The organism is Bacillus aerolatus, from assembly GCF_009183655.1.
GTDB classification, from domain to species: domain Bacteria; phylum Bacillota; class Bacilli; order Bacillales; family Domibacillaceae; genus Pseudobacillus; species Pseudobacillus aerolatus.
This window is the reverse complement of record NZ_WEIO01000011.1, coordinates 113,656-160,435: the sequence shown is the minus strand read 5'-3', so window position 1 is coordinate 160,435 and position 46,780 is coordinate 113,656. Positions and strand designations below refer to the sequence as shown.

Sequence of the window (46,780 nt, the reverse complement as noted above, 5' to 3'; positions counted from 1 at the left end):
CTCACCCGTCCGCCGCTAACCTGAACTGGAGCAAGCTCCAGTCAAGTCCGCTCGACTTGCATGTATTAGGCACGCCGCCAGCGTTCGTCCTGAGCCAGGATCAAACTCTCCAAAAAGATGTTTGCATAGCTCATGTTTTAAAAATTAGAATTAACTTACTGGCATGTATTTTGTTCAGTTTTCAAAGATCAATTTTGGAGCGGGTGATGGGAATCGAACCCACGACATCAGCTTGGAAGGCTGAGGTTTTACCATTAAACTACACCCGCATATTATAATATGAATGGTCGGGAAGACAGGATTCGAACCTGCGGCCCCTTGGTCCCAAACCAAGTGCTCTACCAAGCTGAGCTACTTCCCGTTAATAAATGGCGCGCCCGAGAGGAGTCGAACCCCTAACCTTTTGATCCGTAGTCAAACGCTCTATCCAATTGAGCTACGGGCGCAATTTTTGATGCGGCCGAGAGGACTTGAACCTCCACGGGGTTGCCCCCACTAGGCCCTCAACCTAGCGCGTCTGCCATTCCGCCACGACCGCATATATTTTGCAACAGAGTTAAATTGTAACATATTCGAACGAGCAAATCAAGTGGTTTCTTTAAAAAACATTTAACTTGATTCGAATCAAACCTTAAAACCTTTTTATATAACAAGCATATAGTTGGTTAATCAAACATTAAACTTTCAAGTTTAATGTTATGTAAGTTAAATTGCTTTGCTCTCGTTCAACGTCACTAGACATATATTAAAGCAATACATAAAATTCGTCAACTGTTTTTTTAAAACAAAATAAAATTTCTCATTAGGATATTAAAGAGATAAATATTATTTTTGCTTTCGAAACAAAAATACAGCCTACAACTTGCAGACTGTCGGTTATAAACCTTATCTAAAGTTTTCTTCAATAAATTGCTGTTCTTGTTCTTCTGTCATAAGACCAGCTGCAGCAACAATAGTCCCACTTTGAACATTCCATAAAGCATTATGATCTTTATCAACTCTGCTAAAGTTTCCTGATTCCCATTTATTAAGAATCTCAATGAAAAACTTCTCCGATTTAAAATCATTAGCTAGAACATGACCTTTCACTTTTTTAACATTGTCTGGAGTCATTTCAATTGCTCCCCATTTTTCATGAGCAAGAATCTTTTGATGTGTCATCTTATGCATAACTTCTGTGACTTGTGGTTCGTTTCCATCAATAAGATTCGGAATCTTGGTTCTTGCATCACCATTGACTTCGAGTTGTTTTTCATCAAATGCTATATATTTGTTTTCGTACTTCTTAAGTTCTTCTGCCTTTTCTGCTTGTGCATGATCGCTTACCATGATTACTACATAGGAAACGACTATAACAGCAATAGCAACGACACCGACCAAACTTGCCATGAGAACAACCTTTTTAACGTTCATTTCCCCCTCCTATTTGATTACTGTTTATTCCGTTCATATATTCATTGTTCTTTCCTTGATCTAAAGTTTTTTTCAATAAAGATCAATATTTGCGGGAGTCATTTCTACTGCACCCCATTTCTCTTCAGAAACAACTTTTTGATGATTCATCAATTGTTTAAAATATAAAATGGATAGGCCTCTAATCAAGCCCTAGTTTGTCCTATAGAAACTCTGAATAACTTCTAATTGTTATATATTAACACGGATTCCATTTATATTACAGGGCTATTCTGGAGATAACCAGAACTATTCAGCAATCAAGATTTAACTCTTTCTTTTGAGGAGAACACAAAAAAGACAGCCTACATAGCGTAGACTGCCTGATATGAGTGTATTCAATGCGGATGAAGGGAGTCGAACCCCCACGTCCTTGCGGACACTAGAGCCTGATTCTAGCGCGTCTGCCAGTTCCGCCACACCCGCAAATAGTGAGCCATGAAGGACTCGAACCTTCGACCCTCTGATTAAAAGTCAGATGCTCTACCAACTGAGCTAATGGCTCTAAATGGCTGGGCTAGCTGGATTCGAACCAGCGCATGACGGAGTCAAAGTCCGTTGCCTTACCGCTTGGCTATAGCCCATTGTTTATTCATTTAGTAAAAAAATGACCCGTACGGGATTCGAACCCGTGTTACCGCCGTGAAAGGGCGGTGTCTTAACCGCTTGACCAACGGGCCGCAACAAGAAATTTTATATGGCGGAGAAGGAGGGATTTGAACCCTCGCGCCGCTTACGCGACCTACACCCTTAGCAGGGGCGCCTCTTCAGCCTCTTGAGTACTTCCCCATAAAAATATGGCTCCGCAGGCAAGATTCGAACTTGCGACCGATCGGTTAACAGCCGATTGCTCTACCACTGAGCTACTGCGGAATAACAAAATCATTTTATCGACAATTTGTATTATATTAAAGTGCGGAACACGAGTCAACAACTTTGTTATAAAAAAATTAAAAAGCTGCTATTTTCCTGCAAGCTTGCTAAATTAAATTATCAATTACCCAATGGAATGTCAAATTTATTTTCATTCCATCAGTCTCTCTTCCACAAATGTAATCGATCCTTTACATTTCCCGCACACATAGCGGGCTGTATCCATTTTTCGTTTACGCGTGTAAGTAAGCCGGCAGTCATTGCATTTATACAGCAGTAATCGCGTCGATCGTTTAACTGTTGTGTTCTTAATCGGCCTGCAATATCTAGGGGCTTCCACCGCTTGAAGTAATTCCTTAAAATCCCGATCACGGTGTTTGTACCCTTTTCCCTGTAAATGCAAATGATAATGACACAGCTCGTGTTTAATAATACCTTCAAGCTCTTCCTGCCCGTAAACTTCATAATACTTTTTATTAACCTCAATGTTATGTGATTGCAGCATATAACGGCCGCCAGTTGTTTTTAAACGTGAGTTAAACTTTGCTTGATGCAGAAATGGACGGCTGAACAGTTTCATGGATATTGTCTCTGTAAGCAATTGTAGTTCTTCGTTTTTCATGAGCCAGCCGCCCCTTTTCTTTTTCGTTATTCTCCCGGAGAAATCATTGTCAAAGATACTCTCCCTTTCTTCACATCTACTCCTTCGATCCAGACGGTTACAATGTCACCAACGGCTGTGACGTCAAGCGGATGTTTGACAAACCCTTTTTTCATTTTTGAGATATGAACAAGTCCGTCTTCCTTTACGCCGATATCGACAAATGCGCCGAAGTCAACAACATTTCTGACAGTTCCTTGCATCTCCATTCCAGGCTTTACATCCTCCAGCCTCATGACTCCCGTCTTCAGCAGAGGGGCCGGCAACTCATCACGTGGATCGCGCCCAGGTCTTTGCAGGGCATCCGTTATATCCTTCATCGTAAGTATCCCCAAGCCTGTCTTTTCTGCCGCTTGTTCCACAGCGAGCTTGCCAAGCGCTTCCGTCAGTTTCGCTGTACTTGTATCACTTGTTGTAAATCCTATGCTTTGAAGCAGTTCTTTTACTTCTGGATAGTTTTCGGGATGGATTGATGTTTTGTCCAGCGGCTCTTTCCCGTCCATGATTCTTAAAAAACCTATACATTGTTCAAACGTTTTCAAACCGAGACGGGGAACTTTTTTTACTTGTGAACGGTTGGTAAATTTGCCGTTCTCTTCTCTGAATTTCACAATATTGTTAGCCACCGTTTTATTTAAGCCAGCAACATATTGCAAAAGCGAAGCGGACGCGGTATTTAAATTAACGCCGACTTGGTTGACAGCTGTTTCAACAACGAAAGATAACGACTCGTTCAGCTTTTTTTGGGACACATCGTGTTGATACTGCCCTACCCCCACTGATTTAGGATCAATTTTTACCAACTCAGCAAGCGGATCCTGCAGCCTTCTCGCTATAGATACAGCACTTCTCTCTTCGACTTGCAGATCAGGAAATTCTTCCCGCGCCGTTTCAGAAGCGGAATATACACTAGCCCCTGCTTCATTCACGATGACGTATGCAGTCTGTTGTTGATTTTTCTTGATGATATCCGCTATAAACTGTTCTGTCTCCCTTGAAGCTGTTCCATTGCCGATCGCAATAATTTCCACCTCATATTCCCGCATCACCTGTTGCACGAGCGCTTCCGCTTCATCTCTTTTAGACTTTGGCGGATGGGGGTAAATGACACTGATATAAAGCATTTTGCCCGTTTCATCTACTATAGCCAGCTTGCAGCCTGTCCGGTAAGCCGGGTCAACCCCAAGCACGACTCTCCCTTTCAACGGCGGCTGTAGAAGCAGCTTTCTCAAGTTTTCAGAGAAGATATGGATCGCCTGATCTTCTGCTTTTTCAGTTAATTCATTGCGCACTTCTCTTTCAACAGAAGGTTGTATCAGCCGCTTAAAGGCGTCTTGAAGGGCTTGTTGTACATATACTCCGGATTGAAGGTTATCGTTGACTTTATATTTCTTGCTCATGTAGCGGACAATTTTTTCTGTATCTGTCTGGATGCCCACTTTTAAAATATCTTCTTTCTCTCCCCTGTTTAAAGCTAATACGCGATGGGGAACGATTCGCGCAACAGGTTCCTCATATGAATAATACATTTCGTATATGTTTTTTTCGTCCAACTCTTCTTTTTTAACGGCCGAATGAATTTTGCCGTTTCTAAGCGTTTCATCGCGTATCCATTGACGAATCGATGCTTCATCTGCCGCATGCTCAGCGATAATGTGCAAGGCCCCTTCAATGGCTTCTTCTGCTGAAGCAATGCCTTTTTCATCTGATATGTACGTTTCAGCTTTTGCTGCTACAGAGGAGGATGGCATGGCAAGGAGCCATTCAGCAAATGACATTAATCCTTTTTCCTTGGCAATGGCCGCTTTTGTCCGCCGCTTTTGCTTGAAAGGGCGGTATAAGTCTTCCACCGTCTGGATTTTCTCTGCACCTAGAATAGCTGCTTTCAACTCTTTAGTCAGCTTGTCCTGCTCTTCAATCAAGCGAATAACCTCTTCTTTGCGCCCGGACAAATTTTGTAAATAAGTCCAGCGGTTGATGAGTGATTGAATTTGCACTTCATCTAGTGCACCGGTCATTTCCTTTCGATAACGGGCGATAAAAGGCACAGTGTTTCCTTCTTCAATTAACCCGATTACCGCCCGGGCTTTTTTAAGTTCCAGCTTTTCGTCTTGGGCCGCTTTTTTGATTAAGCTTTCTCTGTCAAAAACGGATTCAACAGGCATGGTGTCCCCTCCTTTTGTCTATACTTTATTTTAACACAAGAAAAAAGCCTGCATTTGTTAAAGCAGACTTCCGATAATAAAAGTAGAGTCATCGTTAGATCGCAGTGTTTGCTCTTCAAGAATAGAGGCAATTTGTTGAATAGAACGATTTTTCATCATCGCTTTCACGTTAAGAATATTAATTCCATCTGAATGCAAGAGGAACTTGCAGTTTTCCTCATAACTAAACCGCTGTGTCCGGTACTTTTGTGGACGGCCTGATAAATAACCGGTGACCGGCAGCGGATATGTCAGTTTCCCTTCGTCTGAATACAAGTAAAAACGAATATTGCCGACGCAGCTATATTCAAATTCCCGCTTATCAAAGTAAATTTTTAAAATAGCAACAGCTGCTCCTCTTTTTTGATAAAGAACATTATTGCTTAAGCGCATTAAAAGATCCACCGGTTCGTGGTGATTCTCTTCTACAGTTTTCGTTACTGCATAAGAAGAATGGAAAGCAAACTCACCACTGCCGAGTCCATCTGCCAGTACGCAGATTAAATAATCATCCGTCTCGTGAATGTAATAGCTGTCTCCGCAAAACGGCTTGCCATCTTTAGCTGCTTTATCAGCGCAAATCTCCAGCTGTTCACTCTGAAGATAAACCATTACGTTAGACGCTCCGTTGTTAATGATTCTGCATCGATCGCTTCTTTCAGCTTTTTAATGGCTCTTCTTTGCAAACGGGATACGTGCATTTGTGAAATATTTAATTTATCACCGGCATCTTTTTGGCTCATGTTTTCTAAATACGTATATTGGATAATTTGCCGTTCACGGTCAGATAACACATGAAGCACTTTTTCAAGTACAAGCCGCTGATCTACTTTTTCATATCCTTGTTCCTTGTTTCCGACAATGTCAAGAAGCGTCACTGTACTTCCGTCAGAATCGGCTTCAATAGAATGATCAACCGATAAAGCTTGATAACTTTTGCCCATTTCCATCGCCTCTAAAACTTCTTCTTCGGAAATTTCTAAATAGCGGGCAATTTCATCTACTTTTGGCGATCGCTGCAGGCTTGACGTCAGCTCTTCCACGGTAGACTTTATTTTCGGGCCAAGTTCTTTAATACGTCTCGGGACGTGAACACTCCACGTTTTATCTCGTAAAAATCTTTTTATTTCACCGACAATTGTCGGGATAGCAAATGCTTCAAAGCTCTTTCCATAGGAATCGTCATATCTTCTAATCGCTCCAAGAAGGCCCATCATTCCGACCTGAACGATATCTTCATGATAAGATTTGCCTTTTGAATATTTACGGGCAATCGATTCGACTAATCCTCGATAATGTTTCACAAGCTTTTCTTGAGCTTCTTGGTCGTTCTTTGTTTGATATGCTTTGATCCACTCAACAGCCTGCTGCTTTGCCTCATGATTAGGTTGAGATGGTTTCTGCATCCCTCTCCACCTGCTCTCCTTCAAGGTACTTCGTCATAAACAAAGTAACCCCTTCGTTTTGATGAACTTTCACCTCATCCATTAATGTTTCAATGAGAAACAAACCTAAGCCTCCTTCACGCAGAAACTCAATAGAGCTTTCTTTATACGGACCTAACGCTTTTTTCGTTTCGCGGAAATTAAAGCTTTTCCCATTATCGGAAACCATGACTTCCAATTGTTTATTGTACAGAGCAAAGCCAACTACCACTTCGCCTTTCTCATCGCCACTGTAAGCGTGTTGGATCGCATTAGTGATTGCTTCGCTCGTAGCTATTTTCAAATCTTCAATCGCATCATATGTGAAACCCATTCTACTCGCAACTCCTGATAGCGTCAGTCGGATGACGCCCACGAATTCCGGCTTGGCTGGGATTTTCATCTCGATGTAATCAAACGCTTCCATCATCAAACGCCACCTTCTACTTCGGAATTAATATTCATAATGTCTGCAAGACCGGTGATATCAAACAACCTTCTTAATCGTTCAGATAAACCCGTCAACTGAAGAGTGCCTTCATTCGCATTTAAACTTTTGAAAAGCCCGACAAATACTCCTAAACCTGTGCTGTCCATATAGGATACTTCAGATAAGTCAATTACTATTTTTGTATTTTTCTTTTCGGCGTACGGGAAAATAGTCTCGCGAAGTTTCGGCGCTGTATATGCATCAATTTCCCCAACGATTTTTACTTTTGTATATTGTTCCATTTCTTTCACGTCAATTGTAATATTCATTAGACCCACCTCTTCTTTATTACTCCAATGTTTTTAAAGTATACCCGGATCGAAAAGAAATTAAACACTTGATCATTTTATTCTTTTTAAAATGATCAAGGTAAAATCATCACGAAGCTGGAAATCTTGCAAATACTCAAGTTCTTTATATACTTTATTGGCAATCTCCTGGGCTTCCAAATGAATGTACTTCTCGATATACCCTATTAACGTATCTACTTCAATGAAACCTTCTTCTGTTCTGCATTCCGTTACACCGTCAGACATTAGCAGGATCACATCTCCCACGTCCACTCTTTTCTCGAACTGGCGGTATTTCGTTTTCTTATCCACTCCGAGAAGCAAGCCTTTCGCATACAGCTCCTCAAACTCTTTCGTTTCATGATTGTAAAAGAAACCTGGTTCGTGGCCCGCAGAAGAGTAATAGAATGTATGATTGATTGTATTGTACATACCATAGAACATCGTAATGAACATTGTCGGGTCTACGTTCTGCTCCACTACTCTGTTTAGACTTTCAAGTACTTGGTACGGCTCATGACGGCCTTCCGGAAGGCTGTCCATCGAGTATTTGATCATGGACATGCACAAAGCTGCCGGAATTCCTTTTCCTATTATATCGGCAATAGCGACACTGACCGCCCCTTGTTCATCTTGGACAAAGTGATAATAATCACCGCTCATTTGTCTCGCCGGCACACTAATTGCTCCTATATCGAGACAATCAACGTCCGGGATCTGCGTGCCAAGGAGCGTTTGCTGCATATTAGCTGCTACTTCTATTTCACTTTTCAATTCCTGCTGAATTGTGCGCAAACTCTGATGTTCGCGATAAGCAAGCCCATATCCCATCATCACTTCCAGCAGAATATCGAACGAAGGCATGACTGAATCAGAACGTTCAGCTTCTAGTTCCATTAAAGCTGTTTTGTGAATGCTAATAATCTCTTCGGGAGAAATTTTATATTCAATGGATTTTCTGCTGAATTTCTGACTGAGATATAACGCTTGTTCATTCTGGTCTTCCATATAGCTTTCAAGAATTTCTTTATATTTTTCGTGCATTACGTCCCTAAACCCCATACTTAATCCTCCTTATCGGAGCCACTTGATTGCTTTAATAAGCGTACCTTCGCCGGGATTCGATTCGATAGTAAACTCATCCACGAGACGTTTTACGCCAGGCAAGCCGGCTCCAAGTCCTCCTGAGGTGGAGAAACCATCTTCCATTACTTTGCGGAGATCATTAATGCCGGGACCCTGATCTTCCGAAATGATGATTAACCCGGTTTTTCCGACAGCCTCTGTTTTTTCTATGCAAACTTGTCCCTGACCGGCGTAAAGATAAATATTACGCGCCAGTTCACTAATTGCTGTTGTAATCCGGGCCTGGTCAACCGTACCAAAACCAAGGTCTTTGGCTACATTCCTGCCAAGCTGCCTTGCCGCTACGATATCCCATTCATTTATAATCTTGACACAAGAATCCATAGATTAGTCCTCCAGTTCCCGTTGAAGTTTCTCCAAACCTTTTTCTAAGTCAAGAGCTGTCAAGACATCTTCGAGACGTATACCTAATTCGATCAAGGTAATAGCAACGGCTGGCTGAATTCCTGTGATAACCACTTTCGCTCCCATAAGCTTTGACATGCTGATCACGTCCCCCAGCACTTTAGCAATGAAAGAATCTATAAAATCAATGGAAGTAAAATCAATTACAACCCCTCGCGCACTCGTTTCGTGAATTTTATGCAGCAAGTCTTCTTGAAATTGCAGGGCAGTCTGATCGTCCAATTCCCATTGAATTGAAACCAGCAGACAATCATGAAGTTTTAAAATCGGTATCCTCATTACTCTCCCTCCACTTCGATGATTTTTCTTTCTGTCATTTCAAGGGCTTCTTCAATCCCCTTTTTCAGCGTGCTCGTTGTAATGACTTGATTGAGATCAATGCCTAACGTGACGATCGTCTGTGCGATTTCCGGACGGATGCCCACAATCATACACTTTGCGCCGACAAGCCGCACGGCATCTGCTGCCTGAATAATATGGTGGGCTACCATGGTATCTACGACCGGAACGCCCGTGATATCAATTAAAACAACTTCCGAGCGGTGGCTGACAACGCCCTCAAGCAAGTTTTCCATAATCAACTTCGCTCTTTCTGTATCAATTGTTCCTACAAGGGGCATCACTGAAATTTTATCAAAGACTGGAATAAGCGGAGCCGATAATTCCTGCAAAGCAATCTTTTGCAAGGAAACCGTACGTTCCCATGTGTTAGCGTAAGAATCAATAATCGTGTTGTATAACGGAAACATCCATCGTTCAAATTCAACAGAAAACTCGATAAAGTTGTGCTGGGCGACTACTTCTTTTTCCTGCATGCCTTCTGTCACAATCTGACCGAATGTGCGCAGACCAAGTGTCACTACGGTCAGCGGCCATCCTAATCTGACAATTTTCTCGGCAAAGCCAGTTAATTTTGACTGAAACTCCTGCTCCGTCTCAGTAAAATTGGAAATGAGCAATTCAATGAATTCGCTGCTCGTTTTTTTAAACATTTGTGCAGACATCGTATAAACAGCGCGCTCATCCGCGTCTTGTTTCATCTGGCCGATCCACTCATTTAATATTTCACTTTTATGGGTTTGCACATAGTTAAAAATTAGTTTACGCATCAAGACAACTCCAATTCTTCTTTTTCGATGACTACGCATCCACTCTATGCAGGCAATGAAATGATTGCCGCTCGCTTATTGTTTCCATATCAATTTTATCAATTTCGACACTAAAAATGAACTGATTATCATTTCCATCTTTTCATGCCTGTTAACTTTTTATACTCATTATTAAACATTATAATGTTTATTTCATGAATTAAAAAGCAAGAGCCTATATCTCAAGTAAAATGTTGCAAAAAAAATAAGACGCCCAGCTAGAGAAACTAGCGAGCGTCTGTTTAAAACTGAATAAGACCTAAGCTGATTTGCAAGGCTTCGTCCACTTTTTCCATCATTTCCTCATCAAGTTGAGTGATTTTATCCGTTAAACGCTGTTTGTCGATTGTCCGGATTTGTTCAAGTAAAATAACAGAATCACGTTCAAAGCCATAACGCTTTGCATCAATTTCAACATGGGTAGGCAACTTAGCTTTTTGAATTTGCGCTGTAATAGCGGCAACAATAATAGTGGGACTAAACCGATTCCCTATGTCATTTTGGACTACTAGCACAGGCCGCACGCCGCCTTGCTCCGAGCCAACAACAGGGGACAGGTCTGCAAAATATACGTCACCACGCTTAACTATCACACGGATTATCCTCCACTTACTAAACGTTCCACAGTATTGCCAGCCTCATACTCGGCCTGCACGGCTTCCGAGGCAATAGCTAAGTTAATCTTAGCCATTTCCATGTACCCGCGTCGCATCGATTCTCTGATCTGACGTTTTTTTCTTTCACGAAGATACATTTTGGTTGCTCTGTAGATGAATTCACTGCGGTTAACCTTCTCAAGTTCAGCATACCCGTCTAATTCTTTGACGAATTGTTGAGGTAAACGAATTAATACTTCTGTTGTTGCGCTTGATTCAGACACGAACTACACCTCCACCAATCACTACACCCGTCTCGTTAACTGTCACTTATATCATAACACCTTTTCCTTTGCGTGGGAAGGCGAAAGCAGAATTCTTGCCTGTCATCTCAAAAGAATTTTTTGAAAAAGCGCAAATATACTAAAAACTTGATAGAAAATGCCGATAAAGGTAAATTTCAGCCTATTAATTGACAAGCGGATTCACAATCTCGGTAATTTCTCCATTTTGTTTGTAAATTCTCGGCACACGTGCCGTAATAATACAAGGCACTTCATAATTAATTGTTTCCATCTTTTCAGCGATAGTATCCATGGTAATTTCTTCATCTTTCTGTTTGCCAATTAATGTTACTGTTGTGCCGATCGGCATTTCTTCCGGAAGACGAATCATGCATTGATCCATGCAAACTCTGCCCACGATTGGCACTCTCTTGCCGCCAGCCAGCACAACTTGCCCCTGAAGCTTGCGCAGCCAGCCATCAGCGTATCCGATCGGCAGCGTGGCGATCCACTCCTCTTTTTGGGCTTCGTAGGTGGCTCCGTAGCTGACTTTCTCCCCTTTGTTCAATTTCTTCACGTGAACGATTTTCGTGTGAAGAGAAAAAGCTTGTTTTAAAGGAAAGGGAAGCTCCTTTTTCATTTCATCAGATGGCGAAAGCCCGTACATGGAAATGCCGAGACGCACGGCGTTAAAATAGGCTTTTTCAAAGCGCAGCGAGGCTGCACTGTTCGCACAATGAATATAAGGCGGTTTCACTTCAAGAGCACCTATCATTTCTTTAAATACAGAGTACTGCTCTTCAAAATAATCGGTATTCAACTCATCTGCCGTGGCAAAGTGCGTGAATACCCCTTCTAAAAACAGCTTCGGCGATTCTTTTATAAACGCGGCTAGGGCGTTTAGTTCTTCCACTGTTTTCACTCCGAGTCTCCCCATGCCTGTATCACATTTAATATGCACATGAAGTACTTGATCCTCTGTCAGCTGTTTCTCCGCCTCTTTCAGCCACTCTAAATGAAAGACAGCTAACGAGATTTGCTGCTCTGCCGCTATTTGTGCTGCATGAGGACTGCTCGCTCCGAGCACAAGCAGCGGCACATGCAAGCCGGCTTTTTTCACTGACAGCGCTTCATCAAAAAAAGCAACAGCCAGGCCTTGCGCGCCCGCTTCAACAGCTGTTTTTGCTACTTGTATATCTCCATGGCCATATGCATTAGCTTTTACTACAGCGAATAACTTTTCGCCGGCAGGAAGCAATTTTAATGTTTCTTTGACATTGTAAGTAATATGATCGAGATTAACTTCTGCCCATGTATCGCGATAAAATTTCGTTTCTGCTTTCAATGTACGTCCCTTCTTTCTTGTTTGTATGCAGCTTTACGAATCAGGTTTCTTGCCAACCTTATTTTTAAACATAAAGCATGCCATGTCAACAAAGAAAAAAGGAACGTTAGATTCCCGTTCCTGTCATGCACGAAGCCCGTAATTAAGTTTGATAAAAACCGTCCTGGTTCCTTTTACTTTTCCATTTTCACTTGCATTGATTGCGCGACTTCAATCATCTCTTCTTTGCTTAAATCTTTAGAAGCAATCATATAATCGACTCCTTTATAAGACCAGGAAAGCGATTGATCGGTTACTGCCCCAAAAGCAAAGCCAAGATCAGCCATTTCACCACTCATACTAGCCGTTTCAACAGAAGCAGCCGGTAATACTTCCGCTTTTTCCTGGACAACAGTGAACGACTTGTTTCCTCCATAAGTGAGTACGACTCGTTTACCACCCGCTGTTAACATTTCATTTTCTTCAAGAAGCTGACTTCCGGCAGCTTTTGCATCCGGATAAAGAACAGCAAATTCTTTTTCTTTTGTCTGAGCAAGAACCGGCATTTCCAGCTGTGCCCCTGTCATATTCTTTTTTACATCGAAAGAAGATTTCTCAAAGCTCGCTCCAAAGTCCACTTTCGTAAAGTTCACCGTCAACACTGGTTTGCGGTCCGGGTCCATCACTTTCACTGAGACAGGCGCCAAGTCACGCTTGTTAAAGGTAACTTCCTGCAGCGGCAGCATATGGCTGTTCGGATATCTTGTTTTTGTCTCAAACACATAATGTTTATCCGTTTCTTTAAACGCTGCTTCCTTGTCACTTTGAATATCTTTTACAAGCGATTCAAATAAATAGGCCTGGCTGCTGTTTTTCGGCCACTCACTTTGGAACTTAAAACTTTTGTTCAAAGACGGGGTCAAAACATAAACGCCTGATTCATTCTTCAAAATCATTTGGCTTTGATCCTTCTTCGCCGTTGACAACTGTACCCGGTAAAAGCTGTTTTCCTTGTTCCAAATCTCTACATGGTACGCCTGTTTCTCCTCCCCTGTTTGCAGCGTCATTTGAGCTGTCGCTTTATACCCTTTCACCTCTTCTGCTTTCTTGCTTAAATCCTTTTCTACATCTTCCTTAGACTTTGCCCCACAGGCAGAAAGAATAAATAAAGCAACCAGGCATACAAGCCAGACTAGCCTTCTTTTTTTCATTCCATCACAACCCCTTTCGCATTAGAAATATATGAGACAACCTTTTAAAATATGATTGTCCCAAAGGGGCAGTTCCGCTTTATTTATTTTCAATGATGACTTGAGCAGCCGCATAGTCCTTGCTGTGAGTAATAGACAAGTGCACACCCAGCGAGAAAGGAGCTTGAATATAAGGCTTTCCATTTTCATCTGCTGCCGTTTCAATATCCTGAAAAGAAACTTTCTCTCCAATCCCACTTCCAAGCGCTTTTGCAAAAGCTTCTTTGGCAGCGAAACGGCCGGCAGCGTATTCGATTTGACGCCTGCCGCTTCTGCTTATGAAAACAAGCTGCTCTTTTTCTGTTAAAATGCGCTGAATAAACTTTGGCTGTCTTTCTACCAACTTTTGAATTCTATCGATTTCTACAATGTCCATTCCAATGCCTTGAATCATTTGTTCACCTGTTCTTCCTTTCTTATTCCATACCACAAATATATTTTTTCTGCGTCAGCGGCCGAGGCATCTGACATCTTTGTTTTTTTGCCGGTGATCCCACTCCTAATAACCGAATGAATGGATGCTAGATCCTTTTGGTTCTGCCGCCATGTTTGAATTAGTTCAAGCGATTGAATGCGGCTTTTCTGCATAAACACCGTTTGAAGGGAAAGGATTCTTGACCGAATAGCGAGCTGCCCGCCTTGAATGTTCCAGCCGGCTGCTTTGTAACAAGCGTACCCATAAAGAGCAACAGGCAGAAAAGCAGTGAGAGCCCCTAAACCAAATGGCCAGAATATCCAGACAGCTGCAGCTATCGGAATAGCTGCGTATAAACAAGACCTTACCATATATCTGCCTGCTGCTCTTTTTGGAGCCGGCTTTAGCTCGATGACGAAACAGTAATCCGGAAAAAGCTCTGTCAGCATGTTCAGTGCTTTTTCTTTTTTCACCATCGGCATAACGATGACACTCGCCCCCCCTTTTTCTCCCGCCGTCCCTCCTGCACTTTCAAGATGAACGGAACAGTACCCTAGAAGCTGCCTGAACGGATTTTCCACTATAGTGATGCCTTGTATGCGATCGAGTGGGATTGTCAGCTGCTGTTTTTCAAGTAATCCTTTTTGAATGATTAAATCTTCCTCACCTTTTCGCAAAGTGAAGTTAGCATATTTAAGTAAAGTCAGCCCGATCGAAGCAATCCACGCAATCAGCAGGCCAAGGAAAAGAGTGATCGCGACAAAAACAACTCCTAACTCAATAAAATGGGAGGCTTCTTTGAAGGCCTTCTTATATGGAATGACATCTTGAAACTGAACAAAAAAAGCAAAAACAGCTGAAATCACAACGCCTATCCCCCCGAGGTCGCGGCAAGCAGCAGCAAGTCTGAGAACTTCGCTTTATAAAAAATGTGGGGCTTACTATCATTTTCTATTTCCTCTAAAATGCCTTCTTCAGCGTCCGTTTTTCTTTTTCTTCGCTTTTCCCGGCTGATTAATTCTTGAAGGGTTTGTGCCTCTGTTTTTGTAATGGCCGTCAGTTCGGCTTCCGATTTTAAATCATCGCTCGATCCGGCCGTTTCCACTTTTATTTTCACAAGACCGAATGCCCGCTGCAATAAACCTTCTGACACATCCAGACTTTGAATCCGCTCGATTGGGATATAGCGCTTCTTTTTTACGAAAAGGCCATGTTCAATTCTAAGTTCCTCTTCTTCTACCCTATAAGTGAAGCGCAGCCATTTCACAATACCGGAAATAAGAATAAATACTATCGCCGCGCCCATGCCTAGTATCGGTAGGTAATCCCAAAAACTCGATTTTTGCCCATCATTTATAAAAAACAGAAAAACAATTGGAATGATGAGTTCTTTCAGTTCCTTAAAAAAGTTTAACAAAGCAGCAACAGGATGAAGCCTTTTTGGATTAGACATCCTCTTCCGCCACCCTTGCAAGAGCAGAGATCACTCTTCTCATTTCTTCTGCTTCTTCCATTTCAACAGCTGGTATTTCATGTACAGTGGCAGCCGTTGAAACTTTGATTACACTCAGTCCGTACTTGCGCAAAAGAGGTCCTTGCTCCGTATCCACGTGCTGTACACGGATCATGGGGATAAGTGTGCGGCGGATGACAAACACACCTCGCTGCAATTCAATTTCTTGCTCTCTCACTTCGTATTTCCATCTTTTCCAACGCATATTCGGCAAAGCTACTACGAAGATTATTATTTCCAAAATTCCAGCCGCAGCAAGCACAGCGATGATCCAAAGCGGCCATTCCTGCATGTAAATAAGCACGCCGGCACCAGCAATGAACAGCCACAATATAGCTGTACTGATCACTCCTGATATTCTCCACACCTTTAATGCTTTTTCAGAAATTCTTTTTTCAGGTTCTTTCATCTAATGTTCACAGCCTTTATGATCATTTTTCCTTTTATAACGTTTTGGCATAGAATAAAGTTTCACACATATCCAAATTCAGAAAAAGGGGCTGTCCAAAAGTCAGTTATTCACTAACTTGTGGGACAGCCCCTTTTCATTAATTATTGAGAAGTATATTTTCTTCTTGGATTGCTTTTGCGGTCTCTGTTGTAAGAGCGGTTGCCACCGGATGAACGACTGCCTTGACGGCTGCCGTATGGCTTTTTGGAATTTGAGTTTTTCGAGCGGAACTTGTCTTTCTTTTGCGGAAGAGAAGATTCACTCGTAATATGAATCGGTGTGCGATCCGGTTCTTTCGTAATTAACTTTAGTGCGGCGGCTACAAGCTGTTCTGCATCGTGTTGATCAAGCAAGCCTTTCGCAAGAGCCTTATATTGAGAAAGATCGTTTTTCGCGACCGATTCTTCCAGTTCGTTTACTGCTGCCTGCTGCTGGCCGACTAAAGCATCATCCCAAGTCGGAGTGCTCATTAGCGACATTTTCTTTTTCGTTGTTCTTTCTACTTCCTTCAAATAACTCATTTCTCTCGGTTCAACAAACGTGATGGCAACGCCTTCTTTGCCGGCACGGCCTGTACGGCCAATACGGTGAACATAACTTTCCGGGTCTTGCGGAATATCGTAGTTGTACACGTGTGTAACCCCAGAAATATCAAGTCCGCGAGCAGCTACGTCTGTCGCAACGAGAACATCAATTTTTCCTTCTTTAAAGCGTTTCAGTACAGTTAGGCGCTTCGCCTGCGTTAAGTCGCCGTGGATGCCTTCTGCTTGATAGCCGCGCAAGCTTAATGCGTTGGCTAGTTCATCTACACGTCTTTTCGTCCGGCCGAAAATAATGGCAAGCTCTGGTGAATGAACATCAATCAAGCGGGAAAGTACATCAAATTTGTCACGCTGATGCACTTTTACATAATGCTGCTCAATGTTGGAAACTGTCATTTCTTTCGTCTTCACACGAATAGTCACAGGGTCATTCATAAATCTTTCAGCTATCGCACGAATCTGCTTAGGCATCGTTGCTGAGAACAACAATGTTTGGCGCTCAGTTGGCATGTGGGAAAGAATAGCTTCAATATCTTGAATAAAGCCCATGTTCAGCATTTCATCTGCTTCATCTAATACGAGCGTCTGCAGATTTTCAAGCTTCAATGTTTTCCGGTTGATGTGATCCAAAATCCGTCCTGGTGTACCTACAATAATATGCGGATGCTTTTTCAGCGCGCGGATTTGACGCTGAATGTCCTGTCCGCCGTACACCGCTAAAATACCGACACGTTTGCCGCTGCCGATTTTGTAAAGTTCTTCAGACACCTGGATAGCAAGCTCACGAGTAGGAGCGATAATCAGTCCTTGAATAGCGTGATTTTGCGTATCAATCTTTTCAATCATCGGAATGCCAAAAGCGGTTGTTTTTCCTGTACCTGTCTGTGCCTGTCCGATAATGTCCTTACCTTCAAGGCCTGTAGGAATCGTCTGCGCTTGAATTGGTGTCGCCTCTTCAAATCCCATTTTATCAATAGCTTTTAAAGTAGCTTCACTTAAATTTAAATCTTTAAATTTCGTCAATATTTTCTTCTCCTTCTATTTCAGCTGCCGTATCAAACAAAAAATACTCTTCCTATGAAGAGCAAGAGTTATTGTTATCATACCATTTTTTTTCATTCATATCAATGGATATTTAACTCACTCTACTACTTCCTGTTAAGAATGTAAAGATTTTTTCAAACAGTTCTTCTTTTTCTTCCGCATGACAAATATGGTGTTTCGCATTTCTTGCATAATAAATTTCTTTTTGCTTGGACGGGATATGACGGTAAATATATTCCGCACTTTTTGGCGGCACTATTCCATCAGCCAGCCCTTGAGCGATCAGCGTCGGAATTTGTATTTTAGTAAAAAGCGGATTAATACGAACCACCATTTTCCGAAATTGCCATGTGGCTGATAACGGTGTGAGCAGCAGCTTGTCTTTGTAACGCAGGAATAATTCATTTTCCTTTAGCTGGCCGCTTCTCAAATCTTTTAACATTTCCTTAATATCACTGAACATTTGCCCCGCATTAATATATTTAGCCGCAGCGCTTAATAATATAAGCTTTTTTGCGGGATATTTTTCTGCCAAATAAACGGCAATTAATCCTCCCATTGAAAATCCAATCACATAAACAGTGTCGCATTGTGCAAGCAGCTGTTTCATTTCTTTTTCTGCATGTTCAAGCCACTGGTCATACGTCACACCTTTTAATGACAGTACCTCCCCGTGTCCAGGTAACGTCGGGACGACGATTTTCCACGACGTTTTTTCATGCAAATATTCAACGAGCGGCTCTACTTCATAAGGTGCTCCTGTAAAACCGTGAATGCACAAACAGCCGATCATCTTCATCACCAGTTCCTTTTCTTAACAATTTATCTTATCGTCAGCCAAATGAATAAAGTTACTTATTCTGATTGTCTCTTTTATAAATTACCCAGTTATTATTCATTTTAAAAGACACAAGAAAACACCGGGTGTTTTTTCCCCGGCGTTTCCCAGTTGTCATTTACTTTCAAGCGCTTCAATGACTTCTTCCAATTTTATTCCGCGGGATGCTTTCACAACAATCAACTCACCGCCCATGAGCACTGACTGCAGTTTTTCAATCAGCTCCTGTTTGTCGGTAAAAGCGAAAATACGATCTTCACCGAGCGAGTTTTTCGCTCCCGCAGCGATAAATTGACCAAGCCGGCCAAATGTAAAGAGATAATCTATTATCTCTCCATCCACCGTCTGCCCAACCTGATAATGGAACAATTCCTCATCTAAACCTAATTCAAGCATATCCCCAAGAACTAAGATTTTACGTTCGAATCCCGGCATTTTTTCAGCGAGCTCAATAGCCGCTTTCATAGATGTAGGGCTTGCATTGTAGGCATCGTTAATTAACTTAGTGCCCTTTATGCCTTCTATCCATTCCATGCGCATCTTCGTTAATTCAACAGATGTTAAGCCTGCTTTCATGTCTTCAAACGCTATACCCATTTTGTGAGCCGCAAGCATCGCAGCCATCGCGTTCAGCACATTGTGGCGGCCAAGCACAGGCAGAAAGAATTCAACGTGAGGAGCCGTATTAACTGTAAACTGACTGCCATCTTGAAAAGGCTCGATCGCCAGCGCATACATGTCATTACTTTGATCAAACCCAAATGTTTGTGTCTCAATTTCCGGCTCAGCGAGCGCTTCCTTTAAAAGCGGCTCATCCCCATGATAAATTAACGTGCCGTTTACAGACAAACCACTGATGATTTCAAGCTTTGCTTCAGTGATTGCTTCTCTGGACCCTAAATCTTGGAGATGCGCTTCCCCAATATTTGTAATAATAGCGACATCAGGCGAGGCAATTTTTGTTAACAATTCGATTTCGCCTTTGTTGCTCATGCCCATTTCAATAACTGCTGCTTCCGTGTCTTCTTTTAAAGATAAAATGGTCAGCGGAAGACCGATATGATTATTCAGGTTGCCTTCCGTTTTCTGCACATTGAATTTTAAAGACAGAAGGCTGGCAAGCATATCTTTTGTCGTTGTTTTTCCATTACTTCCGGTAATACCGACCACTTTAACCGGCAACTCGTCTCGATAAACTTTTGCTAGCTGCTGCAAGGCCTTAAGTGTGTCTTCCACTACTAATACAGGCAAGTCCTCAGGCGGATTTGGCACATCTTGCTGCCAAAGAGCAGCGGCTGCTCCTTGTTCAATTGCCTGTCTGACGTATTGATGGCCATCCGTGTTCTCTCCTTTAAAAGGAACAAACAATTGGCCGCTCACTGCTTTTCGTGAGTCAATCACTACCCCTTCGACGATCCGGTCTTTAAAAGCCTCAAGGTCATTTTCTACTTTTATCATGTTTACTAATTGTTCAATGGTCTTACGCATCATGAAATCAATGTCCACCTTTAAAAAGTATATTTAAGTTGCTGTTTTTCCTCATAACGCTCTTTTGCAAGTTCAATCAACTTTTCAATCAACACAGAGTATTCAACGCCCGCATGTTTCCAAAGCAGCGGAAACATACTAAAAGGAGTAAATCCAGGCATCGTATTTATTTCATTAATGAGCAATTCGCCATCTTCTTTTAAGAAAAAGTCAGCCCGAACGAGACCAGAACAATCCAGCGATTGAAAAGCAGCGACAGCCATTTTTTTCATTTTAGTTTGTGTATCTTCCGGAATTTCAGCCGGAATTATTAACGCAGTATTTCCATCTTCATATTTCGCTTTATAATCGTAAAAGTCCTTTTTCGGAACGATTTCACCGATCACTGAACATTCCGGGGCATCATTGCCGAGCAAACCGATTTCCACTTCTCTTGCCGTGACACCTTCTTCAATAATAATTTTGCGATCAAACTGAAACGCTTCTGCATAAGCTGCATCCAGCTCCGTGCGGTTCGTGCATTTGCTAATGCCGACACTGGAGCCGAGATTGGCTGGCTTCACAAAGCACGGATAGCCAAGTTCTTTTTCCGCTTTCTCATAAGCCGCTTCTTTATTTTCCTGCCACGTTTTGCGGTTAAGCCATACATAATTAACTTGCGGCAAATCTGCTTGAGCAAAGACATTTTTCATTATGACTTTATCCATGCCAGCCGATGAAGCCAATACCCCATTCCCAACATAAGGCAGGTTCATCACTTCCAGCAGTCCTTGAACCGTTCCATCCTCACCATTCGGCCCATGTAAAAGCGGAAAAATCATATCATATTTTTTTGAAATTAAACTTTCTGCAACAGTTGCCGTCTGGCTGCCGCCCGTAAACTGAAGATCAGAAACTCCTTCTACTGGAGCGGTTAATATGTTTCCTTCAACCCAGTTTCCCTCACTTGTAATGTAAACAGGGTAAATCTCGTATTTTTTTAAATCAAGTGCGCCGATGACTGCTTTTGCTGTTTGCAGGGACACTTCGTGCTCAGCTGATTTCCCCCCGTATAATAAGCACAATTTCGTTCTCATAATAACCCTCCAATAAGTAAATGAAAATTTTCATTGTTTTCTATTCTACCATGCTTTAAGTAAAGAAAAACAACATTTCCGTGCAACTATCCTCCCGATTTCCAACGATCCCTTATCTGCTTTTTTTGAAAAACTGCTTATTAAAACTCTTCAATCACCCGAAATGAATAATCAGAATTTTATTTTTATTCTTTTTTCTATTAACTTTCACCTGTACAGCATGTATAATCCTCTTAGAAAAATACATTTGTTTGTTCTAGGAGGACACATCATGAAACGCTTCGGTTTATTGCCAAGAATTATACTGGCTATTATAGCAGGTATTATAATAGGCACTTTTACCCCTGAGTGGTTTATCAGAGTGCTTGCTACTTTTAATGGATTGTTTGGAAATTTCCTTGGATTTGCGATCCCACTGATTATTATCGGCTTTATCGCTCCCGGCATCGGCTCGATTGGCAGAGGGGCAGGCAAACTTCTTGGAATGACAACAGCCATCGCTTACCTTTCCACGATTATTGCTGGACTGCTTGCTTTCTTTGCCGCTCAGGCGCTCTATCCGGCCATTTTATCAAATCAAGCGTCCAAAGCGTTTGATGATCCATCAAAAGCGCTGTTGAAACCATTTTTCGAAGTGGAAATGGCACCAATTATGGGCGTAATGACCGCACTTTTGCTCGCTTTTGCCCTCGGTCTCGGCATGGCGGCTCTCAAAGGAAATACCTTGCAAAATGTGATGGTTGAGTTTCGTGAGATCGTCGAAATGATTATTGAAAAAATCATTATTCCACTTTTGCCGATTCATATTTTCGGTATCTTTGCCAACATGACACAAGGCGGACAAGTGAGTGCCATCATAAGTGTATTTGCGAAAGTCTTTGTTATGATTATTATTCTTCATATTTTATACTTATGCGTTCAGTACACGGCTGCCGGCACGTTGAGAAAGCAGAACCCATTCACTATGCTGAAAACGATGCTGCCGGCTTACTTTACTGCCCTTGGTACGCAGTCATCTGCCTCAACAATTCCCGTTACTCTTGACCGGGCAAAAAAAATTGGGGCAAAAGAGCGAATTGCTGATTTTTCCGTCCCGCTTCTCGCTACTATTCACTTATCGGGCAGCACGATTACGCTTGTCAGCTGTGCGATGGCTGTTATGCTTTTGCAAAATGAAGCTTATTCTTTCGGAAGCATGCTGCCATTCATCTTAATGCTCGGCATTACAATGGTCGCTGCACCCGGCGTTCCGGGCGGGGCTGTTATGGCAGCAATCGGACTGCTTGACACGATGCTCGGTTTTAATTCAACAATGCTTTCATTAATGATCGCCCTTTACCTCGCGCAAGACAGCTTCGGAACTGCCTGCAACGTCACAGGAGACGGTGCGCTCACTGCTATTGTTGATAAATTAAATAAATAACATTAAAAGCCCATGTTCAAAAAGAGCGGAAATTCGACAGGTATTTTTTCCGGACTTTTTGAACAACCTCTAAAAGAAACCCCCGAATGAGCAAATAACAGCTCATTCGGGGGTTCTTTTTCTATTTGGAAGTAACGCTCCATTCATGCGCCTTTTTATCAAATTCGAAATATCCGTCTGGTGATTTTTTATAATGAATGACATACTCATCAAACATTTCATCCATATTAATATAGTCTCCGACCACCCATACCGGCACCTCCACTTTCGTCCGGCTCTGAATCGTTTTCGTTAACGAAATCACCATACCTTCTTTCATTTTATCCGTAAAAGAGGCAATCATTTCTTTCGGAATCGAAGGAAACGGTGTACCTTTTTTCAAGGCAAAAAAAGATTTCTCGCTTCTGAAGTAACCGAGCTTGAACGAAATAGCCTGACCGAGCATAGAATAAAAATCAGGAAGATAGCGATAATACGTTTTATTAAACCACTCATCGTCTTCAGAAAGATAGGCATAGCGATTGTTCAATTTACTGTAAAAAGGCGCCCGCAAATGGTGTTTACAGTGACCAAGATAGAGCAGCTCGGCGATCTCTCTTCCCTCCAGTTCATTGAGCCCTTCCATGTCATCAAAATCCATCCAGCAGAAATCTCCGTATTCGGCGATTGGTTCTTTAAGCAGGCTTTTGATGTCCGCCGCATCCACATAGCCAAGCCGCGTGTGCATGTTAAAATCCGCTCCACTAAACTCATGCTTTAACAAAAGCAGATGATTCAGTTCTTGCGAGAGGCTTCGAACGAAATCATGAAAATCAATCCCATATGAAATTGCATATTGGTGAGCCGTATTTAAATGAACATAAATAAGCTCTTTCATAGTCCCCTGGCTTCTCAAAGCGATGACCTCCGATTTTCTCCAAAATACAAAACCTTTTCCGTGTCAATTTGTTATACTTTCTATTTTAGCAAAATAAATCAAAAACTCGTATGTTAAAATCTAATAAATGCAAGATTCTTTTTCACTTTCTTTCCCCTTTCGTTTTATAATGGGGAAGAATCGGCTGTTCTCAGCACGGAGGGATGCTTATGTTGCACAATTTAACTGAAGATCAAATGACACTTCTTATTATAAAAGCGTTAAAAGAAGGAAAAAAGATAGAACTGCAAAAATTGCTGGATGAGCTGCATCCTTATGATATGGCAGCCATTTACACGAGTCTGCCCGAAAAGCACCAGACACGCTTTCTGCTTCAGCTCAGCATTCCTGTTCTAACTGATATGATTCAGGAACTTGAAAATGAAGACCAGATGGCTGTGCTGAAAAAAGTGGGGAAAGAACGATCCCGTAAAGTCCTTGATGATATGGATAATGATGACCTCGCTTCTCTGCTTGATGATATGTCCCCTGAAAAAATTAAATTGTTTCTTGCCGGGATGAAAAAAGAAGAATCCACGATCATTGAAAGTATGATGGCTTATCCGCCGGAAACTGCCGGGCGGATTATGACGAATCGATTCGTCTGGATTCGCGATACATTTACTGTTCGTGAAGCAGTTGACAAACTCAAAAGCTTCGCCGAATTTGCGGAAACAATAAACTATTTATATGTAATCGATGCGCAAAAAAAGCTCGTAGGCGTGGTTTCATACCGCGACATGCTAATAGCTGATACGAATGAAAAAGTAAGCGATGTGATGTATGGCCGCGTCATTTCGGTTTCTGTCTATACGGACCAGGAAGAAATTGCCCGCCTGATCGAACGGTATGACTTTCTCGCTATCCCTGTCGTGGACGAAGGTAATGTGCTCGTCGGAATCGTTACGTTTGATGACATCATCGACGTTGTCATTCAAGAGGCGAATGAAGATATCGAAAAGCTTTCTGCATCAGGTAAATCAATTGACTTTGACACGAAAGCAACCGTGGCTGCTTTCCGCCGTTTACCGTGGCTCATTTTACTATTGTTTATCGGTCTCCTTTCAGGCAGTATCATTTCCGGCTTTGAAGATACACTGCAGCAAGTCGTTGCTTTAACATTCTTTATGCCGATGATTGCCGGAATGACCGGCAACACAGGCACCCAGTCACTCGCTGTTGTTGTACGTGGTTTAGCTTCTCGCGATATTGATATGAAAACGGTAGTAAGGCTGATAGCTCGGGAGTTTGGCGTCGGTATGATCATAGGAGTCATATGCGGTTTATTAATTTTCCTGATCGCTTTTTTCTGGCAGGGAAGCGCCATATTAGGAGTTGTTGTGAGTTCTTCTCTGCTGCTGACGCTCATTATTGGAACGCTGGCCGGTACGGTCATTCCGTTAATTCTTTATAAATTAAATATTGATCCGGCTGTTGCCTCCGGACCGCTCATTACAACGATTAATGACATCTTCTCATTAATTACTTATTTCACCATCGCTTCTTGGTTTTTACACCAATTAATGTGAAGAAGGAACTGACATACTCCCCTTTTTTCAAACATATAAAATAGTATCTCTAATTTGACTGAAAAATCAGTATTTATTATAATATTGGTAACAGTTCAAGAGCGTTAAGGGGTGATTCGATGGGACAATGAACGTTCAATGTAAATTCTCCCATATGCCTCCTTTCATAAAAAGGCGGCTTGTTAAGTGAAGAAAGTGAAAGATTGATTTTTGCAATCAGGTAATTTTACTTTACAGGAGGTGACTCCTTGTCCGTTATTTTAACGGGCTGAGGAAACTACTTGGACATATTTAACCTGGTGCTCATCGTCATCCTTATAGCTTTGACTGCTTTTTTCGTTGTTTCAGAATTTGCTATCGTAAAAGTTCGCAGTTCCCGGATTCATCAGCTATTGGAAGAAGGCCATCCGAGAGCGTCTGCTGCGAAGCTTGTTATTTCCAGTCTCGATGAATACTTGTCGGCTTGTCAGCTTGGCATTACGATGACAGCTCTTGCTCTTGGCTGGATTGGGGAACCTGCCATGGCCGGGATTTTAAACCCGCTTATGGACTTTCTCCACATTCCCGCTTCCCTTTCCCATGTGATCGTCGTGGGAGCAGCGTTTTTCATTATTACATTCCTCCACGTAGTCGTAGGGGAACTTGCACCAAAAACATTGGCTATTCAAAAAGCAGAAGCGTTAACGCTTGCTCTTGCCCGGCCGCTGATTCTATTTTATAAAGCAATGTACCCTTTTATATGGACACTTAACGGGGCAGCCCGCCTTATTACCGGTCTGTTCGGCATTAAACCTGCTTCAGATAAAGAAGCTGCCCATACGGAAGAAGAGCTTCGCATGATTTTATCAGAAAGCTTAAAAAGCGGTGAAATTAACCTTTCCGAATTTAAATACGTGAATAATATTTTTGAGTTTGACGACCGTATTGCCAAAGAAATTATGGTGCCGCGCACAGAAATGGTGACTCTCTCTAAAGAAATGACCATTCAACAGTTTATTGAAGTTGTCCGCGAAGAAAGGTTTACACGTTACCCCATTATTAACGGCGATAAAGACCATGTAGTGGGACTCGTCAATTTTAAGGAAGTGCTGACTGACTATGTGAAGCAAAAAGAAAAAGGAAACCTTTTACTTGAGCAATACGTGCGCCCGATTATCCGTGTCATTGATTCTGTTCCTATTCACGAACTGCTCGTTAAATTACAAAAAGAACGCATCCAAATGGCTGTTTTAATGGACGAATACGGCGGCACGTCGGGTCTCGTTACCGTTGAAGACATTTTGGAAGAAATCGTTGGCGAAATTCAAGATGAATTCGATGCTGATGAAGTTCCCCTAGTTCAAAAAATAACTGAAGCCCATTATGTTATCGATGGCAAAGTGCTAATCAATGACATCAACTCTCTTCTTGAACTTAGTATGGAAGATGAGGACATTGATACAATTGGCGGCTGGATTCTTACCGAAAACTATGAAGCGTCTCAGGGGGACATCATTGATTACAATGGCTACCTGTTCACGATTAAAGAAATGGAAGACCGCCAAATTAAATACGTCGAAGTGCAAAAAAAGCCGCAGGTGCAGCTAGAAGAGACCCTTCTTCCTGATAAACAGCCGCGTCTGCCGCTGGCTGAATCAAAAGCTGTTTTATAAGATCAATCATAAAGAGGACGAACCGGACTGATAGCGGCCTGGTCACCCTCTTTTTTCTTTTATTTTTTTTAGTGGCAGGAGAAAATTTCAAAAGCATAGAATATAGAAAAAATCACTTTTAAAGCTTTTTAGCAAAGGAATGAAGTTGTTTATGATCACAGCAGCCCTCATTCTCACGTTTGTCTTCCTTTACACAGTCGGGCCCACCGTGTTCATTCGTATATTTGGAATAGGAATACATAAATATGGGAATAGAGAAAATATGATTGCCTTAACGTTTGACGATGGTCCAGATCCGATTTACACACCATTATTGCTTGAGTTACTTGAACAGCATCATGCCAAAGCAACATTTTTTGTTGTTGGTTCAAAAGCACGCGCCTTTCCTAACATTGTTCAAGACATACAAAACCGCGGTCACACAATCGGCCTCCACAATGATGTGCACTTGTCCAATTGGCTCCTTCCTCCTTTTTTATTTAAAAGGCAATTAAAAAAGGCACAGGCATCTATTCAAAAAATAACGGGTGAGCAGCCAATGTATTACAGACCGCCGTGGGGCCATTTTAACTTATTCACTCTTTCATCCTCACAACCCTTGCAAACGGTTATGTGGACAGCTATTCCAGGGGATTGGAAAGCGAATGTTAATCCCCCGAAACTTGCCTCTTTATTAAAAGAGGCAAGAAAAAGCGGGGCAATTATCACTCTTCATGACAGCGGCACGACATTGGGAGCCGATGTGCGCGCTCCTGAAAATACACTGAAGGCTCTAGAGATTTTTCTGGCGGATGAAAAATCAGCAGACTATCAGTTTGTCACTGTTCACACCATTCTGAATCCACCGGCTCGAGGTAAGGAGTAATATGGAATCGCAAATTCTTCACTATCTCTCTGAATACGGCTACATCATTTTATTTATCGTTGGCTTTTTCGGCATTGTCGGAATTCCCGTGCCCGAAGAAAGTTTATTTGTGTATATTGGCATTTTAGCCAAAAACAATAGAATTTCCTTTATTTCGGCCTGGCTGTGCATCTCCACAGGCGCGCTTGCCGGCATGCTGACGAGTTATATTCTCGGGCGCAAAATCGGCAAACCACTGCTCGAGCGTTACGGTAAATATTTAGGTATGAACAAAGGACGCTGGCAGAAACTCGCCTTGCATTGGGACATGAAGAAGTCTCTTTTTGCCGGCTTCTTTATTCCTGGCATCCGCCAATTCAACCCATACTTCTCAGGTTTGTCTAAGTTTTCTCTAACCTGGTTCATCGTTCTTTCTGTTTCAGGCTCTCTCTTGTGGGTATTGTTTTATATGCTGATTGGTTATGTGGCCAGCTCATACGTAAAGATCGAACCTGTTTATTTAACAATAGCCGGCGCAGTTCTTTTTGCCGGATTTTTGATTCAGTTATTTTACAAATGGAGAAAATCCAAGAAAACAGCTTCTCATATTCAGCACTAAAGGAGATATCGCCTATGAAGATTTTATTACTGCCGCTTTTCCGCATGCCTTCTGGGCACCATAAAGCTGCTGAAGCTATTATTAGCCATTTATCAAGTCTTGAAGAAAAGATTGATGTAAAGATGATTGATTGCTTAAGCCATTTCCACAGCGGTATAGAATCGATTGTCTCACACGCTTATATAAAATGGATCAGCCGAAATCCAGTTTCTTACAGCAAGTTTTATCATTCTTTTATTTCTCCTGGAAAGCGAAAGGAAAGCAGCTTTCCCCGTTTTTCCGTCTGTTTTTGGGATAAATATTTTGAATGGCGGATGGAGAAATTCATTAAAGAAGAAGCACCGGACTTTATCATTTGCACACATTGCTATCCATCTAAATTACTAAACAATCTTAAAAGGCAGGGAAAGACGGATGTGCCTGTTATAAATGTATATACAGACTTTTTCATGAACGACATTTGGGGAAAAACGCATATTGATTTCCACTTCGTTCCTCACCAGGAGGCAAAAGAACAGCTGATTAAAAAATATTCACTGAAGCAAGAGCAAGTATTTGTCACAGGCATACCCATTCACCCTGCCTTTAGCAAACCGGCAAATGATTTGTCAGGGAAATACGTTTTAATCGCGGGCGGCAATAGCGGCCTTGGTCATTTAACTACATTGATTGAACGATTGACTGTCGAAAAGCCCACTTACTCTTATAAAATACTTTGCGGAAATAACAAAAAACTTTTTGATTGGCTTCGTTCTCTCCAGCATAAAAAAATAGAACCTATTGCATATACGAACTGCCGGGCAAAAATGAACCGTTTCTACGAAGAAGCCTCTGCTATTATCACAAAGCCGGGTGGCATTACTATTACAGAGGTACTGGAAAAATCTCTTCCCGTATTTGTTCTTGGAGCTTTGCCAGGCCAGGAAGAAATCAATATGGACTATTTGAAAAAACACCGGCTTATTTATGAAATAGATGTGCAACAGTCCATAGAGCTGCAGATCATTCAAGTGATCGACAATGAAATAGAAATGAACAAGTGGTATAGGCGGCTTGCATATTACCATCTTGAAAAAGAAATGAATATAGAAAACAGCTTACTAACTGTGCTTACGAGTAAAGCAAAAACATATGTCTCCCCATTAAAAAAATCAGCTCGAGATTCTTATCTCGGCTGATTTTTTAATGGGCTCCTGCTGGTTCACATAAATGAATAATGATATAATTCATGTGGTTAATTTAATTAAAGGAGAATTCTTTTACATGTCTGAATTGATTCACCACTTTGAAGAGTGGCTGCTGGAATATGGGGTTTTAGGATTAATTATTGTTGCATTTACTGAATCTTCCTTCTTTCCTATTCCTCCGGATGTCATTTTGCTGCCCCTGGCTCTCGCGGATCCAGACAAGGCTCTGCTTTTTGCTTTGTACACAACAATTGCCTCTGTTCTCGGTGCTATACTTGGCTGGTTCATCGGCCGCAAGCTTGGCCGCCCTGTCTTGCGTAAGTTTATCTCCGAAGAAACCATCACAAAAGTAGAAGATCTTTTTGACAAATACGGCCCTATCGCTATTTTGATTGCCGGATTCACTCCCATTCCTTATAAAGTGTTCACTGTCTTTTCAGGTGTCGCTAAGGTTCGTATCAGAGTCCTTCTGCTCTGGTCACTCGTCGGGCGCGGTCTTCGCTTTTTCCTGGAAGGTTTAATTATTTTCTGGCTCGGCGCGCAGGCAAAGTCATTTATTGAAGAAAACTTTACACTGCTAACACTTGCGGGTGGATTGCTCATTATCATCATTTACCTCGCTTATCGCTTCGTGCAAAAAAAGAAACAAGCTATATAAGAAAAGCGGAAGCGCCTGTCTTGCCCCGACAAACAAATGTTCTTCCCCAAAGAAGTCCGTTCTTTGACTTCATTGGGGAAGGTTATTTGACCTCGAGGGGCTAGGCTCTGCAGCTGGACATTAGAAAAGCGGAGCCGACTGCTCTGGGGCGACAAGCATATGACAGGCTGACGAAATGGCGTTTTTCAGCCATGCAGTCAGACTGGCATATGACCTCGAGCCCCAAGGAGGCGCAGCTGGACATTAGAAAAGCGGAAGCGCCTGTCTTGCCCCGACAAGCAAATGTTCTTTCCCTCGGTGTCTAGCTACAAGCGCTAGCGCGTACGCGGATTTCGCTCCCTCTGTCGGAGTCAAAGAACGACTCCTCGTCGAGAGCTATAAATCCGCTATCGCGCTGACCGAGCGCCTTCCGCTTTTCTATAAAGAAGTCCGTTCTTTGACTTCATTGGGGAAGGTTATTTGACCTCGAGGGGCTAGGCGCTGCAGCTGGACAAGTCACTTCCACGAGACAGTTATCTGACTCGAAAGATTTGTACTTTCCTAATCTTTATAAAAAATATCCCGGCTGCAGGCACTTTGCCTGCAGCCGGGATATTTTGTCATTGCGTTATGTACTCATTGTATTTTCAGGCCTTTACTTGATCCATCAATTCTTGGTAGCTTTTTAAAGAGTTGAACACTTCGATGCGGGATTTGGTTTTTGAAACTTTAACACCTAATTGAGCGATTCGTTCAATCATTTTTAACACTCTTTCATGATCTTTTCCCAATTTACACACCTCTTTAAAAAATTTTCGTTACTCTTTTTACGGCTGATATTAAAAATAGTTTCAAAAATTTTTAAATTTTATTTACCTTTATCTTTCCCCTTTTCCCACTAGTTAACCCATCAAATTCAATCTTTATTTAGACAGAAAAAGAAGCCGGAGGCGCCGGCTTCTTTTGTATTAGCTGTATATCGCTTCTTTCTCTTGCCCATTGTAAACACCCGTATCCAACTCTTTTGTTACACGGCTCGTAACTACTCCCGCTGTCATGCTGCCGCTGACATTGACGGCTGTCCGCGCCATATCAATTAACGGTTCAACGGAAATAAGCAGTCCGGCAAGCGCTACAGGAAGGTTCATCGTTGACAAGACAAGGATAGCCGCGAAAGTTGCTCCACCACCGACCCCTGCCACTCCGAAAGAACTGATTGCTACTACTGCGATTAACGTCAGAAGAAACGTCGGTGAAAGCGGATCAATTCCTACTGTCGGCGCAATCATCACAGCCAGCATGGCCGGATACACACCCGCACAGCCGTTTTGACCGATTGACAGCCCGAACGAACCGGCAAAGTTGGCAATCCCTTCAGGCACGCCGAATGATTTTGTTTGTGCTTTAATATTTAACGGAAGCGTGCCCGCACTTGAGCGGGAAGTAAACGCAAACGACAATACCGGAAATGCTTTTTTCACATAAGTGATTGGATTGAGTCCAGCTAAAGTAAGAATAAGCAAATGGATGATAAACATAACGGCCAATGCGACATAAGAAGCCAGCACGAATTCTCCAAGTTTGGCAATAGCCGCAAAATTGCTCGTCGCTACTGTTTTTGCCATAATAGCCAAAATTCCATATGGTGTCAGCCGCAAGACGAGCGTCACAATCCGCATGACAATGCTGTAGATCGCATCTATCATTTTTTTGAAAAACTCAGCTTGTTCCGGTTCTTTTCTTTTAATTCCTAAAAAGGCAAAACCGACGAATGCAGCAAAGATAACAACCGCAATCGTAGAAGTTCCGCGCTGACCCGTAAAGTCAAGGAACGGATTAGCCGGGATCAGCTCGATAATTTTTTGCGGGAACGATTGCCCTTCGATTTCCGTATATTGTTGCTCGATTTCCTGGCCGCGTGCCTGTTCCGTTTCGCCGCCATCAATTTGTACAGCTTCCAAGTTAAAGCCAAGTGTTGCACTAATCCCAACAGCCGCCGCTACCGCTGTCGTACCAACTAGCAAACCAATAATTAATCCGGCGACTTTCCCAAGGTTGGTTGTAATCGTCAGCTTCGTAAATGCAGAAACGATCGAGATAAAGACGAGCGGCATAACGACCATTTGCAATAATTTCACATAACCTGTTCCAATTATATTAAACCATTCTGTGGATTGCAGAAGTGTTTCTGATTCCAATCCGTAAATAAGCTGTAAGACAAAGCCTAGGACAATCCCCATCCCTAAAGCAGTAAATACACGCTTAGAAAATGAGATATGTTTTTTTTGCATAAAATATAAAACGCCTGCTAAAAGAAGCAGCGCAGCTACATTAATAATGATAAAAAATGAACCCATCGTTCTTCCCCCTTTTCACTAACGAATACTCTATACCATTAAATACCCATGTGTCAAGTAGGGTTTATTGTTATTCGGCTATTTTTCCTTTTGTAGAAATATTCATCTTTCCTTGATAACATAGGTAAGAGATGAATCATTTCAATTAAATCCAATCGTAAAGTCGGTGGTAACATATGGATATAAATGTGTGGGCCTGGTTTGCTTACGCCCTGTTATTTTTGAATTTTTCTTTTTCCCTCGTCGTTATTTTTATGGAAAGACGTGATGCGGCAGCTACTTGGGCATGGCTGATGGTATTGCTTTTCATACCAGTTCTCGGCTTTCTTCTATACTTGGTTTTTGGCCAGAACTTAAGCAGACAGCGTCTGTTTGACTGGGACGACAAAGTGAAAATTGGAATAGAAGCATCGCTCCAGACTCAAATATATGAAATTAAAAACGAATTGTTCCATTTTCGCAATCCCCATACAGAAGAAAATAAAGATTTGGTTTATATGCTTTTGCGCAACAATGATGCTGTACTGACAGAAGACAATGAGGTGACCATCTTTACCGATGGCAAAGATAAATTTAATGCGCTCCTTGAAGATATCAACCGTGCAAAACACCATATTCACCTGCAATATTATATTTTCCGTGTCGATCACCTTGGTTCCGAAATTGTCCGGCAGTTAACGGAAAAAGCGAAGCAAGGAGTGGAAGTCAGAGTACTTTATGATGAAATGGGTTCCCGTGGTGTCCGGAAAAGACATTTTAAAGAATTGATTGAAGCCGGCGGCATCGTGGAAGTATTTTTCCCTTCCAGGATCCCTTTTATTAATTTACGGCTTAATTATCGCAACCATCGTAAGCTTGCTATTATTGACGGACAGATTGGTTACGTCGGCGGCTTTAATATCGGCGATGAATACCTTGGCCGCAACCCGAAATTCGGTTATTGGCGCGATACTCATTTACGAATTGAAGGAACAGCAGTCCACGCGATTCAAACCCGCTTTATTTTAGACTGGAATCAAGCATCAAAGCGCTATGACATTCATTATTCCGACCATTACTTCCCAAATAAACCTTCTAATAATAATGTTTCCATGCAAATCGTAACGAGCGGGCCAGATTCAGAATGGGAACAAATTAAAAACGGTTACATTAAAATGATTTCATCAGCACGGAAGTCCGTTTATATTCAAACGCCTTATTTTATTCCTGATGCCAGCCTTCTCGATGCGCTCCGGATTGCTGCCCTTTCCGGTGTCGATGTCCGGATTATGATTCCAAACAAGCCTGACCACATGTTTGTTTACTGGGCTACTTATTCCTATATCGGCGAATTAATGAAAGCTGGAGCCAAGACGTATATTTATGATGCTGGATTTATTCATGCAAAAACTATTGTTGTCGATAAGAAGCTAAGTTCTGTCGGCACCGCCAATATTGACGTGCGGAGTTTTCGTTTGAATTTTGAAGTCAACGCCTTTATTTATCATCATAGAACAAGCCAGAAATTGGCGAAGATATTTGAAAGAGATATGGATTTATCGTTTGAATTAACTCCTGATCTTTATCAAAACAGAAAAAAACTAATTAAGTTTAAAGAATCCATCTCTAGATTGTTATCCCCAATTTTATAAAATAAAACATAGTAGATACCATAAGTGCCTAGTCCCTCCTTCACACGTATAAATCCAGTATTTCAACTAATATTTTTTTACTGTATAGCGTGGAGGTGCCTGGCTCTTTTTTTAGGGGTTTTTCTCTTCTTTTTTCACAAAACAGGAAGCGGTTTCCATCAAAAAAATAAATCAAGGCCCAAACGAAAAAAAATGTGACAAATCAGTTAAAAATATTTTGAATTTTCACTTAAATAGTTATATAATAATCTTACAAACTTTAATGAGGTGATATTTATGGATCAGGCAATCACACAAAAATTAAATAAGCAAGGATTGATCTTCGTCACTATTCATTCGATTTTCTTTTTAAATTTAGCTTTTGACTTTGTAACATTTTATTAAATATAAGGAACAAATGCGCAAGCGCCTTGATTAGCCCCGACAAGCAAATGTTCTTTCACCAAAGAAGTCGGCCTTTTGACTTCATTGGTGAAAGGTTATTTGACCTAGAGGGGCTAGGCGCTGGAGCTGGACGTAGACCCGATCCATTAGCGAAGTTATCTACAGTTTGCAAACCTATAATTTCCTGGAGGACAAAAAAGGAGCAACCGGTCAGTGGTTGCTCCTTTTCATGTTTTGCATTGTGGCGTTCGCCGCCAGCAGCGCTTCCTCTGTTTCCTTCGCGATGTGTATAACAAGTTCATCGACTGTTTGTCTTTTGCCGAGCCGCGGGCTTTGCCCTGACCAAAGCGACATAAATTCTTTTTCATCGAGTCTTCCTGCCTGCTTCCTTATCCCAGAAGTTAATACGTGCTGAAGCGGATAAGGAAGCAAGGCATGTTCCCGTTTTTGCATTTCTTTTATAAATCTGTTGGAAACGCCGCGGGCTGTTTTTCCTGAAAAAGCTTTTGTAAGTACGATATCTTTTTCATTGGCCGAGAGAATGGCTTCTTTATGAAGCGGATGGGCGCCGCTTTCTTCTGTTACTAAAAAGGCAGTTCCGAGCTGCGCGGCTGAAGCGCCGAGACAAAGAGCGGCTGCTACTCCCTTACCATTCATCACCCCTCCAGCAGCAATAACAGGAATGCTCACTTCTTGAACGGCCTGCGGGAGCAGAGACATTAAACCGATCATGCTCTCTGGCTGTTGAAACGCTCCCCGGTGTCCTCCGGCTTCACTGCCTTGCACAACGACGGCATCTATCCCCGCCCGTTCACATGCAATAGCTTCATCAACTGTTGTTGCCGTTCCGACTGTAACCGTTCCGTTCGCTTTTAATTGCTCAATTACCTCTTCCGGAGGCAGTCCAAATGTAAAAGAACATACCTTCACTTTTTCCTGCAAAACAATGGTAAGCTGCTCATTAAAAGCGGACGGAGCAGCAGGCATTCCGCTCTCATCTTCCTCCATGCCAAGTTCCCGGCGATACGGAGCGAGAAGCTGGTGAGCTGTTTCCACTTGTTTAAGGTCTGCCTGCACTTTCTCGGGCACAAATAGATTGATGCCAAATGGCGCTTTCGTCAGCCTTTTCACGCGCTGGACAAACTCTTCCGTTTGTTCCCCTGATAAATAGCCGGCGCCAATGTTTCCGAGTACTCCCGCGTTTGAAGCAGCGGCTGTTAATTCAGGTGTTGATATTCCCGCCATCGGCGCCTGCCATACAGGAAGTTTTAACGTTAATCCGAGCATAATTTACCCTCCACTCTTTAAAATTGCTTTCAAGTATTTATGTCCTTTAAAATATAAAAAACACTAAAGGAGATAAGTGATGACGAAATCTGAAATTGAAGCAAAAATTGCTGAATTGAAAATGGACTATATCCGCGTTCAGGGAGATATAGAAAAGTTGGAGTCCACAGGAAACGGCGTAACTAAAGCCGAAGAGCAGCTGATCCGTATGGAAAAAGAGTTAAAAGAGCTGAATGACAAGCTTGCTGCACTGTCTTAATGAACAGCCCAATTAATCGAGCTGTTTTTTTCTGCAAATTAATTGAAAACGCTTCCCCTCTGGTAATTATATACAGTATTCAGTATACAGTAATTTTACGATATGCTATCATTAAATTAAATGATTTTTCAAAAAATATAGGCAGCGAAAGTGGTGAAACGATGAATCTTTTAAAACACTTAACTGAACTTCTTGGTCCGGAAAAGGTGACGGCAAACGAAACAATACTCGAGCATCACAGCAAAGATGAATCTTATTTTGAGCCTGTACTACCTGATGTTGTTGCCTTCCCGGAATCGAAAGAAGATGTTCAAAAGATTGTTGCATTTGCGAAAGAAAATAAAATCCCCGTTGTTCCTTTCGGGGTGGGATCAGGCCTTGAAGGCCATGCCATTCCTGTTCATAAAGGCATATCAGTCGATTTTAGCCAAATGAACCAAATTGTTGAACTGCGCGCGGAAGATTTAATCGTAAAAGTACAGCCTGGAGTGACAAGACTGCAGTTAAATCATGAATTGAACAAGCATGGATTATTTTTTCCGGTAGATCCTGGAGCTGATGCGACGATCGGCGGAATGACCGCCACGAACGCAAGCGGCACACAAGCTGTGAGATATGGCGTCATGAAAGATCAAATACTCGACCTCGAAGTCGTGCTGGCAGACGGCCGTATTATACATACAGGTACACTTGCCAAAAAGTCTTCTTCCGGCTATCACTTGAACAGCTTATTTGCCGGATCAGAAGGGACCCTCGGCTTATTTACGGAAATCACGTTAAAGCTGCACGGCATTCCTGAATCTATTATGGCAGCGAGAGCCTGCTTCCCTACGGTAAAACAATGTGTGGAAGCTGCCGTTTCCATCCTTTCTGCCGGTATCCCGATTGCCCGCATGGAACTCGTTGATGACCGCTCCATCGCCCAGGTCAATCTTTTCAGCGGAACCGTTTTCCCCGAAGAGCCTTCTTTATTTCTTGAATTCCATGGCAACGAAGCCGGAAATGAAGCAGACGCTCAATTTGTCTATGATTTATTCGAAGAACACGAGTGCCAGGAGTTTACATTCGAAAAAGACAGCTTAAAAAGAGCCCAGCTCTGGAAAGCAAGACACGACTTGTCCTATGCGTTTCGCCACAGCGACCCGAAGCTTGAGACGATCGGCACAGATGTATGTGTGCCAATATCGAAACTGCCCGAGATGGTGGAATACGCCCGCACACGCATTGAAAAACACGGCTTTGACGGAGCCGTTCTCGGACACATCGGTGACGGAAACTTCCATACACTCGTCTTATTTGATCCGAAAGATAAAGAACAAGTTCAAAAGACGAGCCTGTTAAATGAGGAAATTGTTGAGTTTGCTTTCACTCTCGGAGGCAGTTGTACAGGAGAACACGGAGTGGGCCTTGGCAAAATCAAGTACCAGCGCCAGGAACACGGCGAAGCACTTGACGTGATGGCAGGCATTAAACATATGCTCGACCCTGACAATATTTTAAATCCCGGAAAATTGCTTCCTGTTGAAACAAAAGCGACGGTCTAGTTGATGAGGCTGTCCTGAAAGTCAGTGACTAACTGACATCTGGGCAGCCTTTTTAATGAATATAGGAAAGCAGCGCCGCGTTGTGCACGAGCAACCCTAATTTTTGTACACCTGCATCCGTATTATGAACGGGAACCACCGAAATATGCACATCGTTCAATGATAAATGTCTATATTTATTTCATATCATTTGCGCCCACTGTTCCACTTTCTTATTTTGCTTTAATGCCAAATAAAGAAGCATACATTGTTCAAAAGACTGCGTATCAATGGTGAAAATTTGATTCAATTGATTCAGGCGGTATAACAAGGTATTGCGGTGAACGTACAATCTCCTCGCAGCCTGGCTGACGTTCAGCCCCTGCTCGCAATAAACGAGAAACGTTTCAATCAGTACAGATGCATTCGGCTGAGACAACAGCTTTTCGATATAGTCATTTAGTGTTTCTGAAAAAGCCGGATTAATTTCCTTAATAAGTGTGTTCAACAAAATACTCCAGTCATCAAATGCATATATGCACGCCTCCGCCTTGCTTTGCTTCCCTGTTGTCAATGTTTGCAGCGCCTGGTGGTAAGAGCGGCTGACACCTGCCAGGCCTTCATGGCTTTTTCCGTAAGCGATGGACACTTTACCGGGAATTTTGTTATTTTGCAGAAAGTTTTTTAATCCTTTTACTGCGCGTTCGCACTGGTGTCTAAGCTTGTCAGCATCATAGCCTTCCATGTATTTAAGCACAATCCATTGCTTTGGGTTGATCGGGCTGATGATATCTTCAGAATGATCTTCAAAAAAGTTGCTGATCATCTGGAATAAATCATATTGTGAGATCCTAACCGGTTTGTTCTCCTCTTCCTTCGGCTTATGTAAGGACGGAATATCAATCAAAATGCATAAGCGCGGCTGGTCAAAATGAAAGCCCGACATTTCACAATAATTGTGCAGCGTTCCTTCGTTGTCCCATTCTTTGAAATGAATCAAATGCTGGATAAAGAGCTCGGTTGTTTTCATCTGAATATAAAATGATTCTGTCCGAAATGACTCCCGCAGCATCATTTCCACGTGATTCCGCACAAATTCTACATAACGGCCGACTTCATCCGGCTCTCCAATAATGCCAAGCACTCCAATGATTTGCTGCTGAAAGCGAATGGGCGTCGCCACACCAGGGAGCACATTCACTCGGTCTGCTACTTTTTCTTTCGTAAAAATGATAGACCTTCCGGCTTTTGTTACTTCTTTCGTCACAACGTGGTATGAGCCTATCCGCTCCACACTGCTGCACCCTATAATAATTCCATTCGCATCTGTAATACTCATCGACACGTCCAAAACAGTTGATGTTTGTTCCACTATTGATTGGGCAATTTGTTCAAAAAATTTCATCGCTTCACCTCAACAGATGATTGGCCTCACAGGATAATTCTTAATATTCCGTTTATTTATCCTCTTGATTATACCAATTTTTTGTATAAATTGCATATTGAATGAAAGCGCTTTCTAACTATAATGGAGAATAACAAAACAAAAGTAACTAAAAGACAGAGGAGGATGTTATGTGCATAAAGCAGATATTGTCATTGTAGGCGGCGGAGTCATGGGATCAAGCACAGCTTATTCTTTGCGTAAAAGTGGATTTGAGGGCAAAATTACCGTCTTCGAAAAAGACCCGATTTACGAATTCTCATCCACTCCCCGCAGCGCTGGAGGAATTCGGCAGTTATTCACAACAGCCATTAACATTAAGTTAAGCCGCTTTAGTCTGCAAAAATACAAAGCATTCCCCGAAGAGATGGCGCTTAACGGGGAACCGGCAAAAATTGATTTTCAGCAAAGAGGATATTTATTTTTAGCGACTGAAGAAATGGTTCCTGGCATTGAAAGCCAGCGAAAACTGCAAAATGAATTAGGCGTTCCATCTCAATTTCTTTCTGTTGATGAACTTCGCTCCATTATTCCCGAACTGGCAGTAAACGACCTTGCCGGCGGCCTGTATTGTTCTGAAGACGGCTACTTGGATGCTTATTCGGTCATGCAGACGTATAAGAAAAACGCACAAAAGCTGGAAGTCGATTATGTCTCAAAAGAGGTCGATACGTTTTTAACAGAAAACGACCGGATAACCGGGGTCCGTTTACTCGACGGCGAAGAATACAAAGCCCCCATCGTTGTTAATTGCGCCGGTGCTTGGGGAGCTATTTTAAGTGAAAAAATTGGGCTTTCGTTGCCGATCGTTCCGTTAAAAAGACAAATTTTCCAATTTGATTCATCGGTTCCGCTCCAAAAACCGCTGCCTCTCACAGTCGATCCGACAGGTGTATACTTTCGCCATGAAGGCGACCGGGTCATTACCGGCTTTTCTGAAGACGTTAAACCAGGCATTGATTTTTCCTGGAAGCGTTCGTACTTTGAGGAACTGTGGCCTATTCTGGCACACCGTGTTCCTAACTTTGAAAGCGTGAAGCTCGAATCCGGCTGGGCAGGCTTATATGACTTTAACACAGAAGACCAAAATGCCATTATTGGCGAGCACCCAGCGATGAAAGGATACTACATGGCGCTCGGCTTCAGCGGCCACGGCATGCAGCAGGCGCCTGGTGTCGGCATTGGATTGGCCGAATTAATCTGCAAAGGAAAGTATGAAACGCTCGACTTGACTCCGTTGCGCGTCGAACGATTTGCGGAGAATGATTTAGTCCTCGAGCACGCTATAGTGTAGCTCATTAAGATCTATAAAGAGGTGAACTTATTTGTTAATTTTAAATGAAAAAAGCATGCAGCAGGCAGCTGGAATGGCCAATGTGATCGAGGCTGTGGAACTCGCGTATAAGCTTTATGACGAGGAGCAGTTTCAAATGGATGCGAGAACGCACATGTCTCATAACGAAAACACCTTGCTGCTGATGCCATGCGCCGCTAATCAATCATTAGGCACAAAGATTGTTACCGTCTTCCCGAATAATAAAGATCATCCGGTCACACAAGGGCTAATGATCTTAACTGACGGAACGAACGGTGAAACGAAAGCTATTTTAAACGGGACGTATTTGACCGGCTTACGCACGGGGGCATTAGGTGGTCTCGCTGCCCGTTATTTAGCTCCCGCTGGCTCCGCATCTGCTGGGTTGATTGGGACGGGCGCCCAAGGTTTTTATCAGCTGTTGGCTGTGTGTCTGGAGCGCAAAATCCAAGACATTTACTTATATAATCGGACACAAGAAAAAGCAGCCGCTTTTGCTAAAGACATTCAAGCACACCTGCCCCCTCATATCAACATTCACATCATGAATCAGCCTGATGAAGTTGTCACCCATTCAAATATTATCATCGCTGCTACAACGTCCGAAGCACCTGTCCTGCCCAATCAGCCCGACATTTACAATGGAAAGCTAGTCATTGGCGTCGGCTCTTTCCAGCCACATATGCGAGAACTTCCAGAATCGCTTTTCAAACAGGCAGACCACCTGTTTATTGATACACTCGATGCCATCCATGAAACAGGCGATGTGATTGACCCGATCAAAAACCGCTGGTTAGTGGAATCTCAATTAATTCCTTTCTCAAGTGTTGTCACTGGCAAAGTGAAACCCGATATTAGTATGGAAAAACCCTTAATTTTCAAATCAACCGGCATGGCTTTATTTGATGTCGTTGCCGCTCGTGCCATCTATGAAAAAGCTGCTCAGCAAAGTATCGGCCAGGAAATAGACTTTTAAAATAGAAGCAGTAAACCTTAAATTCAATAAATCCTAAAGGGGATGGTGGAACGTGCATACCATAGTTATGGTTGAATTTGTTCTTTATTGTTTACTGATGCTTGGGGCGGGTTATTTGTTTAGCCGGAAAGAGATGGATCACGCCTCTTTCCTTCTCGGCGGCAAGAAACTGCCGGGCTGGGCGCTTGCTTTCTCGGAAAGAGCCACCGGTGAATCAGCCTGGCTTCTCTTAGGTTATACAGGATTTGTTTTCGCCACCGGTCTTTCCGGTGTATGGGTTGCCGTTGGTATTTCATTAGGGATTGTTTTTTCCTGGCTGTTTTTAGCGAAACGTTTTATGAAAGAAGCAGAAGAACACCAAGTCATGACACTGCCTGGTTACTTAGCTAAACGATTCGGAAGCCATTCGAAAATTATTCTCTGGATGTCGACGATTTTAATTATCAGCTTTATGATGTTTTATTTTGGGGCTCAAATTGCCGGTGCCGGTAAAACATTATTCGCTGTTTTCAACATCAATGTGACCGTGGGAGCTGTTTTGAGTCTCGCGATCGTTATTCTCCTCTCTTACCTCGGCGGATTTACCGCTGTCGTCTGGACAGATATGATTCAAAGTTTAATGATGCTCGTCACGTTAGTTGTCCTGCCAATCGTTGCCCTTTTCCATATTAACGCCGCTGACCTTTCTATCAGTGCGGCATTAACAGCTGCCGGCCCTACAATGGATTCATGGACAGGCGGGGCCATCGGTTTTGCTCTAGGCCTCCTCCTCTTCAATAACTTTGCCTGGTTCTTCGGCTTCCTTGGCGGCCAGCCGCAGCTCAGCGCCCGGTTTATGGCGTTAAAAAATGAAAAAGAAGCAAAAACCGCGAGCCGTGTAGCTATTACTTGGACGATTCTCGCTTACGGCGGTGCGTTCATGATTGGACTTACTGCTCTCACTTTATACCAAGGACAAAGTTTTGCCGACGTAGAAACGATTTTGCCATTTATGATTCTTGACTTATTGCCGCCTTGGATCGCAGGTATTTTACTTTCAGGTATATTGGCAGCTATCATTTCTACGGCTGATTCCCAGCTCCTCGTCATTACAAGCTCAGTGAGCGAAGATATCGTCAACAATGCTCTCGGCAAAAAGTTGACTGAAAAACAGCTTGTCACTATTTCAAGACTTACGATCATTGGGGCCGGTTTATTAGGATTAGTCATTGCTTTAACGTCCAAATCGCTCGTCTATCTCGTCGTCAGCTGGGCGTGGGCAGGTGTCGGCTGTACGCTTTCACCAGCAATCATTCTCACTTTCTTCTGGAAACGCTATTCCGGAATCGGCGTAATTGCTACTATTCTTTCCGGCTTTATCGGTACCATCATCTGGATTTCCACACCGCTTGAAGAAATTATCTCTTCCCGCTTTACTACCTTTTTTATCGCCGCTTTCTTCGGCATCGTCTTCAGCTTGCTTTTCCCGGTAAAGGAAAGCAGCGGCGAGGTGAAAAACACAAAAGAAGGCGATATGTCCACGAAAGTGATTGGCTAATGAAAGTTAGTTAATAATCAAACGGTTAATAAATAAAGGGAACTGTTCTAAAGCCAGTTACTCAATGACTTTTCGGACGGTTCCCTTTTTAAACTTCTTCATGTTTAATCGATAATTTATCATCTATCATATCAATGTATCTCGAGAATTCATTTACTGCTAATAATATCTCCACGATTTTTCATACACTTCAATGAGGTTGGGCCGAATCAACGTATTCGGTTTTAATTCAATTGGCCTCCCATTCGTATCTTTAATCGTCGCATCTTCGTCTTTTCCAAACCGGGTAAGCGCTGGCAGAAGTTCTGTCGTCAAATAGCTTGTTTCTGCTTTCACTTCCAAACTATCAACCAAAATAGGCTGACGCGAAGCGAGAACAAATCCCCAGCCGCCAAAGCTTGGAATATCAACATGCAAATTGTTTGTCAGCAGTTTTGCTTCTTGAATCGTTTTATTAATTGTCCAGTACACTTCAGGTGCAAACACAGGACTTGTCGCCTGCACCATCATTGCCCCGTCTGGGGCTAGATGGTTACGGAGCAAGGAATAAAACTCTGCCGTATAAAGCTTATTGAGCGATTCATTGTTCGGATCGGGCAAGTCCACAAGAATTACGTCATAAAAGCCATCTGTTTCTTCCAGGTAGCGGAACGCGTCTTGATGGATGGCTTTCACCTTTTTATTTTTAAGCGAATGCTCATTTAACTCTGTTAATAGATGGTGCGTATTGGCCAGTTCCACCATTTTCGGGTCGAGATCCACAAGCGTAACAGAGTGGGTATCACCATACTTCAACACCTCTCTGACAGCGAGCCCATCCCCGCCGCCGAGGACTAACACCCGCTTACGGCTGCCTGCCGCTGCCATGGCCGGATGAACAAGAGTTTCATGGTAACGATGCTCATCAGCCGCGCTAAACTGCAATTGGCCATCTAAATAAAGTCTTGTATCCCCTTCTTCTCTCGTTAATACGATTTGCTGGTAAGCGGTTTGTTCCGAATAAATAATTGGATCTTTGTACAGTTTCTGTTCAAAATGGAAAGCCGCTTCTTCCCCAAATAAAATACCGGCCAAAATAAGCACAAGCAAGAAGCCCCCCGCTCCTGCATGGAGAGCAAAATTAGACAGCTCCTGCCTGAATTTCACGGTTATCCAGAGCGCCACCACCACATTGATCGTCGCTACAATAAATGCCGTTTTCACGAGGCCGAAATAAGGGCGGAGCAAAAATAAAAATAACAGTCCGCCGATCAAGCCGCCCGCATAATCGGAAAATAACACTTTCGCTGTGCTTTTATGCAAAGCAACGCCGATGTCGTTTGCTTTGCGGATTAAAACCGGCAGCTCCACTCCTGTCAATGTACCAACAATGAGTGTAACCCCATATAAAAACAGTGCGTCTGTTCCATCCGGCAAGTAGGCGGTTACTCCAAATAAAAGAAAAGCCGAAAACCCGCCAATCAGCCCGATGCCGTATTCAATCCAAATGAAGGAGAGAACTAGCTGCTTTGTAATCTTTTCACTTATAAAGGCGCCAATACCCATACCCGTTAAAAAAAGCGAGATTGTCAGCGTATACTGCTTCACGCCGTCTCCAAGTATGTAAGAACCGAGAGCACCAAATAGAACTTCAAAAATAATGCCGCAAATCGATACGATCCCTGATGCCCAGTAAATGCTGCTGCTTTGTTTCAATAATTCTTCTTTATTCATTTTTTCCACCTGCCGTGCGCCATTACGTGATAGACGCGCCGATCACAAATGAAAGCCCGACGGATACACAGAATGAAACAATTCCTACTGCACTATTGCGTGCTTTCAATTGTTCTTCAACTGAAAAGTTACGGGTAAACAGCTCAAACAATAAATAGGCTGCCATTTGCAAAACCACACCGTACCCTCCCCAAATTAATGTCTCTATAATCGTGTCATTATGGAGGCTAGAGAACATTAAAATAATGCAGATACCAACTATTTTTCCGCTTATCGAAAGCGCCACAGCAACGTTTCCTTCTTTAATTTCATGCCAGTCTTTATACTTTCTGGTGAGCATTTCAAAAATAAACAAGCCAGCCATCACAACTAAAATGGCTACCACAAAATAAAGAAAGGTTAATAAAAACGGATTCATTTCACTTCTCCTCTACTAAATAATCAATTATTTCCCCGTTCCCGGGCCCCCGCCCCGGAAGGTAGAGCCGCGTCCGCCCGCTCCGGAATTCCATCTGCCCGTTGAACCATAGCCGCCATAGCAATCATTGTTGTAAGCAGAACCGCACCGGCCGCGCTGATAACGATCCCAGCCCCCGCCAAACATATTGCTTAACATGTGCCCAAGCAGCATCCCTTGAAAGAAGCCCGGATGATAATAACTGCGAACAAACTCTTGATCGGACACTTCAATCAGTGTCTGGTCCGGCTGATCAGGGGCCTCTGTTAAAATGACGAATTGATCGTCATAAATAAGAACTTGTTTGCCACTTACATACTTTCCGGTTTCATCAGGTTTTTGCACTTGAATCAGTTCATCCGCCACCTCTTTCACTTGCTGATCTTCTGCTAGATAAACATAAGAATCTTCTATTCCGGCATCTTGACTGCGGACGACATCAATTAGCGAATAGCGGTCTGATATGTAATCTTCTATTTGCGCCGACCCGCAGCCGGCTAAAAGACCGGCCGCTGCGGCAAATAAAGCAAATAACAAAAATAGTCGTTTTTTCATGGAAAACACTCCAATAAAAAGAGGAAAGAATTATTCTTTCCCTAATTTTTTCTTTAAAGCTGCTAATTCCTCGTCAATCGCACTATTTGTTTTCAGCGCATCCAGCTCGGCATCAATACTGCGCGTGGAAGATCTTAAATCATCAGATGTTTCTGCTTCCGCCTCATACCGCAGTACTTTTTCTTCCATACGTTCAAACCCACGCCGTGATTCATCGCCGCCAATGGAAGACATTGCCCGGTTCATTTTCGTTCTCGCTTTCGCTGACTCAGCACGTGCCTTTAAAGAATCTTTTTTCAATCTCATTTCCTCGTATTCCTGCTTCATTTCACCAAGCTTTTCTCTCAAGACAGAAGCATCTTGTGACGCCTGCGCGTGGGCTGTGCGCATCGATTCAGCCTGGCCTTCATACACTTTTTTATCTTCAAGTGCACGGCGGGCAAGATCTTCATTCCCTGCTTCAAGAGCTGTAACGGCTTGCTGCTGGCGTTTTTCCACCATACTTTTTGCATCATCCAGCTTTTTTTTCAGCATCTTTTCATTGGCAATCTGCTTAGCTACTGCCATTTCTGCATCACGAATGTCCATTTCCATTTCCCGCATAAATTGATCAAGCATTTTTACCGGATCCTCTGCTTTTTCCAAAGCAGCATTTAACTCCGAGCCGACATACGTTCTTACCCGTTTAAAAAACTGAAACATATTCGATTCCTCCTATCAGCTAGCTTCCAGCTAAAATCTTGAGTTCATATTCTTCAATGGCATAGCCGTAACTTACTTCAACTTCGCTGCCCCATACTTCAACAGATAAAAAATGTTCTTCAGAATCATCTTCAAAATCAAAGTATTTCAATTCTTTTCCATGCACATTCTGACTGCGCCCTTCTCCTTTAACGTACGCCTTGCCGCTCTCTGCCATTCTGTATTCCTGTCCTTCGTATGTTACTTTTTTGGGGATTGGTTCTTCAAGCGGCAGCTTAATGGCCTGATAAATACCAAGTTCCAGTTCATCATCCATTTCGACACCGAGCCATAAAACCCCTCTCTCCCCTTGCAATTGATAGGCATCCCATGCAAAGCCGCTGTCGTTGTAATGAAGCTTTCCTATTACTTGATAATCCTGCAGGTCATATGTAACAATATCGCCGACCTTTAAGTTTAAAACTGTCCGTTTCTCTACTTTTGGCTTCTCTTTTTCCTGTTTAAACAACCGTTCAAAAAACCCCATGCCTTCACCTCAATTCCTTTCACCTATCATTCCCTGTTTGTTAGTGGTTCCTTCATGGTATATTTTTAATTTCTTTATGATATACGCTCTTCACTACGCAAAGTTTCATTATTTTGATTTTTTTGCATAATCCCCACTGCAGCAAGTTCTCTTTAAGGAACCATTACATCTATATGCTCCTTCAGCACTTGGAGAGTGAGTGGAACTTTCTCACCAGCATCACCGTCCACATTTGCTTTTAACGGCTGACTGGAAGATACGGTTAATTGATTTGCCCGAAAATAGAGAACATCCGGATCTGCTTTTAGCTCTCCCTTCAAAAGATTAGCCGCAATTCGTACGAGCCTTGGAAAAGCAGTATCCTTAATAATAAAACAGTGCAGCTTGCCGTCA

At 42.6% G+C, this 46,780-nt stretch carries 48 protein-coding genes, 10 tRNA genes and 1 rRNA gene (1 of these 59 cut by a window edge); 13 read left to right on the top strand and 46 right to left on the bottom strand.

The window, feature by feature from the left end:
- From F9802_RS16805 to F9802_RS16640, 35 genes are all read right to left on the bottom strand, one after another.
- A 16S ribosomal RNA gene (locus F9802_RS16805) occupies positions 1–116 on the bottom strand; the annotation flags it as partial.
- Between the two features lie 79 nt (positions 117–195).
- A tRNA-Gly gene (locus F9802_RS16800) sits at positions 196–269 on the bottom strand.
- Positions 270–284: 15 nt separating this feature from the next.
- A tRNA-Pro gene (locus F9802_RS16795) sits at positions 285–361 on the bottom strand.
- An 8-nt stretch (positions 362–369) separates the two neighbouring features.
- Positions 370–446 (bottom strand) — tRNA-Arg (locus F9802_RS16790).
- 9 nt (positions 447–455) lie between these two features.
- A tRNA-Leu gene (locus tag F9802_RS16785) sits at positions 456–538 on the bottom strand.
- 347 nt (positions 539–885) lie between these two features.
- Positions 886–1,413, bottom strand: a complete 528-nt coding sequence (locus F9802_RS16780) for a DUF6241 domain-containing protein (protein ID WP_152154013.1) — start codon at positions 1,411–1,413, stop codon at positions 886–888.
- A gap of 72 nt (positions 1,414–1,485) precedes the next feature.
- Positions 1,486–1,563 (bottom strand): DUF6241 domain-containing protein, encoded by a 78-nt coding sequence (locus tag F9802_RS20295; protein ID WP_225435387.1) that lies wholly within the window; start codon positions 1,561–1,563, stop codon positions 1,486–1,488.
- A gap of 231 nt (positions 1,564–1,794) precedes the next feature.
- Positions 1,795–1,878: transfer RNA gene (locus F9802_RS16775), tRNA-Leu, on the bottom strand.
- Between the two features lie 6 nt (positions 1,879–1,884).
- Positions 1,885–1,957: transfer RNA gene (locus tag F9802_RS16770), tRNA-Lys, on the bottom strand.
- Positions 1,958–1,961: 4 nt separating this feature from the next.
- Positions 1,962–2,036, bottom strand: a tRNA-Gln gene (locus tag F9802_RS16765).
- A gap of 24 nt (positions 2,037–2,060) precedes the next feature.
- A tRNA-Glu gene (locus tag F9802_RS16760) sits at positions 2,061–2,132 on the bottom strand.
- A gap of 18 nt (positions 2,133–2,150) precedes the next feature.
- Positions 2,151–2,241 (bottom strand) — tRNA-Ser (locus F9802_RS16755).
- A gap of 9 nt (positions 2,242–2,250) precedes the next feature.
- Positions 2,251–2,325, bottom strand: a tRNA-Asn gene (locus tag F9802_RS16750).
- 151 nt (positions 2,326–2,476) lie between these two features.
- Positions 2,477–2,947 carry a SprT family protein gene (locus F9802_RS16745; RefSeq protein WP_152154011.1) on the bottom strand — a complete coding sequence of 157 codons (471 nt, stop codon included), beginning with the start codon at positions 2,945–2,947 and terminating at the stop codon, positions 2,477–2,479.
- A gap of 26 nt (positions 2,948–2,973) precedes the next feature.
- Complete coding sequence (locus F9802_RS16740) at positions 2,974–5,151, bottom strand: Tex family protein (protein WP_152154009.1); 2,178 nt, start codon at positions 5,149–5,151, stop codon at positions 2,974–2,976.
- Positions 5,152–5,208: 57 nt separating this feature from the next.
- Positions 5,209–5,802, bottom strand: a complete 594-nt coding sequence (locus tag F9802_RS16735) for a PP2C family serine/threonine-protein phosphatase (protein WP_152154007.1) — start codon at positions 5,800–5,802, stop codon at positions 5,209–5,211.
- Complete coding sequence (gene sigB, locus F9802_RS16730; protein ID WP_152154005.1) at positions 5,802–6,596, bottom strand: RNA polymerase sigma factor SigB; 795 nt, start codon at positions 6,594–6,596, stop codon at positions 5,802–5,804. The genes F9802_RS16735 and sigB overlap by 1 nt, the downstream gene beginning before the upstream one ends.
- Positions 6,574–7,044: an anti-sigma B factor RsbW gene (gene rsbW / locus F9802_RS16725; protein WP_152154003.1), complete on the bottom strand. Its 471-nt coding sequence runs from the start codon at positions 7,042–7,044 to the stop codon at positions 6,574–6,576. The genes sigB and rsbW overlap by 23 nt, the downstream gene beginning before the upstream one ends.
- On the bottom strand, positions 7,044–7,373 hold the full coding sequence (locus F9802_RS16720) for an anti-sigma factor antagonist (protein ID WP_152154001.1): 330 nt from the start codon (positions 7,371–7,373) through the stop codon (positions 7,044–7,046). The genes rsbW and F9802_RS16720 overlap by 1 nt, the downstream gene beginning before the upstream one ends.
- A 72-nt stretch (positions 7,374–7,445) precedes the next feature.
- Positions 7,446–8,456 (bottom strand): PP2C family protein-serine/threonine phosphatase, encoded by a 1,011-nt coding sequence (locus F9802_RS16715; RefSeq protein WP_152153999.1) that lies wholly within the window; start codon positions 8,454–8,456, stop codon positions 7,446–7,448.
- A gap of 12 nt (positions 8,457–8,468) precedes the next feature.
- A complete protein-coding gene (locus F9802_RS16710; protein WP_152153997.1) occupies positions 8,469–8,864 on the bottom strand; it encodes an anti-sigma regulatory factor in 396 nt (131 codons plus the stop codon).
- Between the two features lie 3 nt (positions 8,865–8,867).
- The gene (locus tag F9802_RS16705; protein WP_152153995.1) at positions 8,868–9,224 is read right to left on the bottom strand and encodes an STAS domain-containing protein; all 357 of its coding nucleotides are present in this window, start codon (positions 9,222–9,224) and stop codon (positions 8,868–8,870) included.
- Positions 9,224–10,054, bottom strand: a complete 831-nt coding sequence (locus F9802_RS16700) for an RsbT co-antagonist protein RsbRA (protein WP_152153993.1) — start codon at positions 10,052–10,054, stop codon at positions 9,224–9,226. Before F9802_RS16700 ends, F9802_RS16705 begins: the two co-directional genes overlap by 1 nt.
- 281 nt (positions 10,055–10,335) lie before the next feature.
- Positions 10,336–10,686 (bottom strand): type II toxin-antitoxin system PemK/MazF family toxin, encoded by a 351-nt coding sequence (locus F9802_RS16695; protein ID WP_041100719.1) that lies wholly within the window; start codon positions 10,684–10,686, stop codon positions 10,336–10,338.
- 5 nt (positions 10,687–10,691) lie between these two features.
- Positions 10,692–10,973, bottom strand: coding sequence for a CopG family ribbon-helix-helix protein (locus F9802_RS16690; protein ID WP_152153990.1), 282 nt, complete (start codon positions 10,971–10,973; stop codon positions 10,692–10,694).
- A gap of 184 nt (positions 10,974–11,157) precedes the next feature.
- Positions 11,158–12,318 (bottom strand): alanine racemase, encoded by a 1,161-nt coding sequence (gene alr / locus F9802_RS16685; RefSeq protein WP_152153989.1) that lies wholly within the window; start codon positions 12,316–12,318, stop codon positions 11,158–11,160.
- 173 nt (positions 12,319–12,491) lie between these two features.
- Entirely contained in the window at positions 12,492–13,508 is a 1,017-nt protein-coding gene (locus F9802_RS16680) for an outer membrane lipoprotein-sorting protein (RefSeq protein ID WP_152153986.1), read from the bottom strand.
- A gap of 79 nt (positions 13,509–13,587) precedes the next feature.
- Positions 13,588–13,941: a holo-ACP synthase gene (gene acpS, locus F9802_RS16675; protein ID WP_152153984.1), complete on the bottom strand. Its 354-nt coding sequence runs from the start codon at positions 13,939–13,941 to the stop codon at positions 13,588–13,590.
- The gene (locus F9802_RS16670) at positions 13,938–14,828 is read right to left on the bottom strand and encodes a PH domain-containing protein (protein WP_152153982.1); all 891 of its coding nucleotides are present in this window, start codon (positions 14,826–14,828) and stop codon (positions 13,938–13,940) included. Before F9802_RS16670 ends, acpS begins: the two co-directional genes overlap by 4 nt.
- 5 nt (positions 14,829–14,833) lie before the next feature.
- Positions 14,834–15,415, bottom strand: a complete 582-nt coding sequence (locus tag F9802_RS16665) for a PH domain-containing protein (protein ID WP_152153980.1) — start codon at positions 15,413–15,415, stop codon at positions 14,834–14,836.
- Complete coding sequence (locus tag F9802_RS16660) at positions 15,408–15,884, bottom strand: PH domain-containing protein (protein WP_152153979.1); 477 nt, start codon at positions 15,882–15,884, stop codon at positions 15,408–15,410. Before F9802_RS16660 ends, F9802_RS16665 begins: the two co-directional genes overlap by 8 nt.
- A 143-nt stretch (positions 15,885–16,027) precedes the next feature.
- The gene (locus tag F9802_RS16655) at positions 16,028–17,491 is read right to left on the bottom strand and encodes a DEAD/DEAH box helicase (protein WP_152153977.1); all 1,464 of its coding nucleotides are present in this window, start codon (positions 17,489–17,491) and stop codon (positions 16,028–16,030) included.
- Between the two features lie 112 nt (positions 17,492–17,603).
- A complete protein-coding gene (locus F9802_RS16650) occupies positions 17,604–18,311 on the bottom strand; it encodes an alpha/beta hydrolase (protein ID WP_318636122.1) in 708 nt (235 codons plus the stop codon).
- A 153-nt stretch (positions 18,312–18,464) separates the two neighbouring features.
- Positions 18,465–19,841, bottom strand: coding sequence for a UDP-N-acetylmuramoyl-tripeptide--D-alanyl-D-alanine ligase (locus F9802_RS16645; RefSeq protein WP_152153975.1), 1,377 nt, complete (start codon positions 19,839–19,841; stop codon positions 18,465–18,467).
- Positions 19,842–19,858: 17 nt separating this feature from the next.
- On the bottom strand, positions 19,859–20,914 hold the full coding sequence (locus F9802_RS16640) for a D-alanine--D-alanine ligase (RefSeq protein ID WP_152153973.1): 1,056 nt from the start codon (positions 20,912–20,914) through the stop codon (positions 19,859–19,861).
- Between the two features lie 271 nt (positions 20,915–21,185).
- On the opposite strand from F9802_RS16640, the gene F9802_RS16635 reads away from it, so the two are divergent.
- On the top strand, positions 21,186–22,337 hold the full coding sequence (locus F9802_RS16635; protein ID WP_152153970.1) for a dicarboxylate/amino acid:cation symporter: 1,152 nt from the start codon (positions 21,186–21,188) through the stop codon (positions 22,335–22,337).
- Between the two features lie 121 nt (positions 22,338–22,458).
- Here F9802_RS16635 and F9802_RS16630 read toward each other — a convergent pair whose 3' ends face one another.
- Positions 22,459–23,214, bottom strand: a complete 756-nt coding sequence (locus F9802_RS16630; protein WP_225435386.1) for a hypothetical protein — start codon at positions 23,212–23,214, stop codon at positions 22,459–22,461.
- Between the two features lie 209 nt (positions 23,215–23,423).
- Here F9802_RS16630 and mgtE point away from each other — a divergent pair, with 209 nt between their 5' ends.
- The 6 genes from mgtE to F9802_RS16600 all read left to right on the top strand — a co-directional run bounded on the left by mgtE (position 23,424) and on the right by F9802_RS16600 (position 29,742).
- Positions 23,424–24,782 (top strand): magnesium transporter, encoded by a 1,359-nt coding sequence (gene mgtE / locus F9802_RS16625; RefSeq protein ID WP_152153966.1) that lies wholly within the window; start codon positions 23,424–23,426, stop codon positions 24,780–24,782.
- Between the two features lie 281 nt (positions 24,783–25,063).
- Complete coding sequence (locus F9802_RS16620; protein WP_152153964.1) at positions 25,064–26,434, top strand: hemolysin family protein; 1,371 nt, start codon at positions 25,064–25,066, stop codon at positions 26,432–26,434.
- A gap of 262 nt (positions 26,435–26,696) precedes the next feature.
- Positions 26,697–27,299, top strand: a complete 603-nt coding sequence (locus F9802_RS16615) for a polysaccharide deacetylase family protein (protein WP_263862317.1) — start codon at positions 26,697–26,699, stop codon at positions 27,297–27,299.
- 1 nt (position 27,300) lies between these two features.
- Positions 27,301–27,897 (top strand): DedA family protein, encoded by a 597-nt coding sequence (locus tag F9802_RS16610; RefSeq protein ID WP_152153960.1) that lies wholly within the window; start codon positions 27,301–27,303, stop codon positions 27,895–27,897.
- 14 nt (positions 27,898–27,911) lie between these two features.
- On the top strand, positions 27,912–29,075 hold the full coding sequence (locus tag F9802_RS16605; RefSeq protein ID WP_191992027.1) for an MGDG synthase family glycosyltransferase: 1,164 nt from the start codon (positions 27,912–27,914) through the stop codon (positions 29,073–29,075).
- Between the two features lie 85 nt (positions 29,076–29,160).
- The gene (locus F9802_RS16600; protein WP_152153956.1) at positions 29,161–29,742 is read left to right on the top strand and encodes a YqaA family protein; all 582 of its coding nucleotides are present in this window, start codon (positions 29,161–29,163) and stop codon (positions 29,740–29,742) included.
- A 626-nt stretch (positions 29,743–30,368) separates the two neighbouring features.
- On the opposite strand, the gene F9802_RS19805 is transcribed toward F9802_RS16600, so the two are convergent.
- Complete coding sequence (locus F9802_RS19805; RefSeq protein ID WP_191992026.1) at positions 30,369–30,512, bottom strand: Lmo0850 family protein; 144 nt, start codon at positions 30,510–30,512, stop codon at positions 30,369–30,371.
- Positions 30,513–30,689: 177 nt separating this feature from the next.
- Positions 30,690–32,078 carry an L-cystine transporter gene (locus tag F9802_RS16595; RefSeq protein ID WP_152153954.1) on the bottom strand — a complete coding sequence of 463 codons (1,389 nt, stop codon included), beginning with the start codon at positions 32,076–32,078 and terminating at the stop codon, positions 30,690–30,692.
- A 176-nt stretch (positions 32,079–32,254) separates the two neighbouring features.
- Here F9802_RS16595 and cls point away from each other — a divergent pair, with 176 nt between their 5' ends.
- Entirely contained in the window at positions 32,255–33,709 is a 1,455-nt protein-coding gene (gene cls, locus F9802_RS16590; RefSeq protein ID WP_152153952.1) for a cardiolipin synthase, read from the top strand.
- A 594-nt stretch (positions 33,710–34,303) separates the two neighbouring features.
- Here the strand turns inward: cls and F9802_RS16585 are convergent.
- Positions 34,304–35,380 (bottom strand): NAD(P)H-dependent flavin oxidoreductase, encoded by a 1,077-nt coding sequence (locus F9802_RS16585; RefSeq protein ID WP_152153949.1) that lies wholly within the window; start codon positions 35,378–35,380, stop codon positions 34,304–34,306.
- 79 nt (positions 35,381–35,459) lie between these two features.
- Between F9802_RS16585 and F9802_RS16580 the strand changes: the two genes are divergently transcribed.
- Both F9802_RS16580 and F9802_RS16575 read left to right on the top strand, forming a co-directional pair.
- Positions 35,460–35,639: an SE1832 family protein gene (locus tag F9802_RS16580; RefSeq protein ID WP_152153947.1), complete on the top strand. Its 180-nt coding sequence runs from the start codon at positions 35,460–35,462 to the stop codon at positions 35,637–35,639.
- Positions 35,640–35,800: 161 nt separating this feature from the next.
- Positions 35,801–37,183, top strand: a complete 1,383-nt coding sequence (locus F9802_RS16575; protein WP_152153945.1) for an FAD-binding oxidoreductase — start codon at positions 35,801–35,803, stop codon at positions 37,181–37,183.
- 181 nt (positions 37,184–37,364) lie between these two features.
- Here the strand turns inward: F9802_RS16575 and F9802_RS16570 are convergent, their stop codons facing one another.
- Positions 37,365–38,567, bottom strand: coding sequence for a CdaR family transcriptional regulator (locus F9802_RS16570; RefSeq protein WP_152153943.1), 1,203 nt, complete (start codon positions 38,565–38,567; stop codon positions 37,365–37,367).
- Positions 38,568–38,739: 172 nt separating this feature from the next.
- Between F9802_RS16570 and F9802_RS16565 the strand changes: the two genes are divergently transcribed.
- From F9802_RS16565 to F9802_RS16555, 3 genes are read left to right on the top strand one after another with little or no spacing between them, the layout of a single operon-like run.
- Positions 38,740–39,900 carry an NAD(P)/FAD-dependent oxidoreductase gene (locus tag F9802_RS16565; RefSeq protein WP_152153941.1) on the top strand — a complete coding sequence of 387 codons (1,161 nt, stop codon included), beginning with the start codon at positions 38,740–38,742 and terminating at the stop codon, positions 39,898–39,900.
- 31 nt (positions 39,901–39,931) lie between these two features.
- Positions 39,932–40,897: an ornithine cyclodeaminase family protein gene (locus tag F9802_RS16560; protein ID WP_152153939.1), complete on the top strand. Its 966-nt coding sequence runs from the start codon at positions 39,932–39,934 to the stop codon at positions 40,895–40,897.
- 52 nt (positions 40,898–40,949) lie between these two features.
- The gene (locus F9802_RS16555) at positions 40,950–42,434 is read left to right on the top strand and encodes a sodium/proline symporter (RefSeq protein ID WP_152153937.1); all 1,485 of its coding nucleotides are present in this window, start codon (positions 40,950–40,952) and stop codon (positions 42,432–42,434) included.
- 159 nt (positions 42,435–42,593) lie between these two features.
- Here the strand turns inward: F9802_RS16555 and F9802_RS16550 are convergent, their stop codons facing one another.
- The 6 genes from F9802_RS16550 to F9802_RS16525 form a co-directional block, all read right to left on the bottom strand.
- Positions 42,594–44,147, bottom strand: a complete 1,554-nt coding sequence (locus F9802_RS16550; RefSeq protein WP_152153935.1) for a polyamine aminopropyltransferase — start codon at positions 44,145–44,147, stop codon at positions 42,594–42,596.
- 22 nt (positions 44,148–44,169) lie between these two features.
- Complete coding sequence (locus tag F9802_RS16545) at positions 44,170–44,565, bottom strand: DUF350 domain-containing protein (RefSeq protein ID WP_152153933.1); 396 nt, start codon at positions 44,563–44,565, stop codon at positions 44,170–44,172.
- A 27-nt stretch (positions 44,566–44,592) separates the two neighbouring features.
- A complete protein-coding gene (locus tag F9802_RS16540; protein ID WP_152153931.1) occupies positions 44,593–45,159 on the bottom strand; it encodes a DUF4247 domain-containing protein in 567 nt (188 codons plus the stop codon).
- A gap of 30 nt (positions 45,160–45,189) precedes the next feature.
- On the bottom strand, positions 45,190–45,861 hold the full coding sequence (locus F9802_RS16535) for a PspA/IM30 family protein (RefSeq protein WP_152153929.1): 672 nt from the start codon (positions 45,859–45,861) through the stop codon (positions 45,190–45,192).
- A 19-nt stretch (positions 45,862–45,880) separates the two neighbouring features.
- Positions 45,881–46,387, bottom strand: a complete 507-nt coding sequence (locus tag F9802_RS16530) for a DUF4178 domain-containing protein (protein ID WP_152153927.1) — start codon at positions 46,385–46,387, stop codon at positions 45,881–45,883.
- A 152-nt stretch (positions 46,388–46,539) separates the two neighbouring features.
- Positions 46,540–46,780 carry the 3' portion of a diacylglycerol/lipid kinase family protein gene (locus F9802_RS16525; protein ID WP_318636121.1) on the bottom strand. Its footprint extends 920 nt past the window's final position, so 241 of the gene's 1,161 nt are visible here — the last part of the coding sequence; its start codon lies beyond the right edge, outside the window — the gene reads right to left on this strand; the stop codon is at positions 46,540–46,542.

What these genes read in the sequence shown, in the direction of transcription:
- F9802_RS16780 (WP_152154013.1), bottom strand. Translation starts at nt 1,413, where the DNA reads ATGAACGTTAAAAAGGTTGTTCTCATGGCAAGTTTGGTCGGTGTCGTT.
- F9802_RS20295 (WP_225435387.1), bottom strand. Translation starts at nt 1,563, where the DNA reads ATGAATCATCAAAAAGTTGTTTCTGAAGAGAAATGGGGTGCAGTAGAA.
- F9802_RS16745 (WP_152154011.1), bottom strand. Translation starts at nt 2,947, where the DNA reads ATGAAAAACGAAGAACTACAATTGCTTACAGAGACAATATCCATGAAA.
- F9802_RS16740 (WP_152154009.1), bottom strand. Translation starts at nt 5,151, where the DNA reads ATGCCTGTTGAATCCGTTTTTGACAGAGAAAGCTTAATCAAAAAAGCG.
- F9802_RS16735 (WP_152154007.1), bottom strand. Translation starts at nt 5,802, where the DNA reads ATGGTTTATCTTCAGAGTGAACAGCTGGAGATTTGCGCTGATAAAGCA.
- sigB (WP_152154005.1), bottom strand. Translation starts at nt 6,596, where the DNA reads ATGCAGAAACCATCTCAACCTAATCATGAGGCAAAGCAGCAGGCTGTT.
- rsbW (WP_152154003.1), bottom strand. Translation starts at nt 7,044, where the DNA reads ATGATGGAAGCGTTTGATTACATCGAGATGAAAATCCCAGCCAAGCCG.
- F9802_RS16720 (WP_152154001.1), bottom strand. Translation starts at nt 7,373, where the DNA reads ATGAATATTACAATTGACGTGAAAGAAATGGAACAATATACAAAAGTA.
- F9802_RS16715 (WP_152153999.1), bottom strand. Translation starts at nt 8,456, where the DNA reads ATGGGGTTTAGGGACGTAATGCACGAAAAATATAAAGAAATTCTTGAA.
- F9802_RS16710 (WP_152153997.1), bottom strand. Translation starts at nt 8,864, where the DNA reads ATGGATTCTTGTGTCAAGATTATAAATGAATGGGATATCGTAGCGGCA.
- F9802_RS16705 (WP_152153995.1), bottom strand. Translation starts at nt 9,224, where the DNA reads ATGAGGATACCGATTTTAAAACTTCATGATTGTCTGCTGGTTTCAATT.
- F9802_RS16700 (WP_152153993.1), bottom strand. Translation starts at nt 10,054, where the DNA reads ATGCGTAAACTAATTTTTAACTATGTGCAAACCCATAAAAGTGAAATA.
- F9802_RS16680 (WP_152153986.1), bottom strand. Translation starts at nt 13,508, where the DNA reads ATGAAAAAAAGAAGGCTAGTCTGGCTTGTATGCCTGGTTGCTTTATTT.
- acpS (WP_152153984.1), bottom strand. Translation starts at nt 13,941, where the DNA reads ATGATTCAAGGCATTGGAATGGACATTGTAGAAATCGATAGAATTCAA.
- F9802_RS16665 (WP_152153980.1), bottom strand. Translation starts at nt 15,415, where the DNA reads ATGTCTAATCCAAAAAGGCTTCATCCTGTTGCTGCTTTGTTAAACTTT.
- F9802_RS16660 (WP_152153979.1), bottom strand. Translation starts at nt 15,884, where the DNA reads ATGAAAGAACCTGAAAAAAGAATTTCTGAAAAAGCATTAAAGGTGTGG.
- F9802_RS16650 (WP_318636122.1), bottom strand. Translation starts at nt 18,311, where the DNA reads ATGAAGATGATCGGCTGTTTGTGCATTCACGGTTTTACAGGAGCACCT.
- F9802_RS16645 (WP_152153975.1), bottom strand. Translation starts at nt 19,841, where the DNA reads ATGATGCGTAAGACCATTGAACAATTAGTAAACATGATAAAAGTAGAA.
- F9802_RS16640 (WP_152153973.1), bottom strand. Translation starts at nt 20,914, where the DNA reads ATGAGAACGAAATTGTGCTTATTATACGGGGGGAAATCAGCTGAGCAC.
- F9802_RS16635 (WP_152153970.1), top strand. Translation starts at nt 21,186, where the DNA reads ATGAAACGCTTCGGTTTATTGCCAAGAATTATACTGGCTATTATAGCA.
- F9802_RS16630 (WP_225435386.1), bottom strand. Translation starts at nt 23,214, where the DNA reads ATGAAAGAGCTTATTTATGTTCATTTAAATACGGCTCACCAATATGCA.
- mgtE (WP_152153966.1), top strand. Translation starts at nt 23,424, where the DNA reads ATGTTGCACAATTTAACTGAAGATCAAATGACACTTCTTATTATAAAA.
- F9802_RS16615 (WP_263862317.1), top strand. Translation starts at nt 26,697, where the DNA reads ATGATTGCCTTAACGTTTGACGATGGTCCAGATCCGATTTACACACCA.
- F9802_RS16610 (WP_152153960.1), top strand. Translation starts at nt 27,301, where the DNA reads ATGGAATCGCAAATTCTTCACTATCTCTCTGAATACGGCTACATCATT.
- F9802_RS16605 (WP_191992027.1), top strand. Translation starts at nt 27,912, where the DNA reads ATGAAGATTTTATTACTGCCGCTTTTCCGCATGCCTTCTGGGCACCAT.
- F9802_RS16600 (WP_152153956.1), top strand. Translation starts at nt 29,161, where the DNA reads ATGTCTGAATTGATTCACCACTTTGAAGAGTGGCTGCTGGAATATGGG.
- F9802_RS16595 (WP_152153954.1), bottom strand. Translation starts at nt 32,078, where the DNA reads ATGGGTTCATTTTTTATCATTATTAATGTAGCTGCGCTGCTTCTTTTA.
- cls (WP_152153952.1), top strand. Translation starts at nt 32,255, where the DNA reads ATGGATATAAATGTGTGGGCCTGGTTTGCTTACGCCCTGTTATTTTTG.
- F9802_RS16585 (WP_152153949.1), bottom strand. Translation starts at nt 35,380, where the DNA reads ATGCTCGGATTAACGTTAAAACTTCCTGTATGGCAGGCGCCGATGGCG.
- F9802_RS16580 (WP_152153947.1), top strand. Translation starts at nt 35,460, where the DNA reads ATGACGAAATCTGAAATTGAAGCAAAAATTGCTGAATTGAAAATGGAC.
- F9802_RS16575 (WP_152153945.1), top strand. Translation starts at nt 35,801, where the DNA reads ATGAATCTTTTAAAACACTTAACTGAACTTCTTGGTCCGGAAAAGGTG.
- F9802_RS16570 (WP_152153943.1), bottom strand. Translation starts at nt 38,567, where the DNA reads ATGAAATTTTTTGAACAAATTGCCCAATCAATAGTGGAACAAACATCA.
- F9802_RS16550 (WP_152153935.1), bottom strand. Translation starts at nt 44,147, where the DNA reads ATGAATAAAGAAGAATTATTGAAACAAAGCAGCAGCATTTACTGGGCA.
- F9802_RS16545 (WP_152153933.1), bottom strand. Translation starts at nt 44,565, where the DNA reads ATGAATCCGTTTTTATTAACCTTTCTTTATTTTGTGGTAGCCATTTTA.
- F9802_RS16540 (WP_152153931.1), bottom strand. Translation starts at nt 45,159, where the DNA reads ATGAAAAAACGACTATTTTTGTTATTTGCTTTATTTGCCGCAGCGGCC.
- F9802_RS16535 (WP_152153929.1), bottom strand. Translation starts at nt 45,861, where the DNA reads ATGTTTCAGTTTTTTAAACGGGTAAGAACGTATGTCGGCTCGGAGTTA.
- F9802_RS16530 (WP_152153927.1), bottom strand. Translation starts at nt 46,387, where the DNA reads ATGGGGTTTTTTGAACGGTTGTTTAAACAGGAAAAAGAGAAGCCAAAA.